Raw genomic sequence first — 56,310 nt, forward strand, 5'->3', positions numbered from 1 at the left:
CGCTCCAGTGCCGATGTGCCCCTGCCGAACAGGCCGTCGGCGACACCGACGAGGTGATGTCCGGTAACCGATTCGAGCGCCGAACTGGCCCAGTAGTCCCGTGTGAGCACGAGAGGCAGCCTGGAGGTCGCCAGGGCCAAAGCCCTCGCGCCGTCCAGGAAATCGTTCAGCGTCGAAATCGCCCTCTTCATCATCAGCTGGTCGCGCGGAGCGGCGCGCTGACGTCGCGCAGGTGCCGCAGGACATGCCGGTAGGTCGTCATCAGCCCGCATTGGGCGTAGTCGATCTCGTGTGTGGCACAGAAGTCACGGACCAGAGGCTGCGCGCGGCGCAGGTTGGCGCGCGGCATGCTGGGGAACAGGTGGTGCTCGATCTGGTAGTTCAGCCCGCCGAGTGCGAAGTCGACCCACGGGCCGCCGCGGACGTTGCGGCTGGTGAGCACCTGCTTGCGCAGGAAGTCGACCTTGGTCTTGTCGGTATAGGTGGGCATGCCCTTGTGCCCGGGCGCGAACGAGCAGCCCATGTAGACACCCCACAACCCTTGGTGGACCGCGATGAACGCGACCGCCACCGGCGGGGACATCACCAGGAACACCGCGCCGAGATAGCTGCCGAGGTGCGCGACCAGGAGTACCGCTTCCAGCCTGCGGGCCTTCACGTCGCCGTGCCACACGGCCTGGATGCTCGCCCAGTGCAGGCTCAGCCCTTCCAACAACAGCAGCGGAAAGAACAGCGCTGCCTGATGTTTCGTGGTCCAGCGCACGAACCCGCTCTTCTCACCGGACTGCCGCCGGGTGAAGGCGAGCAGGGGGATGTCGATATCGGGATCGTCGTCTTCGTGGTTGGGGCTGGCGTGATGGCGGGTGTGTTTGCCCATCCACCAGCCGTAGCTGATGCCGACGATACCGCCGAAGGCATAGCCGATCCGGTCGTTGGCCCGCCCGGTGCGGAAGATCTGGTTGTGTCCCGCGTCGTGGCCGAGAAAAGCGATCTGGGCGAACATCACCGCGAAGAACACCGCCGAGGCGAGTTGCCACCACGAGTCCCCGAGCAGCACGAACGCCACACAGCCTCCGGCCAGAGCCAGCAGTGTCAGGCTGATCTTCACCGCGTAGTAGCCGTATCGGCGATCGAGCAGGCGTTCTCGCCGCACCAAGCGGGCGAGATCGGCGAAGTCGTTACGCGAGGCCGCGCGAGCCTCGCTGTCGAGGTGAGCCGGTAGCGTCACCGAAGAGGTAATCATGGCGTCCCTTCGCCGAAGTCGTGCGGCGCCGGGGCTGGGGCGACCAGTACTACAATCCGTGGGTTCCCCGGGTGATCCGTGCTGAAACGGAAAGTCGGCCCGGAAACACGACGGCCGACCCCAGCCGGTCACACGGCTCCTCGAGTTCCTCAAACGTTCACTCGCCCACCGCGAACTGATCGAATACTCCGAGGCGTCAGGAACGTGGCGAAAGTGGATGGCGGGGTCAGATCCAGGGCTCCGGTATCCACAATGGACCGCCGTCGGCCCGGCGGACACCGTCGTCTCCCCGGCCGGTGAGCCAGCGGGCGAGGGAAGGCGCGGAACCGAAGACCTCGTCCGCTCCCGGACCGGGCCGGACCCGGCCGGTCGCGACGTCGACGAGGGTCGGTGGTTCCTCGCCTCGCGCCATCCTGCTGGTGAGCACGTCACCGATCAGGGTGTCGAGGAAGTCCCGCGGCATCGAGGCGAAGGTGATCCCGGCATCGAGATCGGCGGAGTGGATCCAGACCTCGCGCGCCCGCAGCCAGCATGTCTCGGAGACGAAGAGCTCTCGTCCGGTCGCGCTCCGGACGAGGGTGCCCCAGGCCCGTTCGGGGAGTTCGTCCCAAGTGGACTCGAGGTCGGCGGCCGAATGCCGGGCGAGGTAGGACAACGCTTCCGCGGGCACCGTCGCGGCCTGTTCGATTTCCTCGGCCCTCGCTCGCGGTGACGAGTACATCGGCGTGACCTCGCCGGTGCGGCCCCAGTACGCGAGCCGTCCCAGTGCCCGCGCGTTGCAGCCCACGTGGGCGACGACTTCCCGGCGACGCCAGCCCGGCAAGGCCGACGGCGCGTCGAAGCCGCTCTCGGTCAGCGCGCCGACGGCCCGCAGGAACACCGCCGTTCCGTCCCGCACCCAGGCCCGGGTCGTCTCCCTGTTCACGAGACCCTGTTCTCCATGCTGCCGATCCCCGCCACACCGGTGGTGAGGACGTCCCCGGCGGTCAGGTACCGGGCCGGGCTGCTCGCGTGGCCCACTCCGCCCGGCGTTCCGGTGGCGATGATGTCGCCCGGCCGCAGGGTGAGGATGCCCGAGATGTAGGAGACGAGCCTGGCAGGCGAGAACACCAGGTCGTCGATGCGGGCACGCTGGACGACCTCGCCGTTGAGCGCGCAGGTCAGTTCGGCGGACGGGTCGAGTTCGTCCGGCGTGACCAGCACCGGGCCGAGCGGGGCGGTGCCTTCGAAGGTTTTGCCCTGCAGCCATTGCGGCGTCCGGTACTGGTGTTCGCGCATCGTGACGTCGTTGATGACGGTGTATCCGGCGATGGCCTCTTCGGCCTCGTCGACGTCCACCCAACGGACCTTTTTCCCCATCACCAAAGCGAGTTCGGCCTCCCAGTCGACCTTCGGCGCGTCCGGCGGCAGGCGTACCGGGTCGTAGGGCCCCACCAGCGCTTCCGGGTACTTGGCGAACAACGTCGGGTAGTCCGGGAACTCCCGGCCCATCTCCCGGATATGCGAGCGGTAGTTCAGCCCGACGCAGATGATCTTGCCGGGCGCCGGGATCACCGGCGCGTAGTCCAGTGCCGTCGCGTCGAGCACTTCTCCGGTGGCGCGTGCCCTTCTCCACGACTCGTCCTGGAGCATCCGGCCGACGTCGAGGGCGTCGAGCAGGAAAGCGCTGCCGTTCTCGATGCGGGCCGCGGCCGTCGCGCCGCCGGGCAACCTCACCGTCGCGAACTTCATGGCTGGGACTCCTCTGTGACGAAGGTGCGGTGCTGGTGCAGGCTTTCGAAGATCGGCGCGTCGCCGAACCGGAAGAGGTCGAGCGAGCTGTGGGCGAGGATCCGCCAGGGCACCCAGGACGGGACCACGACCAGGTCGCCGGCACCCACGTTCCACCGGTGCGGGCCGACCTCGATCTCGCCGTCTCCGCCGAACACCTGCCAGACCGAGGAGCCGACCTCGCGGCGGAGCGCGGTGGCCGCCCCCGGGCGCAGTCGGTGGAACTCGATCCGGATCGTCGGCATCACGTCCTTGCCGGTCGCCGGGTTCGTGCACCGGACGGCGGCATGGCCCGGCTCGACGACGCCAGGCTGTCCTTCGCTTTCGAGGTCGAGTTGGGCGGCGAGGGCCCGATCGGTGTTCTCCCAGCGATACGCGGCCAGCGGTGACGACGGCGGGTTCCGCGGCAGGGACAGCGGCCGCAGTCCGGGATAGGCCCACAGCCGTTCCGATCGCGAGGTCGCCGGCGTGCTCCGGTCGGTGACCCGGTCGGCCCCGAACTCGAAGAACGCCGTGTCCATGGCGTGGGCGAACGGGATGTCGAGACCATCGAGCCAGGCCATCGGGGTGGCGCCGGTGTTGTGGTGGCCGTGGAAGTGCCAGCCCGGTGTCAGCAGCAGGTCGCCCTTCGCCATCTTCACCGGGTCACCGTTGACGACGGTCCAGACGCCTTCGCCGTCGATCACGAAGCGGAAGGCGTTCTGGCTGTGCCGGTGTTCGGGCGCCTCCTCCCGGGCCCCCAGGTACTGGATCGCCGCCCAGAGCGTCGGAGTCGCGTACGGCTTTCCGGCGAGACCCGGATTGGCCAGCGCGATCGCGCGGCGTTCCCCGCCCCGGCCCACCGGGACCAGCTCCCCCGCGGCTTCGGCCAGCGGCAGCAGGTCCGCCCAACGCCACAGATGGGGCACGGCCGCGGGCCTCGGGGCGAACGGCATGAGGTCGTCCCGCTGAGTCCACAAGGGAGTGAGGTGGCGGCGCCGGATCCCGGCGTACAGCTTCTCCAGGTCAGCGCGGAGTTCGGGACCGGACATGGACATCGGCTCCTTCGTCGGTCGATACGATTTCGAGGTCGCCGGTGCGGTCCAGCCGGGAGGAGAACGCGAGCAGGACCATTCCGGCCGCCGTCGTCGCGGCGAAGAGCAGGAAAGAGGCCCGGACGCCCGGCCCGGCCGCCAGGATCACCCCGCCGACGGCGGGGGCGGCCACCGCGCCCAGCCTGCCGAGACCCAGCATCCAGGCCAGGCCGGACGCCCGGAGTTCATCGCGGTAGTAGATGGCGACCGCGGCCACCACCAGGCATTGCGTCCCGTGCGTACCGACGCCGACCACCAGCAGCAACGGATAGGTCAGTGTTCCGGCGGGCAGCACGGCCAGCCCGATCAGGGCCGCCGAAGCCAGACCGCACAGCACGGAGGCCATCCCGGTGGGCGAACGCCGCGCGAACCCGGCCACCACGATCGCGCCCGCGGCCGCGCCGAGGCTCAGCACCAGCAGGAAGGTCAGCGAAGAACCCAGCCGGAACCCCTGGTCGATCATCATCTTGGGCAGCCAGGTCATCAGCCCGTACCAGCTGAACAACGTCACGAACGCGGTCAGCGGGAACAGGATGGCCGCGCGCCTGCGCCCGTCGCCGAGCAGTTCCCGGACCTTGTCCACGGCCCGGCTCGCCCGCGGCGGCACCGGCGATTCCGGGAGCAGCGACAACGCGAGCGGGAACACGATCAGCGGGCCGGCCAGCGCCAGCCAGAACATCCCCGGCCAGCCCGCCAGTGCGATGACCGGCGCACCGAGCACGGCGGCGACACTGCCACCGACCGGGACGCCCGAGAGCATGGCGGCCGAGATCAGCGATCGCCTCCGGAGGCCCGCCACCTCGTTCACCAGCGCGCTCACCGCCGGGATCAGCGCGCCGAGCCCGGTCCCGGCCAGGAACCTCAGGACGCCGAGGGAAAGCGGCCCGGTGGCGAGGGCGCACGCCGCGGTGAAGAGCGAGAAGCACAGGAAGCTGGTGAGGACGGTGCGCCGCCTGCCCCAGCGGTCGGCCAGCGAGCCGGACGCCAGCGCTCCGGCGAACATCCCGAGAAAGGCGAGGCTGCCCACCAGCCCGAGCGTCGCCGGGGTCACCTCCCAGGCCGGATCGGCCAGCAGCGAGGGGACGACGGTGCCGTAGACGACGAGGTCGTATCCGTCGAACACCACCATGGCCCAGCAGATCAGCACCACGGTCGCGCTCCGGCGGCGTTTGGCGCAGGCACCCGGTTGCGTGTTCATGCTGCCGACGTTAGGTCGGCGGAATCCCAGCCCGAGAGCGAATTCTGCACAGCGGAATCCAGCCCTCGCCCACTCGCGATTCCCCCGGGTGGTGTTTTATCCCACAGCCGCATGAGCACCCTTTCCATCCCCTGTTTGAGTGGTTGACAGTGTTTTTTCACCCGGTATCGGGAATATGCTTTTCTGCCATGAGGAATCGTCCGGCGTACGCCATCGAATCGGTGGACAACGCCCTGTTGCTGGCGACGTTGCTGCAACAGGAGAAGTCGCTCGGGGTGTCCGAGGCCGCCGAACGCATCGGCGTCTCGGCCTCCACCGCGCACCGGCTGCTCGCGATGCTCGTCTACCGCGAGTTCGCCGAACAGGACTCGCTGCGCCGCTACCGCGCGGGCAAACTGCTGCGCCCCACCAAGGTCGCCGAGACACCGGCGGCCACCCTGCGGCGGGCGGCCATGCCGCATCTGCGGCGCCTCGTCGACTCCGTGCGCGAGACCGCCAACCTGATGATCCTCGGCGGTACCGAGGTACACCTCGTGGCCACGGTCGAATGCGATCGGCTTCTTCGCGTGAGCGACCGTGCCGGCCGTTCGATGCCCGCGCACATCTCCTCCGGTGGCAAGGCGATTCTCGCGGCCCTGCCTCCCGGTCTTCTTCGCGAACGATACGAACGCGTCGATCCGGGACTGCCCGGCGAATTCGAACGCGAACTGTCCCTCGTCCGCAAACGTGGTTTCGCCATCAACGACCAGCGCACGGAGGACGGGCTGACCGCGATCGGGACCGTGCTCCGGCATCCCGAGGACGGGCCGGTGGCCGCGCTCGCCCTGGCGATGCCGACCACCAGGTTCCAGCGCGACCGCTTGTCCGCCTGGACGGAGGCCATGTTCGGGACCGTCCGCGCCATCGAAGACGACCTCCAGAGCAAGTAACCGGTACGGAGCGACCTTGGAACTCAAACAACTTCGGTACTTCCTCGCGGTCGCCGAAGAGCTCCACTTCAGCCGCGCCGCCCAGCGGGTCGGCATCACCCAGCCCGCGTTGAGCTCGCAGATCCAGCAGCTGGAGAACGAACTCGAGGTCGTGCTGATCAACCGCACGAGCCGTCAGGTCTCCCTGACCGAGTACGGCGAGGCCCTGCTGTCGCACGCGCAGCACGTCCTGGCGGCGTCGGACAGCACCGTGCAGCACATCAGGGACATGAAGCTCGGAGCGAACACCAGGCTGAAGGTCGGGACACTGCCCGCCGGGGCCAACGGCCCGCTCCCCGCGATTCTCCGCAGGCTGCAGGAACAGAAGCCGGGACTCCTGGTCGAGCTGTACTACTTCAACCACAATCTGGAACAGGAAAGAAAGCTCCTGTCCGGCGAGCTCGACGTCTCCCTGCTGCGCACCCTCCCGCAGAGCAGGAGGCTCGCCACCGAGAAGGTCTTCGACGAATCCTTCTCCGCGTACCTGCCACTGACGCATCCCTTGAGCCGACGGGAAAGAATCTCCCTCGCCGAGTTGCACGATTCCCTCTTCATCTGGCCGAGCAGCGGGGACACCGGGTTTCGCGAGCTCACCTTGGCGGCCTGCCGGAGGCACGGATTCGCACCGAAGATCGGCGGCTACGCCGACAGCATCCACGGCCATGTCTGCCTGGCGGCCGCCGGACTCGGCGTCAGCGTCGTGGCCAACTCCAACACCGTGCTGGGCCGTCCCGACATCGCGATCGTCCCCCTCGACGACGGCGACATTCGCGCGTCTCTGCACGTGGCCTATCGCAAATGGGACGAATCCCGGCCGGAGATCGACAGCTTCCTGCAGTGCCTGCGGGAATTGCGAAACACTTTCACTTACGACAACCCATAGCATTCCCTTCTCGCCATCGATGGAACAATAGGATTTTCCCACTCGCCCACCCTTCGAGACGGTCGGTATTCTTCAGGGCGTCAACCGTCCAGGACTTCTCCGAAAGTGGAATCAGGCACCTTGAAGGAATGCGTGCATGTGGACGATCCGATGTGGATATTCGACCAGGAGCCCGCGGAGTTCGACGTGTTCGAAGTCTTCCTCGACCGCTTCTTTCTCCCTGTTTGCCAGGTGATCAGCCGCAGGACGACGAATGAGGACGTCTTCGAACGGATCGTCACTCACATCTTCGCCGAGGCCTGGTCCCGGTTTCAGGCCGATGGCGGCACTTCGCCGTCGAAGTTCATCGAAGCCATCGCGGCAGGGGTCTCCGAAGAGGCGCTCAAGTAGCCGTCACCCGGGTACCCGACGCGACAGCGGGATACGTTCCGAACCGAATTTCCGCCGCCTTCGCGGGGGCGGCGATCTGAATGATCATGGGAAAGACGGTCCCACAAGGAGTCGGCCGGATGAAGTACCCGGCCCATCGGCATCTCCGATGGTTCGCGACGCCCGGGCTATCGTTCATCACGGCCTGACGGCACCCGGCAGGAAGTTCAGGAACTTCTCGATCGCCGGGTTGTTCTGGTGCCATTTCCGGTACACGACGAAGAGCGAGGCTTTGAGCTCACCCGGCACGAGCGGAACGCGTACCGTGCCGTCGCGCCGGATGGAAGTGTTCGTATCCGCCAGCACCGCGACCCCGAGGCCGGCCGCGACCATCGCGAGCTGCCCCATGGGGCTGTCCGCCAGACCGCGGACCCTGGGACTGAAGTTCCTTCCGTCGAGGGCCTTGCAGATCAGTGCGTGCAAACCCATTTCGACGTCTTGTGGTGCCGAAACGAAGACCTCTTCACGGAGGTCCTTCAAGGACAACACCGATCTGCCCGCGAAGCGATGATCGCTCGGGAGGTACACCGAGAACGACTCTTCCAGCACCTTCGTCACTCTCAAGGACGGGCTGCACGACGGCTCCCGCAAGAAGGCGAGATCCAGCGACTCTTCCACCACCGCCTTGATCTGTTCGGCACTGCCGCCGTAATGACGAAGGTCCACCAGGATGCCCGGCTCGGCCGCACTCAGCTTGCCGAGCAGGCTCGCCAGCGGGCCGTTCACGCCGGCGGGCATGGAGCCGATCCGCAGCCGCCCCGAAACACCCTCGCGCAGGTCGCCGATCGCCTGCTCGGCACGCTGGATCTGATTCAGGATGGCGCGGGCGTAGGAAAGCAGCATCTCACCGGCCGTGGTCAGGGAGACCCGTCTGCTGGTCCGGCTGATGAGGACCGTGCCCAGTCCGTTCTCCAGTTGCCGGATCTGCCCGCTGAGCGTCGGCTGGGAGATATTGAGTCTCGACGCGGCCCGGCTGAAGTGTAATTCTTCGGCGAGAACGGTGAAATAATAGACTTGCTTGATCTCCACGCCTGACCCTTACTTACCGATAAAACGACAGCCGGCCACAATGCCGGGACATGGCACCACCAGCCCGAGTTCAGATCTCCGGCGGCGTGGATTTACCCATTGCCGATGAAGCATAGGACACGGCCGAACCGAAGATCCACACCGTCACGATTTCGCGGAGCACCCAAAGTGGAAGACCGGAGGCCGGACTTCCGTTATTCGGGTGTCCTCAGCCTGTTCTTAGGCGTGCCAAACTCGCCCTTTGCGTCAATGATCGCCTGCCATGGCAACGATTCGACACAAAGCGGACCAATCGTTCCCCCGACGATGGGTGCCCGAACCAGGATCGGCGGACACCCACCGGGAACCGCACTTTGAATATCAATTGTTCTTCACTATGGGAGTAAAAGGACTCCCTATTGATTGCTCACCCGCACGGGGGAGGATCGTCCCGCACCGTGGGACACGGAAAACGAGCGTCCGCTTCGGCCGGCCCGGGACGCCGCCGTTCGGCATCACGGCGCCGCGACGATCAGCTCCACGGACCGAGGGGCCGCGTCGATCCGGCTTCCGTCCCTGGCGGCCCAGTAGCCCCCTTCGAGGCTGAACTCCGCCTCGACCTCGTAGTCCCCCGCGAACTCGACCGGGAAGGACACCGCCGTTCCGGCGGCGGCGGACCCGCTCGTCGAGAAGCGCACGGTCCGCCCGTCCCCGACGGTGACCCCGTCCTTCATCAGGATGATCGAGGCGGTGATTCGCGCGGGCGACCGATTGCCGTACCACCTGCCATCGCGACGGTGCCAGAAGTCCGAGATATCCGGAGTCGCCACGACCGTGCCGATCCGGCCATCGGACGCCCGTCCGGGAAAGTATTCCGCACAGATCCTCGACTCCATCCGCTGCAAACCGTTACCCGAGACGGTGACGGCCTGATCGCATTGCCGCTCCGAGGCGGCCGCGGCGGACCCTCCCACGAGAATCGGAACCCAAGCGACAGGCAGCACGGAAATGGCGACCGCGAATCCACGAAATATCCTCACCGGTCTTCTTCTCAACGCGATTCCTTCTCCCCTGCCCGTATACGACGACAACAGTTGTTCAGCTGCCTGTAACGCTACGGGAACCCACGAAAGGAAACGAGTGGAATACTCCGATGGTTCCATCACCGATTTCGCGTTCCGCTCATGCCGCGGAGATCAAGACCAAAAGATACAAAAGGTCCGAAAGTTACGGAAATACCACGGTGCTCCCGCCGTTGAGCAGAACCCTCCGCTCGCAATGCCAGCGGACGGCCCGGGAAAGCGCGAGGGCTTCCGCGTCGCGGCCGACGGTCTGCAGGGCACGCGGATCCTGGGTGTGATCGATGCGGATCACCTCCTGCTCGATGATCGGACCCTCGTCCAGATCCGAGGTGACGTAGTGCGCCGTGGCCCCGACCAGCTTCACGCCCCGTTCGTAGGCCTGGTGATAGGGCTTGGCGCCCTTGAAGCCCGGCAGGAACGAGTGATGGATGTTGATCGCCCGCCCGTGGAGTGCCTTGCTGGTGGTGTCGGACAGGATCTGCATGTACCTCGCCAGGACGACCAGGTCGGCCTCGTAGTCGTCGACGAGCCGGAGCAGGCGTTCCTCGGCGATCATCTTCCGGTCCGGGTCCACCGGGAGGTGCAGGTACGGAAGTCCCGCCGCCTCGGCCATGGGCCGCAGGTCCTCGTGATTGGAGACCACGGCCACGATGTCGCCGCCCAGACTCCCCGCCCTCCACCGGAAGATCAGATCGTTGAGGCAGTGCCCGAGTTTCGACACCATCACCAGGATCCGGGGAGCACGCCCGCCGCTGAATTCGTAGGTCATCCGGAATTCGGCCGCCACCGGGGCGAATTCCGCCGAAAGCCGGTCAAGGTCGGCATTCTCGTGGGCGATCACCTGTGTGCGCATGAACAGCCGGTCGCCGAGGGCGTCGTCGAACTGCTGATGTTGTTCGATGTCGCAACCCTGATCGAACAAATAGGCACTGACCGCGCGGATGATCCCGGTCCGATCGGGACAGCTCAGTGTGAGGGTGAAGGTCTCGGCCATGGCTGCGTCTCCAGAAGTTGTTCTCATATATCAATAGGCCACGAGGATGCGTAGGATGACGAGGTGAGCACCGCCCTGGACGACGCCGAGCAGCCCGCCTCGCTGGCCGATCGTGCCTATGCCGCACTTCAGACCCGGCTGATCACGCTCGAAATCCCGCCACTGGCGCCGATCGACGACGGCGCGGTGGCCGCATCCCTCGGCGTGGGCCGGACGCCGGTGCGAGAGGCGCTCAAGCGGCTTCAGGTCGACAGGCTCGTCGTCTCCTACCCCCGCCGCGGCACCTTCGCGACCGGGGTCGACATCACCGATCTCGCGGACATCTCCGAGATCCGCGTGCACCTGGAGCCGCTGGCGGCCCGGCGCGCGGCCGAAAGTGCCGACGCGGCGACCCGGGCGAGGCTGGCCGACCTCGCCGAGACGATCCGGCGCAACGACATGCGCAGCCTGGACAAGACCGACTTGATGCACTGGGATCTGCGGGTGCACCGGGAGACCTACCGGGCCGCGGGCAATCCCCACCTGGAAGACACCCTGGTGCGCTACAACAACCTCGCCACCAGGATCTTCTGCCTCTTCCTCGACCGGATCACGCATTTCGACCGGCATGTCAACGAGCACGTCGGCCTGCTGCGCGCGATCGCGAAGGGGGACGCCGGGCGGGCCGAGACCATCGCCCGCGACCACGTCACCGGTTTCGAGAAGGCCATCCGCGCCCTCGTCTGAGTCCCCGGTCACCGGCGGATCCGGGTCATCTCGGGGTCGACCAGCGGTTCGGCGGTGACGGTGGCCTCGACGGCCCGCCCGAAGTACCGGATCTCCACCTTGTCGCCTTCGGCCACGGACGAGGGCAGCCAGGCGTAGGCGATCGGCTTGCCGATCGTGTGGCCGAACGCGGCCGAGGTGACGTACCCCGCCGGACGCCCGTCGACCAGGACGGGCTCATGACCGAGCACCACGCTTCGCCCGTCGTCCACGACAAGGCAGGTCAGCCGCCGGGCTGGAGGCTCTTCCCGGAGCCCGGCGATCGCTTCGTGACCGATATACCCGGCCTTCGTCTTACCCACCGCGAAACCGAGTCCCGCCTCGTACGGGTCGTGTTCGGTGGTCATGTCGGTGCCCCAGGCCCGATAGCCCTTTTCCAGACGCAGGCTGGCGAACGCCGCGCGCCCGGCCGCGATCACGCCGAGCGGGCGGCCCGCCTCCCACAGCAGGTCCCAGAGCCGCTCACCGTCTTCGGCGGCGGCGTAGATCTCCCAGCCGAGTTCGCCCACATAGGACAGTCGCATCGCGATCACCGGGATCCCGCCGAGGCTGGTGCGGATCGAACGGAAGTACTTGAGTGCCTCGTGCGAGAAGTCGTCGTCGCTCAGCGGCTGCACGAGGTCCCGGGCCAAGGGGCCCCAGACGCCGACGCAGCAGGTGTCGACGGTGATGTCGCGGATCCGCACACCCCGGTGGCCCGCCGCCTGCCGGTGGAAGTAGTCCACGTCCAGGTTCCCGTTGGCGCCCACCTGGTAGAGGTCCTCGCCGAGCCTGGCCACGGTGAGATCCGACCGGATCCCGCCCGCCTCGTCGAGCAGCAGGGTGTAGGTCACCGAGCCGACGGATTTGTCCATCTTCCCGGTCGTCAGCCGCTGCAGGAAGGCGGTGGCGCCCGCCCCGGAGACCTCGATCCGGGTGAGCGGGGTCATGTCGTACATCGCCACCGCGGTCCGGGTCTTCCACGCCTCGGCGGCGGCGATCGGCGAGTGGAACATCGCCGACCACGGATCGCGTGCGGGCGGCCGCCACTCCGGGGGCAGTTCCTCGACCAGCCCGGCGTTGGCCTCGTACCAGTGCGGCCGCTCCCAGGCATGCGCCTCGAGGAAGAAGGCGCCGAGCTCCTGTTGCCTCGCGTGGAAGGGGCTGACCTTCAGGTCACGCGGGGAAAGCTTGGGCTGCAACGGATGCAGGACGTCGTAGATCTCGACGAAGTTGCGCTGCGCGGTCTCGTCGACGTAGGCGTCGGTCGTCTGGACTTCGTCGAACCGGTTGACGTCGCAGCCGTGCAGCTCGACTTCGCTGCGGCCGTCGACGAGCACCTGCGCGACCGCCCTCGCCACCCCGGAGGAATGCGTCACCCAGACCGCCTCGGCGACCCAGAACCCCGCCACCTCGGGCGATTCACCGATCAGCGGGCCGTTGTCCGGGGTGAACGAGAACACCCCGTTGAACCCGCTTTCGATCTTGGCGTCGTTCAACGCCGGGAGCAGATTCCTGCTGTGCTCCCACGAGGACGCGAAATCCTCTTCGGTGAAGGGCAGCATCGACGGCATGGCCCGCTCTCCGAAGTCCCGCTCGTCGATCTCGGGCAGATCGGCCAGCCGGGTCGGCATCGGACGGTGGGCGTAGGTCCCGATCCCGAGGCGGTCGTCGTGCTCGCGGTAGTAGAGGTCGTGGTCCTGATGCCGCAGGATCGGCGACCGCGCTTCGCCGTCGCCGCCGGCGAGTTCGGCGAGCGGTCCGGTGCGGGCGTACTGGTGGGCCATCGGCAGCAGCGGCACCCGCATCCCGACCAGCTCACCGAGCGCGCGGCCCCAGAACCCGGCGCACGAGACCACGATGTCGGCGGGGATCAGCTCTCCCGCGCCGGTGCGCACCCCGCACACCCGGCCGTCGCGCTGCACCACGTCGACGACGCGGGTCGAGCCCCGGAACACCGCGCCGCGTGCTTCGGCACGGCGGGTCAGGGCGACCACCGCCCTGGCCGCCTTGGCGAGCCCGTCGGTGGGCGTGTGCAGCCCGCCGAGGACTTTTCCGCGGTCCAGCAACGGGTGCAGCTCCGCGCAGCGCGCCGGGTCGACGACTTCGGCAGGGACTCCCCAGGACAACGCCCAGCCTTGCTTGCGATGCAGATCCGCGAGCCGCTCGGGCGTGGTCGCGACCTCCAGACCGCCGACCTGGTTGAAGCACCACTCGTCGCCTTCGCCCAGGCTCAGCAGCTTTTCGACGGTGTACGCGGCGAACGCGGTCATCGTCTTCGAAGGGCTGGTCTGGAAGACGAGTCCCGGCGCGTGCGAGGTCGAGCCACCGGTGAGCGGCAGGGGTCCCTGGTCGAGCACGGTGACCCGGGACCAGCCCCGGCCGGTGAGTTCGTCGGCCAGGTTCGTGCCGACGATCCCGGCGCCGATGATGACTACACGAGGGGTTGTGCTCATTGCGGTTCTCCTAACCGGTGGATCGCCGGGGGTCAGGTGGTGCGGAACTCCTCGGCCGCGTCGAGTACCCAATCGGCGAAGTACCCCGCGAACGACGGCCGGACGTACACGCGGAAGTCGGCGGGCCCCAGTGCCAGGAGCAGCACCCCGGCCTGGCCGACGTGCGTCTGCGCGCAGGCACCCGCCGGGAACGCCGACGGCCGGAGGTCCAGCGCGCACCCCAGCGAGAGCAGCTCACGGGCTCGCTCCCCGTGGAGCCGGACGCCGGTGCGCTGGGCGGACACGTCCACGGCGGCGCCGTCGTAGGCCGAGACGACCCACCCCAGTTCCCGCTCGAATTCGCGCGGGGGCGCGGTGGTGCTGGTGACCAGCCATTCGTCCGGGCCGAGCCAGGCGACCTGGCCGTCGCAGGTATGCGTCCAGGTACCGGGCTCGACCGGCAGGGCCGCGCCGAGGACGCGGCCGACCGCGGCGGCACCGGGGCCGTCCGCGCCGATCCTCAGGTCCACCGCGGCGACCGGTTCCTCCGCGAGGACGCTCAGCCCCGCGCACCGGCCGGTCAGCTCGGCCAGTGCCCGTCGCCGGTTCTCCAGCGGATGCGTACGGGACAGGGTGTCAGCCATCGCGGCGGGTTCCTTCCGGGTCGACCAGGACGGTTTCGCCGATCTCGGCCTGCACGAGCGCGCCGCCGACCGGCACGTGCACGAGCTCACCGATGCGGGCGCGGCCGTTCTTCACGAGCGCGAGCGCGAACGGGCGGCCCAGTTCCGCGCTGTGATAACTGGAGGTGACGTGCCCGAGCATCGGGACGGGCGGCGCGGGCAGTTCGCCGCCAGGGCACAGTTCGACGATCTGGGAGCCCTCCGGCAGTTTCGTGCGGCCGTCGGTGGGCAGCAGGGAGACGAACTGCTTGCGCAGCGGGTCGTTGTTCGCCGGGCGCGCGAACGAGCGTTTGCCGACGAAGTCCTCTTTCTTCTTCGACACCACCCAGGTCATGCCGAGGTCCTGCGGGCTGACCGTGCCGTCGGTGTCCTGCCCGATGATCGGGTAGCCCTTTTCCGCGCGCAGCACGTGCATGGTCTCGGTGCCGTACGGGGTGATCCCGAACCGCTCCCCCGCCGCGAGCAGGCGTTCCCACAAGGCGGGCGCGTGCCACGCGTCGACGTTGACCTCGTAGGCCAGCTCCCCGGAGAACGAGATGCGGGCGATCCGCACCGGGACGCCGTCGAGGACCGTGTCGCGCCAGGCCATGAACGGGAAGGCGTCGTTGGAGACGTCGAGCCCGGTGAAGACGTCTTCGATCACTTCACGCGAGCGCGGACCCACGACGGGGAACACCGCCCACTGCTCGGTGACCGAGGTCAGGTGCACGCGGAGGTCCGGCCACTCCGTCTGCAGCCACTCCTCCATCCAGTCGAGGACTTTCGCGGCGCCGCCGGTCGTCGTGGTGAGCAGGTACCGGTTCTCGTCGATGCGCAGCACGGTCCCGTCGTCGAGCACCATGCCGTCGTTGCCGCACATCACCCCGTAGCGGACGCGGCCGACCTTGAGCGTGCTCATCATGTTGGTGTAGAGCCGATCGAGCAGGACGCCGGCGTCCGGCCCCTGCACGTCGATCTTTCCCAGTGTCGAACCGTCGAGGATGCCGACACCGGCGCGGACGGCCGCGCACTCCCGGAGCACCGCTGCGGTCATGTCCTCGCCCGGCGCCGGGTAGTGGCGCGCCCGTTTCCACTGACCGACGTCCTCGAACACAGCACCGGCCGCGACATGCCAGTCGTGCAGTGCCGTGGTGCGCTCGGGATCGAACAGGCCGCCGCGCGAACGGCCTGCCAGCGCGGCGAAGGCGACCGGGGTGTACGGCGGGCGGAAGGTCGTGGTGCCGAGTGCTTCGATGCCCACGCCCAGGAGTTCCGCGGTGATCCCGGAGGCGATCACGCCGGAGGTCTTGCCCTGGTCGTGTGCCGTGCCGATGGTGGTGTAGCGCTTGACGTGCTCCATCGAACGCAGGCCCGCGCCCACCGCGCGGCCGATGTCGGTCACCGTGGCGTCGCGCTGGATGTCGGCGAACTGGCGGTCCGGATCGCCTTCGGTACGCCACACCACCGCGGCCGGGGTGCGGACCGGTTCCGGACCGGCCTGCGGCGCGTTCGCCCCGGCTCCTTCGCACAGCACACCGGCGAGGTCCAAGACTCCGTTGGCCGCCCCGATCACGGTGACGCCGGGCAGCGATCCGGTGGGACGGAACGCGCCGAGCGAAGGGTCGTAGGCCAACGCCCCGCGGACGTGACTGAACAGGTGCACCACCGGGTTCCAGCCGCCGGAGACCGCCAGCAGGTCCGCGGCCAGCCGGAAATCACCACCGAGGCCTCGCGCGAGTACCGCACGCACCCGCTCCTCGCCTTCGGTGCCGACGACCGTCGTCGACGCGTGGACGACGACACCCGCACGGGTGGCACGGTCTGCCCACTCCCCCGGCGGATTCTCGCGCGCGTCGAGCAGGGTCACCCGGGCACCGGCGCCCGCCAGGTCGACCGCGGTGGCGTAGGCGGCGTCGTCACTGGTGAACACGACGACTTCGCGTCCGGCGAGCACGCCGTGGCGGTGCAGGTAGTCGCGGACGGACGAGCACAGCATGATGCCCGGCCGGTCGTTGTCCTCGAACACGATCGGCCGTTCCTGTGCCCCGGTCGCGACCACGACCTTCAGCGCGCGGATACGGTGCACGCGCTGACGGGAGACGTGCTCCGGAGCGCCGGGGTGGTCGGCCCGCCGCTCCAGCGCGAGCACGAAACCGTCGTCGTAGTGGCCGAAAGCGGTGGTCCGCCGCAGGTAGCGGGCACCGAGCCGGGCCAGTTCAGCGACCACGTCGTCCACGAAGTCCAGCGACGGACGGCCGTCGATCGACTCGGTGCCGGTCAGGCTCCCGCCCGGCGTCGCCCGGTCGTCGAGCAGCACGACGTCCTCCCCGGCGCGGGCGGCGGCGCGGGCGGCGAGCAGACCGGCGGGCCCGGCGCCGATCACCAGGGTGTCGGTATGCGTGTGCTCGCGGTCGTATCGGGCCGGATCGGCGGTATCGGCGAGGCGGCCCTGCCCGGCGAGCCCGCGGGCGACCAGGCCGTCGACCAGTTCGACGGTGGTGGCCTGGAGCATCGGCTCCGGGAACGGCTCCTCGATCTGCACGAGCGCGGTCGCGTCCTCCGTCCACGCCGCGCTGATCCCGTGCGGGCGGCCGAGTTTGACGCTGGATCCGATCAGGTGCACGTCGTGCGCGAGCAACGCCGAAGCGAGGGTGTCGCCCGGGTGGCCGGTGTAAGGGCGACCGTCGAAGGTGAAGGTGAGCGTGCGGTCGCGATCGATCCGACCGTATCCGGGGACGCGGCTCATACCCTCGCCTCCTTCGGTTGCCGCGCGCCTTCCCGCACCAAGGGCTCTCCGGGTTTGGCGGTACTCAGGAAGCGATAGGTCCGGGTGTCCCGCACCGCGCCGAACCAACGGCGGCAACCCGCGCTGTGACTCCAGCGCTCGGCGAAGGCACCGTCGGGGTTGTCGCGGTAGAAGACGTACTCGGCCCAGTCCACATCGGACAGTTCGGCCGGGCGCTCCGGATAGACGACCCCGGCCTGACCGCCGTAGTGGAATTCGGTCTCCTCGCGAGGGCCGCACCAGGGACAGTGGATGAGTTGCATGTCGGTCCTCGGTTTCAGTGGGCCACGGCGGCGGCGCCGTGCTCGTCGACGAGTGCGCCGGTGGTGAACCGGTCCAGGGCGAACGGCGCGACGTAGGGATGCGGCGTGCCTCGCGCGATCGTGTCCGCGTAACACCAGCCGATACCCGGGGTCGCCTTGAACCCGCCGGTCCCCCATCCGGCGTTGACGAAGACGTTCTCGTACGGCGTGTGGCCGATGATCGGGCTCGCGTCCGGGGTGACGTCGACGATCCCCGCCCAGGACCGGAGCAGATGCGCGCGGGCGAAGACGGGGAACAGTTCCACGGCCGCCGCCATCTGCCGCTCGATGATGTGGAAGGCGCCGCGCTGCCCGTAACCGTTGTAGGAGTCCACACCGGCGCCCATCACCAGTTCGCCCTTGTGCGCCTGGGACACGTACACGTGCACGGCGTTGGACATCACGATGGTCGGGTGCACCGGCTCCAGCAGTTCGGAGACCAGTGCCTGCAACGGATGCGACTGCAGCGGGGCGCGGACCCCGAGGTGGTCCAGCAGCACCGAGGTGTGCCCGGCGGCGCAGAGCGCGACGGTGCCGCAGCCGATGTCGCCGCGGCTGGTGCGCACGCCGGTCACCCGGTCGCCGTCCACGGTGAAACCGGTGACCTCGCAGTCCTGGATGAGGTCGACCCCGGCCTCGTCGGCCCGCCGCGCGAAACCCCACGCGACGTAGTCGTGTTTGGCGATCCCGGCGCGCGGCTGGTACGTCGCGCCCTGCACCGGATACCGGATGTCGCCGGAGGTGTTGATGATCGGGCAGATCCGCCGGACGTCGGCGGGCTCCAGCCATTCCGCGTCGATGCCGTTGAGCTTGTTGGCCTCGACCCGGCGGATCGAATCGCGGACGTCCTGCTCGGTGTGCGCGAGGTTCAGCACCCCGCGCTGGGAGAACAGGATCGGGTAGCCGAGGTCGTCTTCGAGGCCCTCCCACAGTTTCAGCGAGTGCTCGTAGATCGCCGCGGACTCGTCCCACAGGTAGTTCGACCGGATCAGCGTGGTGTTGCGGGCCATGTTGCCGCCGGCCAGCCAGCCCTTCTCCAGTACGGCGACGTTGGTGATCCCGTGGTTCTTCGCCAGGTAGTGCGCGGTCGCCAGGCCGTGCCCGCCGCCCCCGATGATCACCACGTCGTAGTTCTTCCGGGGTTCGGGATCGTGCCAGAGGAAGTCGGGGTGCTCGGGCAGCTCCGCACCCGGCGGGTTCGTCTCGGTCATGTCCGCGGCTCCGAAGAGAGAAGGAGGCAACTGATATATCAATGCGATTTCACGGTAAGGCGCCTGTTCGGGCCGGTCAAGAGCGCAACCCGGTCGTTCAGGAACCGCGGGCGATCCAGGCGTGGAGGTCCGGTTTCTCGGCACCGATCCACGTGGACTCACCATGTCCGGTCCGGACCTCGGTCTCGTCCGGCAAGGTCAGCAGTGTCGTCTTCAGAGACTCGATGATCGTGCCGAAATCGGAGTACGACCGGCCGGTGGCACCGGGGCCACCGCGGAACAGGGTGTCCCCGGAGAAGACCGTTCGCAGCTCGGGCGCGTACAGGCAAACCGAACCCGGCGAGTGTCCCGGAGTCAGAAGCACTCTCAGGTCGACGCCTCCGGCCGACAACGTCTGTCCCTCTTCGAGGACTCCGTCCGGGGACCGGTCGGGATGCGTCAGTTTCCACAGCGGGCTCTCGTCGGGATGCAGCAGGATCGGCGCGCCGAAGCCGTCGGCGAGCGACGGCGCCTGGCCGACGTGGTCGTCGTGGGCGTGCGTGCACACGATGGCCACGACGCGACGGCCGCCGACCCGGGCGATGATCTCCCGGGCGTCGTGCGCGGGATCGATGAGCAGGACCTCCCGTTCGTCGCCGACGATCCAGACGTTGTTCTCCACCTCCCAGGTCCCGCCGTCCAGGGAGAAAGTGCCGGAGGTGACGAGATGCTCGACAGGGCTCACAGGACCACCACCGAGCGGAGCACGCCGCCTCCGTTCATCCTGGTGAACGCGGCCTCGACGTCGTCGAGCGCGATCTCCTCGGTCACGAAACCGTCGAGCGGCAGGTCCCCCTGCAGGTAGAGGTCGATCAGCTCCGGGAAGTCACGGGAGGGCAGGCAGTCGCCGTACCAGGAGGACTTGAGCGCTCCGCCGCGGGAGAAGTACTCGATGAACGGCAGCTCCGGCGCCTTCATCTCGGGCGTGGGGACGCCGACCAGGACGACGGTGCCCGCCAGATCCCGCGCCTGGAAGGCCTGCTTCCAGGTTTCGGGGCGGCCGACCGCGTCGATCACCACGTCGGCCCCGAAACCGCCGGTGTAGCTGCGGATCGCCTCGACCGGATCGAGATCGCGGGCGTCGACGACATGCGTGGCCCCGAACCGCTTCGCCTTCTCCAGCTGACGCGGATCGCGATCCACCGCGACGATCGTGGTCGCCCCCGCCAGCCGCGCGCCGACGATGGCCGCGTCGCCGACACCGCCGCAGCCGATGACCGCGACGGTGTCGCCGGGACCGACCTGACCGGTGTTGACCGCGGCGCCGATCCCCGCCATCACCCCGCAGCCCAGCAGCCCCGCCACCTGCGGCCGCGCCCGGGCGTCCACCTTGGTGCATTGCCCAGCCGCCACCAAGGTCTTCTCCGCGAAGGCGCCGATGCCCAGCGCCGGGCTCAATTCCAACCCCGACGTCAGGGTCATCTTCCGCGAGGCGTTGTGCGTGTCGAAGCAGTACTGGGGCCTGCCCCTGCGGCACGCGCGGCACTTTCCGCAGACGGCCCGCCAGTTCAAGATCACGTAGTCGCCGGGGCTCACTTCGGTGACGTCCTCGCCGACGGCCTCCACGATCCCGGCCGCTTCGTGCCCGAGCAGGAAGGGGAACTCGTCGTTGATGCCGCCTTCCCGGTAGTGCAGGTCGGTATGGCAGACACCGCACGCCTGGACCCGCACCACCGCGTCGCCCGGCCCCGGATCGGGGACGACGATGGTCTCCACGGTGACCGGCGCGCCCCGTTCCAGGGCCACGACGCCTCGGACCTTCTGTGCCATGGTCGGTTCTCCTGTTCTCAGTTCGCGATCGCCGCGGCGACCCAGTCACGGAACTCGCCGATGTGGTGCTCGCTGGGCACCAGCACCCCGCCGGCGGCATAGGCCTTGGACGACATGGCGGGCTGGCAGCGTTCGCAGGCGTCGAAGTCCTGCTGGTTGACGCGGTGGAACAGTTCCACCGACTTGCTCACGTCCACCCCGCTGTCGACGACGTCCTTGGCGTAGAGCCAGTCGCATTCGACGATCGTCCGGTCCACCGCCATCGGGAACATCCGGTGGAAGACGACGTGATCGGGGACGAGGTTGATGAAGACCTGGGGGTTGACGGTGATCGCGTAGTAGCGCCTGTCGTGGTTGTCGTCGACGCCGCCCAGCTTTTCGAAGCCCGCCTGGCCGTCGATCGTGAACCCGGCGACGTCCTCGCCGAATTCGGCGCCGTGCCCGACGTAGTACTGGGCGGCGTACCCGTCCGCGAACTCCGGAAGGACCTCGGTCAGTTCCGGGTGGATCGTCGCGCAGTGGTAGCACTCCATGAAGTTCTCGACGATCAGTTTCCAGTTCGCCTTCACCTCGTAGGTGATCCGCCGCCCGACGACCAGGTCGCCGACCGCCCACCGGTCGATCGTCTCGTCGTCGCCGAGCCTGCCGGCGACCACGGCCTGCACCGTCTCGGCGAAGGACGGCGGCTCGTCGGCGAGGCACACCCAGACCGTGCCGAGCCATTCGCGCAGGGCCACCGCGATCAGCCCGCGCTCTCCGCGATCGACGTCGTGCATCGAGTTCAGGTTGGGCGCCGCGATCAGCGCGCCGTCGAGGCCGTAGGTCCACGCGTGGTAGGGACATTGCAGGGAACGGCGCACCGAACCCGTCTCCTCCACGCACAAACGTGCGCCTCGATGACGGCAGACATTGAGGAAGGCGCGCAGCGCCCGGTCCCGGCCGCGGACCACCAGCACGCTTTCGCCGCCGACGTCGACGGTGCGGAAGCCGCCGGGTTCGGGCAGGTCGGCACCGCGGGCCACCGCGATCCACTCGCGCTGGAAGATCCGCTTCTGCTCGAGTTCGAAGACGGCCGGATCGGTGTAGTGGGCACCGGGCAGGGTGGGGATCAAGCTGCCGGCGGGCTCCTGCTGGGGAGTCTGGACTTCGACGGAACTCAAGGTCGTCCTTCCTACGGCTGCGGGAGACGTCAGTTCGTGATGGACAGCGGCTGGGCGAGCCGCCGTCGCCAGCGGCCGAACGAGCGGGCCCGGCCGATGGACAGTGCCGCCACCGGCAGCCCCGCCCGATCGCGGTAGAGCGCGAGGAAGTCGAAGGAGTCCACGTCTCCTTCGATCACCTCGACGACGTCGTCCTCGGCGCGGTGACCGGCGAATTGGATGCGGTGGCCGTACTGGTCCGACCAGAAGTACGGAAGCCCGTGATGCGGCGGCGGGGTGTACTCCCTGCCCAGCAGCGCCGAGATCGCGGCCACCGGCCGCTGCACCGCGTTGGTCCAGTGCTCCAGCCGGGCCGGGGTTCCGGTGTACGGGTCGTCCGGGTTGGCGCAGTCCCCCACCGCGACCACGCCGGGCACGTTCGTGGCACCCCGGACGTCGGTGCGGACGCCGTTGACGAGGTCGACCCCCGAACCGATCAGCCACTCCACGCACGGGGTGGCGCCGATCCCGACGACCACCACGTCCGCCGGGAGCTCCGTACCGTCGGTCAGCCTGACCGCGCGGACCCGGCCGGTCCCGATCAGTCCGGCGAACCCGGCGCCGGTGCGCAGCTTCACGCCCCTGGTGGCGTGCAGCCGGGCGCACACCCCGCCCATCTCCGGCCCGACGGCCCTTCGCAGGGGTACCGGCTCGGCCTCCACGACCTCGGTCCGCACGCCGAGCACCGACGCGGTCGAGGCGATCTCCGAGCCGATGAACCCGGCGCCGATCACCACCAGCCTCGTCCCGGGGACGAGCGCTTCGCGCAGCGCGACGGCGTCGTCGAGGGTGCGCAGGGTGTACACCCCGGCGGGCGTCCGCCCCGGCAGCGAACGGGCGGACGCGCCGGTGGCCAGCACCACGCCGTCGGACACGATCCGCTCGCCGCCGTCCAGTACGACGGCACGTTCGGCGGTGTCGAGTGCCACCGCCCTCCGGCCGAGGCGCCACTCGGCACCGAGGAGACCGTCCTCCGGTGTCTCGAGGACGAGGTCGAGCTCGGACACCGTGCCCGCCAGGAATTCCTTCGACAGCGGCGGGCGGTCGTAAGGAGCGTGAGACTCTTCGCCCACCACGGTGACACGTCCGTCGAAACCCTGGTCCCGCAAGGCGCGGACCGCCGTCAGCCCGGCCAGGGAAGCCCCCACCACGGTGACCGCCCGCATCAGGCGACCTCTTCCACGACCGAGCCGGCCGCCTTGACCGCGTCACCGATCGTTTCGTGCACGTAGACCCATCCGTCGACGAGCACGACCTCGTGGGTCCGTACCGGCTTCCGGGCGGGCGGCCCGCTCGGGCGGCCGGTGCGGAGATCGAAACACGCCGCGTGCAACGGGCACTCGACCGCGCATCCCTCCACCCAGCCGTCGGAGAGCGAAGCGTCCTGGTGAGTGCAGGTGTCGTCGATCGCGTAGAACTCGCCATCGACGTTGAACACCGCGATTGCGGCTTGCCCCTCCACCCGTACAGACTCTCCGACGGGGATGCCGGACACCGCGCCAACTGAGATCATCTTGACTCCTGTTGCGTATGGCGGAACAAGGCGTGCTCTGCGCAACCGAGGATCGGACAGCTCCCCGCCGTCCGTCAATCGTCCCGAACCAGAAACCCACCACCGCGCGACGGAGTTGCAACATGTACAACACCGGCGAAGCCGGCGACGCAGCCGAACCGAGACCACCCAGCCAAACGGTCGAACGCGCGTTGTCGATCCTCATCCTGCTCGCCCGGCGCGGCCCGTCCGGGGTGACCGAGCTGGCCCGCGAACTCGGGGTGCACAAGTCGACCGCCACCCGGCTGCTCTCGGCACTGGAAAAGTTCCGTTTCGTGGACCAGGAAGGAAACCGGGGCAAGTACCGATTGGGCTTCGGAATCGTCCGATTGGCGGGCGCGACCGCCGCCCAGCTGGACATCGCGAAGGAAGGCAAGGTCACCTGCACACGGCTCGCGGCCGAACTGCGGGGCACCGTCAACCTGAGCGTGCTCGAAGGCGGTGGCGCGACGGTGGTGGCACAGGAACCCAGTACCGAGCGGAATTGGATCGGCCTCCGCATGCCGCTGCACGCGACGGCGACCGGCAAGGTCATGCTCGCGAGCCTCGGTTTCGAAGAACTCAGCGCCGCTCTCGAACGCCCCCGGCAGCGTTTCACCAGCGGCACCATCACCGCCAACGGTGCTTTGCTCGCCGAGTTGAACCGGGTCCGCGATCGCGGCTGGGCGGCGACGATCGGGGAATTGGAGGCCGATCTCAATTCGGTCGCCGTGGCGGTACGCGGACCGGGCGGCCGTATCGCGGGCGCGCTGAGCATTTCGGCGACCGGCGAGTATCTGGAGCCCGGCGACTTCCAGGATATCGCCGGATTGCTCACGCAGGGCGCCGAAGAGATCCGCGCTCGCCTGGAACTCCAGGTCGAACTCTGACCTGAAGTATCCCTTGACCGGTTGCTGACACATCACTTACGTTCAGCAGATATATCAGTTGTCCACGCACTTGAATGATCATGGACGCATCCACCGAACCGGCAGGGTGAGCGATGTGAACGATCAATCCCGAGCGGACGGAAAGCACAGTGCGGACGAGGGGACGGTTCGCCGTGCCACCACCGCGGCGACACTGGGGAATATCGCCGAATGGTACGACTTCGGCATTTATTCCTACCTCGCCGCGGTCGCCCTCGATCGCGTTTTCTTCCCGGACGCCGGGGAATGGGCGAGCGTGTTCACGTTGGGCACTTTCGCCGCCGCGTTCGTGATCCGGCCGCTGGGCGGGTTCATCCTCGGACCGCTCGGTGACCGCATCGGCCGCACCAAGGTCCTCGCCGCCACCGTGCTCCTGATGGCACTCGCCACCACGCTGCTCGGTCTGATCCCGAGCTACGGGACGATCGGGATCGCCGCACCGCTCCTCGTGCTGTTCATCCGGATGCTGCAAGGCTTCTCGGCGGGCGGTGAGTACACCGGCGCGCTGACGCTCGTCGCCGAATACGCGCCCGATCGGCGCCGGGGCTTCTTCGGCAGCTGGCTCGAATTCGGCACACTGGTCGGCTACGCGTCCGGTGCCGGGCTCTGCGCGATCCTGATCGCCGTGCTCCCCGACGAAGACCTGTTGTCCTGGGGCTGGCGGATTCCGTTCATGGTGGCCTTGCCACTCGGGATCGTCGGGATCTACCTGAGGATCCGTCTCGAGGAGACGCCGGCGTTCCGGCAGCTGATGGAGCGCTCCCCGGCGATGGCCACCTTGTCGTTCCGGCGCGGCTGCCGGATCCTGCTGACGCACTACCGTTCGGCCGCGCTGGTCGCCGGCGGGCTGGTCGTCGCCTGGAACGTCACCAACTACGTCCTGACCAACTACGTGCCGACCTACCTGACCGGCACGCTTCCCGGCCGCGGCCATCACGGGACGAGCGAATCCTTCTCGACGGCGCTTCAGGTCGGGGTGATGCTGGTGATGCTCGCCGTCGTCGTCCCGGTCGGCAGGCTCAGCGACCGCATCGGGCGGAAGCCGATCCTGTTCACCGGAAGCCTTTCCCTCGTCTTCCTCGGCCTGCCCGCGGTGTGGCTGCTCCGGAGTGGTCTCGCGGGCCAGGTCGCCGGGCTGCTGATCATCGGTCTCACCCTCGTCTGCTTCGCCGGAGTCGCCCCGTCCACCCTTCCCGCGCTGTTCCCCACCTTCATCCGCTTCGGCAGCCTCGCCATCATCTTCAACGTCTTCGTGTCGGCCTTCGCGGGCACCGCGCCCACCGCGATCAGCATCGCCGTGACCACCACCGGAAACCTCGACTGGCCGGGTTACTACCTCGTGGGGGCCGGGGTGATCGGCTTGTTCAGCACCCTTCACCTGACCGAATCCGCGGGCGCGCCGTTGCCCGGCGCGGCACCGCTGACCTCCGGCGCCGACCGCCTCTCCCCCGGTGCGCCGACCACGCCGTAGGCCCGGTGGCCGGACCACTCAGGTTCGGACGTTCGAGGGGGGAACACTTCCGTCGAGGGGCACGTCCACCTTTCTCAGCCAGGCCCGCAAGCGCAGCAAGCGCGTGCACAGATCCGGGATCTCACCGGCCCGGACCACGCTCGGGAAGCCGGGGAAGACGACTCGCATCTCCCGGACCCCGCGTTCGCCGAACACGACGGAGCCGCTCTCCTCCACGAGTACGCCGTCTTGTTCGGCCCAGTCCTTGTTCATTGCCACCGCCTGGTCCAGGCGAAGGCCCGGGGGCAGGTCGAGGGTCAGCGTCCGTCCGCGCACGCGCACGGGATAGCCGCCCGGAAACCCGTGCGGTCCCGGCAGACTCGTCCGTATCTCCGCTCCGGTGAGCAGACCGGTGAGCAGTTTCGCCGTCACTTCACCGTTGACGAAGTTCAGCTCGGAGCGGGCCGTGGCCCGCTGACGTTCGAGCAGCGAAGTCACCCAGCGGACCGGGGTGCCGTCCAGCCAGGCCACCGCTTCGTCCTCTTCGGACTCGGGCCGCCGCAGGTGCCGGTGGTGGCCGACGACCCGGAGACAGACGCCCTTTTCCGGCCGTAACGCCTCCTGGAGCGACGCGGCGATCAGCGCCACGTTGCCCACCCCGCAGAACACCGGCAGCCCCAGCGCTCTGAGCAACGGGTTCACCGCGTCGGGAAGGCTCGCGTTCAGGAACAGGGGCGGAGACTCGACCGCGGCAACCGCCGACGCCACCTCGATCGGGATGGCCGCCTGCAGGGGCAGTGTCACCCCGGCCCCAGCCCGGGTCATCAGGTCCGTCCACGCCGATCGCGACCGGGCCCGTTCCCAGGGCGACTGCACCGACGCGCAGTTCACCACGATCCCCGGCCGGGTGTGCCGCAGGAGCGAGGCGAGGAAATCGGCCCGGTAGCTGTTCAGCGGCCGGGAAACGAACCGGACCGGCCGCCCGGCCGAAACCGCCCGGGCGTCCGCGACGTAGCAGAGTTCCGCGGCGCTCGCCGGCATCCTCGACACGATCGTCACCACGGATCTCGTGGTGCACTGGCCTGCCAGCGAATACGCGATGGACCGCGCCAGCGACCCGCTGCCCAGTATCACGATGTTCGATTCCGTCATCGAGGCCACACCCAGCCAGGCGAACCCTTCACCGTCCATCGGACACCTATTCGGGAAACGCCGGCCGGAAAGGCCATTGATAGCCGTTGCCTTGGCCGACCATCGAGGAATTCCATCGATTCTCGCGCACTCACCGGGAAGCGCCGTTTTTCAGATGACCGACCAACTCCCCGGATTCCAGGCCGCAGAGCCGGGCCAGGTTCTCGACGGCCGAATCGGACAGGTCGACCAGCAGGTCCTCGTCCGCTCCCATATCACGCAGCCGCAGTTCCGCCCAGGCGCGAACCGGGCGCAGCTTGACCGATTTCGCCGTGCTCACCTGCCGGAGACTGATATGCAGGATCTTGGCGTCGCCCGCCATTCTGCGGCGCACGCGCGCCAGCAGTTCGTCCGGAGAGATGCCGAGGACGGCGCACAGTTGCATCAGGCGGACGACCGAGCACTGGCGGGTACCGAGTTCATAGGTGGCCAGGGTCGGCAGCCCCAGTTCCAGACCTGAGTCCTGAAGCCGTCGCTGCAGTTGCCTCCGGGTCCAGCCGTTGCCCCGGCGGACCTTCCTCAACTCCTCGCCGAGGACACGCCCGCAGTACCCCGCGTTCATGGTCATCTCGCTCGATCTGCCTTTCGAAACCTCGATGGGTATGACGACATGACGCCGGAGAGGCGACACGGACAAAGGGGAACAAGAGTGCCGAGCATGATTCCGCGCACTGTCTTCGCGGATCACGGCGGGAGCATATCGAGAAGCCGACCTGTTTGATCTTGACCAGAGATATCATAGGGATTCCGCGACCACAACCGAAGCGAGGAGCCGACTTCGGACTATTGAGAATCCCGATGATTCGATCGAAGTTCGGCTACGGCAATGTGACCCGATCGGGGTATTGTCACCCGCGATAAAAGAACCGTAATTTGCGAAGTGCGGCACCACTCGACGAAGTGGCTGTCACGCCCCTGGATTTGCCCATGGGCGACGCTCCCCCTCGACGTCCATGGGCAAATCCACTTTCTCCGCCATATCCCCGATGCCGGTCTTCGGCGAGGAGGACTTCCACGTGCGCATCGCACCGCGGGCGGTGTCCGTCCTGATCCTGGCGGCCGTCCTCGTACCGGGAACGGCCGAAGCCGGAACGGCCACGACCGAGCCGTCCTGCACCGCGTCGCTCAGCGAGCCTCTTCCGCAGAGCAAGACGATGTACTGCACCGAACCCGCCGACGGGACGTTCCGCGCGACCGTGATGTGCCTTCACCGGCTGTTCCCGCAGAAATCCGAATTGGTCGTCTCCAGCGGACCGTTCCGCGCGTTCACGTACGAGACCGTGCAGTGCCCGAAGGAATTCCCGTACGCAGGCGAAGTCACCTATTTCGTGAACTGAGCAGCGTGCCGAAAGCGAAAGCAAAGGAGCCATGAACCACGTGACACCCGAGGTGCGCAAGGCGATCGCCGAACTCAACGCCGCCCTCGCCAGCGCGCTCGACCACGAGGAGTTCGAGAGGCTCCGGAACGTCTTCCAGGCCGACGTCCACTACGCGGCTCCGGACGGCGAGTTCACCGACCTCGACTCCCTCATCACCTCGTTCCACGCCAAGGCCGGCAGCCGGAGCATCCGCTACGTGCCCGGCAGCATGCTGCTCGAAGCCCGGAACGACCACACCGTCATCGCCGTGTCCACCTGGCACACCTTCACCGGCGAAGCCGGGACGGGCGCTTGCCTCATCGCCGACTTCCTCGACCTCTACCTGGAACAACCGGACGGCGACTGGCTGATCGCGGAACGGGTCGTGCAACCCGCCGGCCAGGATCCGCCACCCTCCGTTCGCGGGCTCTGAAACGGCGAAACGATCGGTCGGCGGAAAATGCACAAGCTCGAATACCAACGCGGTCGCAGACCGACGGTGGTGCCGGAGGAATTCCACGCGGCGTTCGAGGAATACACGAAGAACATCGCGGCCGACGGCCCTTTGGACAAGAAGACCGTGCGCGTGTACTGCTCACGGGTAAGGCAATTCCTGGCGTGGCTCGGCGAAACCGGTGTCACCGGCGAACGGCTGACAGATCCCGACGTTCGCGACCGGGCGATACTCGGCTATCGCTCGTATCTCCTGACAGTGAAGAACCAGAAACCCTCGACGGTGAAGGCGTATGTCGTCGCCATCGACGACTTCTTCCGCGAACGCACCCCTGGCCGGGCCATCAGGCGCCGCCGGAATCTCACGGACATCGCCTCGGGCGGCTTGTCCGATCGGACCCGCGCACTGTGGTTGTACGCGACCGAACGCGCCCCCGCCCGTGGCAAAGCCTTGGCGTGCACCGTGTATTACGCGGGGTTGCGGGGCAACGAAGTGGTCGCGCTCGACGTGGCGGACGTCTGCCCCTTCGCCGACGAGGGTGTCTTGTTCGTTCGTTCCGGCCGTGACCGGGTGATCCCCCTGCATCCACGACTGCGCGCCGCACTCGACGACTGGCTGGCCGAGCGGGCGACCTGGCCGGGCGCGGACGAGAACCCCGCGCTCTTCCTGAACCGCCGCGGCGGCCGGTTGTCCTTGCGCAGCGTCTACAACGAACTCAAAGCGATCGCCGAGAGCGCGGGACTCGAACTCGGCCGCATCGGCCGCCTGGTCCGCCCACAAGACGATTGAGCACCTTGCCCTTGGTTTAAGTATGATTTATCGTACTTAAACCAAGGAGGTGTCGTGACGATGTCAACGGGATCGGACGGGCTGCACGCTCAAGTGGTCGACGCGATCGGCGGCCGCATCGCGACCGGCGAGTTCGCGGTCGGCTCGGTGCTGTCCACCGAGCGGATCGAACAGGAACACGGCGTCTCGCGTTCGGTGGTGCGGGAGGCCCTGCGCACGCTCACCGTGCTCGGAATGGTCCGGCCGCGTCATCGGATCGGCACCACGGTGCTGCCCGTCGCGTCGTGGAATCTGCTCGACCCCAAGGTGATCGCGTGGCGTGCCCACGGCCCGGACTCCCAGCGGCAGCTCGACGAGCTGCTCACGCTGCGCGAGGCGCTGGAGCCGGTCGCCGCGCGGCGCGCCTCCTCGGGACAGGACGAGGAGACGGTGCGAACCCTGCGCGAGTCCCTCTCCCGGATGAAAACCGCCTTCGAGGCGGGGAAACCCCACGACTTCATCGCCGCGGACACCGCGTTCCACGAAGCACTGCTGCGCGGCGCGGGCAACGACGTGCTCAGCCAGCTCGTGCAGACCGTGCTCGCGACCCTGCGGGCCAGATACGCGGGTCACCACTGGTTCAGCGACGACACGGCCGCGTCCTTGATTCGCCACGGAGAACTGGTCGACGCCGTGGCCGCGGGCGATCAGGCGCTCGCCGAGACCGTGTCCCGCACGCTCGTCCGCGAGGCCCGCTCCGAAGTCCTCGGCGACGCCGAGGGAAAGGTACGGAAATGACCCAGTTCGATCTGACCGGACGCCTCGCCCTGGTGACCGGTTCCCGGCGCGGCATCGGCCGCGCCATCGCCGAAGCCCTCCGCGCCGCCGGCGCACGCGTGGTACTCAACAGCCCCGACGCCGACCAGCTGAAGGCCGCGGCCGCCGGACTGGGCGACGATGTCCTCACCAGTGCCTTCGACGTCGCCGACAGCGACGCGGTGGAAGTGGCCCTGAGCCGGCTCGTCGACGAGCACGGTTGTCCCGACATCCTGGTGAACAACGCCGGCATCCAGGTGCGCGGTCCCCTCACCGAGCTGCCGGTCGAGGACTGGAAACGCGTCGTCGACGTCGACCTCACCAGTGCGTTCGTGGTCGGCCGCACGCTCGCCAGGGACATGATCGCGCGCGGCAGCGGCAAGATCATCAACATCTGTTCCGTGCAGAACCATCTGGTACGGCCGACGACGGCGCCGTACGCGGCGGCCAAGAGCGGCCTCGGCGGGCTGACCCGGTCGATGTGCGCGGAATGGGCCCGTCACGGTATCCAGGTCAACGGCCTGGCGCCCGGCTACATCGACACCGAGCTCAACGCGAGCCTCGTCGCCGACGCCGAGTTCACCGACTGGATCACCCGGCGCACCCCCGCGGGCCGCTGGGGCGTGACCGGCGACCTGACCGGGCCCGCCGTCTGGCTGGCCTCGGCCGCGTCGGATTTCGTGAACGGCCAAGTGATCTACGTCGACGGCGGACTGACGGCGGTGATCTGAATGACCGTGACGGCGATGGGAAGGACCGTGACCGTGCTCGGCGCGGGCCGCCTGGAGATCCAGAGCCGGGCCGAGGTACCGCGCGGCCCGGGGGAAGCGCTGGTCGACGTCGTGTACGGCGGTATCTGCGGTTCGGATCTCCACTACTGGCGCCACGGTGAAGTCGGCTTGTCCGTGCTGGCCGATCCGATGGTGCTCGGACACGAGGTCGCCGGCACGGTCCGCGAGGCGGCGGCCGATGGTTCGAGTCCCCCGGCGGGTACCCCGGTCGCCGTCCACCCCGCGCAGACCTGCGGAACCTGCCCGCCTTGCCGTGAAGGTCGCGAGAACCTGTGTCCCCACCTGCGTTATCTCGGCAGCGCGGCCCGCCGCCCGCATACCGACGGCGGGTTCGCCGAGCGACTCGTCGTGCCCGGGCATCGCCTCGTGCCGGTCCCCGCGGGCTTGGACCTCCGGGTGGCGGCACTCGCCGAACCGGCGTCGGTGGCCGCCCACGCGCTCACCCGCGCCGACGTCCTGGCCGGTGGCGTGCGCGGCAAGCAGGTCCTGGTCACCGGCGCCGGCCCGATCGGCCTGCTGACGGTGGCGCTGGCGATCGTCCGGGGCGCGGCGGAGGTGACCGTCACGGATCTCCATCCGCGGCCGTTGCGGACGGCCGGGCGGATCGGTGCCACGCGAACGGTGACCGCGGGCGAAGAACTCCCGCCCGCCGATGTGGCCTTCGAGTCTTCCGGGGCCCCGTCCGCGATGGCGGCGGCGCTGGGCGTGCTCCGCCCCGGTGGGACGCTGGTCCAAATCGGACAGTTGCCCGGCGGAGGCGTCACCGCACCCTTGCACGTGACCGTGCAACGCGAACTGGTGATCTCGGGCTCCAGCCGGTTCGCGGGCGGGATGGCGGGGACGCTGGCGACCCTCGAACGGCACCGGGAACTCTTCGAGCCCATCGTGTCCGCGGAGTTCCCCGCCGAACAGGCGGTGGAGGCTTTCGCGGCGGCTTACGAACCCGCGAGTTCGAGCAAGGTACTGCTGCGCTTCGGGTCTTAGGTATGGCTTGAGGTTCCGCGAAACACGATCTCCGGGGTGAAGACCTCTTTCCGCGGCGCGAGTCCGGGATTGTCGATGCGTTCGGCGAGCAGCCGCGCGGAGGTGCGGGCCATTTCGTGCAGGTCGTGCCGCACGGTGGTCAGGTCGAACGATTCCCAGCCCGCCATGGGGATGTCGTCGAAACCGATCAGGGTCAGCTCCTCCGGGATCCGGATCCCGTGGCGCAGCGCGGCGTTGAGCGCGCCGATCGCGATGACGTCGTTGCCGCAGAACACCGCCGTCGGCCGCGGCCGCAGTTCCCAGAGGGCGGCCAGCGCCTCGTAGCCGGTGCCGAAATCGAAGGGGCCCCGGCGGATGTACTGCTCGGGCAGCGCGACACCGGCTTCCGCGAGCCCCAGCCGGAAACCGAGTTCGCGGTCCCGTCCGGTGGACGTGTCCTGCGGGCCGCCGATCATCGCGACGTCGCGGTGGCCGAGCCGGACCAGGTTCTCGGCGACCAGTCCGCCGCCCTTGCGGTTGTCCACGACCGCGCTGTCGGCGGGGACGTTGTCCGCCTCACGGTTGAGGAAGACGAAGGGAAGACTGCGGCGGCCGAGTTCGTCGGGCAGTGCGGAATCGAGGGTGGCGGTGGCCAGGACGACGCCGTCGATGGAACGGTCCAGCAGGCGCTGGGTGGCGATCGCGGATTCGGTGCGCTCGGTGAACAGCATCATGCGGTAGTCGAGCCGCTCGAGCTCGTCGTGCAGCGGGCCGACCAGATGCGGGTAGAACGGATTCGTCAGATCCGAGATGACCACGCCGATCCGGCGGCTGCTGCTGGTGGACAGGCTGCGGCCCGCCTCGCTCGGCACGTAGTTCAGCGCCTGCGCGGCCTGGCGGACCCGGTCCAGCGTCGTCGACGTGACGCGCGGATCCCCGCGCAGCGCGCGGGAAACCGTCGCCTGGCTGACCCCGGCCAGCCTCGCCACGTCATGGCTGGTGATCGCCATCGCCGCCCTCCCCCGTTCGATGCTGCATACGCAGTGTAGAACACCGGCGCCCGCTTGCTTTGACTGATGCATCGGCGAATTCCGCATTGACATCATCGAGGCCGACTGCTGCAATGACTACGTATGCAAGCCAAGGAGGCCCTCATGCCAGACACCGACCGACAGGTGTCCGAACAGGAGTTGCGGCAGCGCACGATCCGGCGCGGCGACTTCGTTTCCTGCGCACAGGCGTTCATCGACTGCCGCACGCCGGGTTCCGATCGCAAGGAGAACTACTCCATGATCGGCCCGGGCGTCACGCAGAACGCCGACCAGGTGGTCAACCTGCGGGAGGCGCACGGGTTCAACATCGGTGCCGCCGCGATGCCGAACGGCATCACCAACAACCTGCACCTGCACTTCACCGCCGAGGTCTTCCTGTGCTTCCGCGGCGAGTTCCTGCTGCGCTGGGGCGCCGACGGCCGCGACGGCGAACTGGTCCTCCGCGAGGGTGACATCGCGTCCCTGCCCACCTGGATCTTCCGCGGCTTCACCAACATCGGCCCGGACGACGGCTGGCTGTTCACCGCGCTCGGCCACGACGACACCGGCGGCATCATCTGGGGCCCCTCGGTGCTGCGGGAAGCCGAAGGACACGGCCTGTTCCTCACGGCGGACAACACGCTGATCGACACGGTCGCCGGTGACGAGCGGCCACCCGAGGACGAACTGGTCAAACCGCTGGACTCCGACCAGATCGCCGGGCTCCGCACCTACACGGCCGAGCAGATGCGGTCCAGGATCGCCGCGACCGGGGACCTCGTCTGGTCCAGCGAGCCGTTCCTCGACAGCAAGCTGCCCGGCGGTGGCGCCGAACTCGCGCTGGCGATCGGCTTCGGCATGACCGAGGACCACGACCAGCAGCCCCGGATCTTCAACCCGCACGGCCACAACATCGCGTGGCTGCGGGCCGGACCGGGACAGGGCATGCGCGCGCACCGCCACGGGCAGACGCAGGTGCTGATGGTCAAGGAAGGCGAGTGGGAGGTCACGCTCAACCTGCACGACGAGGTGTCGGTGCGGCTGGGGCCGTGGGACCTGCTTTCGGTCCCCGCCGGGGCGTGGCGTTCGCTGCGCAACGTCGGCTCCGGGACCGCCAGCATGGTGGTGGTCAACGGCGGGGACGGCCGTGTCCGCCTGGAATGGGAGGACGAGGTGGTCAAGGCCGCCGCCGACGACGAGGGCGTCGCCGTCGACCACGACGGTTACCTCGCGCCGTACGCGCTGGTCCCCCGGCCGATCGGATGACACCGCCGACCGTGCTGGTGCCGGGGATGCTGTGCGACGCCGGGATCTGGGACGGCGTGCGCGACGGACTCGGCTCCGGCGTGGTGGACGTGGCGATCACCGCCGGGGACGTCGGCGCGATGGCCGAGCAGGTCCTCGCCGCGGTCCCCGGACCGTTCAACCTGGTCGGGCTCAGTCTGGGGGCCATCGTCGGATTCGAGGTGCTCCGCCGCGCCCCCGAGCGGGTCGTCACGCTGTGCGCGATCTCCACCAACGCGGGCGCTCCCCGCGCCGACCAGCGGGAGAGCTGGCTCGACATGGCCCGCTCGACCACCGCCGGGTCGTTCGACGCCGTGGTGCGCGAACGGATCCTGCCGACCATGTTCGCCGAGTTCCGTCCTTCGCCCGAGCAGGCGGAGGCCTTCGTGGACATGGCGCACCGCGTGGGCCCGGCGGTGTTCCTCCGCCAGCTGGCCGCGCAGGCGACCCGGCGGGACCAGTACGCCGAACTGGCCCGGCACCGGATTCCCGCGCTGGTGGTCGGCGGCGGACGCGACGTCCTGTGCCCGCCCGAGTTCCACGAACGCCTGGCCGGCGCCCTGCCGCTGGCCGAACTGAAAGTGCTGCCCGCCGCAGGTCATCTCCTGACCTGGGAAGCGGGCGGCGAACTCGCCCCTTTGCTGCGGGCCCATCTCCACGACCATTCCCCGAATCCGGCCTAGGAGGCCCGAGAATGCCCGAAATCCTGAAGGCTCCCACCGCGAACGAGATGCCGGGAGCGAACCTGGCCCAGGTCAAGGCCACCGTCTCGGCGATCATCGAGGACATCCGCACCCGCGGCGACGAGGCCGTCGCCTCGTACTCGCAGATGTTCGACCAGTGGTCGCCCTCGTCGTTCCGGCTCTCCCCCGAGGAGATCGACCGGATCATCGCCGGGGTCCCCGCGCAGGTCATCGACGACATCCGCTTCGTCCAGCGGCAGGTGCGCACCTTCGCCGAGCACCAGCGGCGATCGCTGGGCGAGTTCGAGGTCGAGACGCTGCCCGGTGTCCGGCTCGGGCAGAAGCAGGTGCCGATCGCCGCGGCGGGCGCGTACGTGCCGGGCGGTCGTTATCCGCTGACCGCGTCGGCGCATATGACGATCGTGACCGCGAAGGTCGCCGGCGTCGCCCGGGTGGCCGCGTGCACGCCGCCGATCCGCGGCGAGATCCCGGCCGCCACGGTGGCGGCGATGCACCTGGCCGGGGCGGACGAGATCTACCTCCTCGGCGGGGTGCAGGCGGTCACCGCGATGGCCGTCGGCACCGAGTCGATCCCGCGGGTGGACCTGCTCGCGGGCCCCGGAAACGCTTATGTCGCCGAGGCGAAGCGGCAGCTCTTCGGCGAGGTGGGCATCGACCTGTTCGCCGGGCCGACCGAGGTGCTGATCATCGCCGACGAGACGGCGGACCCGTTCGTCGTCGCCGTCGACCTGCTCTCGCAGGCCGAACACGGCCCCGACTCCCCCGCCGTGCTGATCACGACGAGCCGTCCGCTGGCGGCGGCGGTGATCGACCACGTCGAACGGCTGCTGCCCGGGATGCCCACCCGGGACTTCGCCGAGCCCGCTTGGCGGAACCACGGTGAAGTCGTCCTCGTCGGCTCCGTCGAGGAGGCGTTCAGCCTCGCCGACGACTACGCCAGCGAGCACGTCCAGGTGCTGACCGCCGAGCCTCGGCTGGCGCTCGACCGGATGACCCAGTACGGCGCGCTGTTCCTGGGGCCCGGCACCTGTGTGTCCTACGGCGACAAGGTGATCGGCACCAACCACGTGCTGCCGACGCGCGGCGCCGCCCGCTACACCGGCGGGCTCTGGGTCGGCAAGTACCTCAAAACCGTCACCTACCAAGAAGTCACCACCCCCGAGGCCAGCGCCGCGCTCGGCGAGGTGTGCGGCCGGGCGGCCAGGATCGAGCTGTTCGAGGGACACGCCCGTTCCGGCGACGTCCGGGTCGCGGCCGCCGGCGGTCCCCAGCCGTCGTGGCGGCCGGAGATCGAGGCGAGCCTGTGAGCACCGGACCGGCCGGGCGGACCGCGCTCGTCACCGGCGGCGGCTCGAACCTGGGCCGCGCGATGTGCCTGGCACTGGCTCGGGACGGCGTGCGGGTCATCGCCGTCGGACGGCGACGGGACGCGGTCGCCGGAACCGTGCGGCTGCTCGCGACGCCGGGGCGTGCCGAGGTGGTCGACGTCAGCGACCCCGGATCGGTGCGGGACCTGGCCGCGACACTCGCCGACGAGCACGTCGACGTCCTGGTCAACAACGCCGGCGTGCCCGGTCCGGTCCGGAATCTGGTCGATGTCGAGCCGGGTGAATGGGACGACGTCTTCGCCGTGAACGTCCGCGGGACGTACTTGATGTGCCGTGCCTTCCTGCCGCCGATGGTGACCGCCGGGCACGGGCAGGTGGTCAACGTGGCCTCGGTCAGCGGCAAGCGGCCGCTGACCGCGCGAACTCCGTACTGTGCCTCGAAAATGGCGGTGCTGGGGCTGACGACGACGCTGGCGGCGGAGGTCGGGCCGTCCGGTGTCCTGGTCAACTCGCTCTCGCCGGGGCCGGTGCGCGGACCGCGGATGGAGCGCAATTTCGGTCTGGAGGCCGAACGCGCCGGGATCACGGCCGCGCAGGCGGAGGAGGCGTTCGTCTCCCGCGCCGCGCTCGGGCGCATGGTCACCGAGGAGGAGGTCGCGACGGCGCTGGTCGCGATGCTGGGCATGCCCGGTCTGTGCGCGGCCGACATCGACCTTTCGGCGGGGATGGTGGCGCGATGACCGGCCTCAAACAACTGCTGGCGGCGGGCCGCCCGGTGACCGGTGTCCTGCTGCGGATGCCCGCCGTCGGGCTGGTCGAACTCGCCGGGGTGGCCGGGCTGGACTTCGTGCTCCTGGACTGCGAACACGGTCCCGCCGACACCGAGCAGGTGCAGCACCATCTCAACGCCGCCGACGCCCATGGCCTGGCCACCCTGGTCCGGGTGGGCGCCGACGAACCGGCGCTGGTCCTGCGCGTGCTCGACCTCGGCGCCCAGGGCGTGGTGGTCCCCCACGTCGACACCGCCGGGCAGGCCGCCGCCGCGGTCCGCTCGGCGCACTATCCGCCCCTGGGCGAACGCGGTTTCGCGAACTACAGCCGCGGCGCCGGTTTCGGCTCCCGTTCTCCCGCCGAACATCTCGACCGGGCGAACGCGACGACACTGGTGATCCCCATGCTGGAGACGGAAACCGCCGGTGCGAACGCCGCCGCCATCCTCGCGGTGCCCGGCGTCGACGCGGTCATGCCCGGCCCCGCCGACCTGGCCGTCTCGATGTCCGTCTCCGGCGATTCCGGGAAACAACGGGTCGACGCCACGATCGCGGAAATCGGCGAGGCGGCCGAGCAGGCGGGCAAACCGGTCCTGCGCATCGCCGGGTCCCCCGAGGCGGCCCGGGAGACCGGGTCACGGTTCGTCGTCTACAACCTCACCCAGGTCCTCCTGGACGCGCTGAAAGGGCTGACGATCGCCGCGGCCGATCGATGACATACGAATACCACTAGGTCCACGACTTCTTACGCACCTCCTGTGGGCACCTGCAGCTTTTCCGTTCCAAACCTGTTGCGCCGGTCATGAATACGCATACACTCGGCCGATCGCCGCACTGACCGCAGAGGAGTGCTTCCCGTGCGACCCCCACCGCATCCGTTCCCACCACCGCCGGACCAGCCGGGCGGAGGTGGTCTGTCGTGACGACCACGATAAGTCCGGCACGGCCTGCCCGCTCGCGGCGATGGCGCGAGCGGGCGGCCGCCTATCTGCATCTGGCCCCGGCGCTCTTGGCGATCGTGCTCACCACGGTGTACCCGCTGGTGTCCGCGCTGATCACCAGCTTCCGCCACTGGCGGCTGAACGAGACCAGGGAGCCCGGCGAGTTCGTCGGCTTCGATCAGTACCAGCGGGCGTTCACCGACGCGACGTTCTTCAACAGCGCCTGGGTCACCTTGCAGTACACGGTGATCTCGGTGGTGCTGTCGGTCGGCATCGGCCTGCTCATCGCTCTGGTGCTCAACCGCCCCGGCAAGCTGAGCGCGCTGACCAAGGCACTGCTCATCCTCCCCTTCGCGGTCGCGCCCGCGCTGAAAGGCTTCTCCTGGCGGTTCATGTTCAACCCCGATTACGGGGTCTACGACCAGATGCTCGGCACCGTTCTTCCGTTCACCGACGGCGTCAACTGGCTCGGTGACCCGTTCTGGGCGATGGTGGTGCTGGCGATGACCGAGGTGTGGGGCTGGGCCCCGCTCATCGGGTTGATGCTCCTCGGCGGGCTCGGGTCGATCTCGCCGGAGATCCGCGACGCAGCCCGTGTGGACGGCGCCAACCACTGGCAGGAGTTCTGGCGGGTGACCTTCCCGCTCCTGCGGCCACTGCTGCTGATCATCGTGTTCCTGAAGGCGGTCTTCTCGGCGAAGGTGTTCGACCAGGTCCTCACCACCACCGGCGGCGGACCGGGGCGCGCCACCGAAACACTGAACTTCTTCGCGTACGCCCAGGGATTCACCTTTCTCGACATCGGTTACGCCTCGGCGATCTCCTGGATCATCGTGCTCGTGCTGGGTGTCCTGGCGGCGCTGTACCTGATCTCCATGACCCGGCAGGAGGCGAAATGACCGACCTCGCGGTGCGCCCCGCGCCCCCGATCACCACCCCGCCGCCGCCCGCCCGTCGCGACCCCCTTTGGCGGCGGGCAGGCGGGATCCTGCGGACCCTGACGACGCTGGCGATCCTGTTCTTCGTACTGTTCCCGGTGCTGTGGCTGGGATTGACCGCGTTCAAACCCGCGGCCGAGGTGTTCACGACGTCGGTGATCTTCGCTCCGACGATGGACAACTTCGCCGAGATCCTGGGCGGTGCGAGCGATCTGAGCGCGTCGCTGCTCAACAGCGTGCTGATCGCGGTGGCCACGACGCTGATCTCGATCCCGCTCGCCCTGCTCGCGGCGTACGGCTTCTCCCGGTACCGCTTCCCCGGTCATCGGGCGATGCTGCTGGCGATCGTGGCGACGCAGTTCATCCCCGGTGTCGCGATCGCCCTGCCGTTCCTGACGTTGTTCCGGTCACTGGGCCTGATCGACACGCATATCGCGCTGATCGTGGTGAACCTGTCGCTGGTCGTTCCCTACATCACCTGGCTGCTCAAGGGTTTCGTGGACGGGCTGCCGATCGAGATCGAGGAGGCCGCCCGGCTGGACGGCTGCGGGCAGCTCACCCTCCTGTGGCGGGTGATCACCCCGCTGGCGGCTCCCGGGATCTTCGTCAGCGTCGTGTTCTCGTTCCTGTTGTCGTGGAACGAATTCCTCTTCCCGACCTTCCTGGCCAGGACCGAGGCCAGCACGCTGCCGGTCGCGCTGATGACCCTGGTCCAGCCCGAAGGGGTGGCCTGGGGCCCGATGGCGGCGGCGGGTCTGCTCGTGATGGTGCCGATGCTGGCACTGTCCTTTTTGGTGCGTAAGCACTTCGCCCAGGGTATGACGATGGGAGCGGTGAAATGACCAGGTTCCGCAAGGCGGGCGCACTGGCCGTGAGCGCGCTGCTGGTGCTGAGCGGGTGCGCGGGGGCGCCCGCGCGCACCGACCTGGTGTCGCAGCTGCGGTCCGGGCCGGTCGACGAACTCGGCCTGGTGACGGGGAAACCCTACGACGGCACTCGTCTCCGGCTGCTCAGCTGCTGCAAAACGGCCGCCCAGTTCAGTGCCCTGCAGAAGCGCACGGCCGACTTCACCGCGCGCACCGGCATCACCGTCGAATGGGCGAACATCCCGTACGAGTCCTATCTGCAGAAGATCGTCGCCGAGAGCGCGGTCGGCGGCGGGACCTATGATCTGGTCGTCTGGCCGGACGCCTACGGAGCGTCCGCGAAGGTCGGCTTGCAGCCCCTCGACGGCGCGCTGGCGCGTTCGGGCCTCTCGATCGACGACTTCCCGCCGCCGTTCCAGCAGGCCGCGCGCGCGGGTGACAAGGACGCCGTCTACGGCATCCCGTTCCGGGGCTTCTCCTACAACTACTTCTATCGCCGCAGCGAGTTCCAGAAGCTCGGGATGACCCCGGCGCGGACGTGGGCCGAACTGGACGGACAACTCGAGAAACTCCGTACCGCACAGGACAAGTACCCCGTGGCCGGGCAGTACGGCCGCAGCGGCGGGCAGAACCTGTACACGTGGCTGTCGATGCTCTGGAGCAACGGGGCGGACGTCTTCGACGCCGCCGGCGAACCGGCTTTCGCCACCCCGGCCGGTATCGAGGCCACCGAGCAGTACATCTCGATGCTGCGGCGCGGGCACAGCCCGCCGGAATCGACGAACTGGTCCGAGACCGATTCCACCCAGTCGTTCGAGCAGGGGCGCAGTGCCTCGGTGTTCACCTGGGCCTGGCAGATGGACGACTTCACCGATCCGGAGAAGGTCAAACCCGAGGTCTCGCAGGACATCGGCGTGGCACCCATGCCCGGCTGGCCCGGCAGGACCACGGTGTCCTACGGCTTCACCTGGCTGATGGGCGTGCTCGACACTTCCGAGCACCAGGGCGCCGCGTGGGAGTACCTGAAGTGGGTCACCCATCCGAAGACCGAACGCGCCATCGCGCTCGACAAGTCGGATCCCAAAACCGGCAACAGCATCGTGGCGCACACCTCGAACATGCTCGATCCCGAGGTCAACGCGGCCAACTTCGGCCTCCCCCGGCTGCAGGAATCCTCGCTGCGCACCGCGAGGACCGTGCCGATGACCATCGACTGGCCGCAGATCCAGGACGCGCTCGAAGTCGCCGTCAACGAGATGGCGCACGGGGCCGCCGTGCCCGCGCGGCTGGCGGCGTTGTCCGGCGAGATCCGCGACCTGGTCCGGCGCTGACCATGGAACTGGAGAAAATCGCCTACGCGCCGTATGACGGGCCGGAACAGTTCATCACCGAGTGGACCGACCGGATCTGGGTCGAGCGCGGCATCGGCCTGATCCGGGAGAACTACGCGGCCGACGCGATCGTGCACGGTTCCTCCGGCACGGTACGGGGAGCCGAACCGGTGGTGCGCTCGACGCTGATGAAGATCAACGCCTTCCCGGATCGCGTCGGGCAGGCCGCCGACGTGATCTGGGAACCGCGTGGGAGCGACGCGTTCCTCAGTTCACATCTGGTGCTGAGCGCCGGGCGGCACACCGGGCACACCGCCTACGCCGCTCCCACCCACCGCGAGTTCAGCTCGTACACCATCGCCACCTGCCTGTACCGGCGCGGAGTGATGGAGTACGAGTGGGTCGTGCGGGACGAAGGCGCCGTCGTGCAGCAACTGGGGCTCGATCCCTACGAGGTCGCTCGGCGGACCGCGGTCAGCGAATGGGCTGCTCAGGCCCACGAACCGTTGCCGCGTCCCGTGCTCGAAGCGGGCGACACCGGTCCCCGGCCCGATCTCCACCGGCGGTACTGCGCTCTGGTGCTGGAGTTGATCGAAGAGGTGTGGAACCAGCGGATGCTGCACCGGACCGGGGAGTACGTCGCCCGCGACGTCACCGGCCATCTGCCCCGGCACCGCACCGTCGTCCGGCCCGACGGCTACCAGCGCGGCCTGCTCGAACTGCTGGCGCCGTTCCCCGACGCGCGGTTCGAGGTGCGCGACATCGTGGCGCACGACGAACCCGCGAGAGGCGGTGTGCGCGTCGGCGTGGTCTGGTGGCTGCGCGGGACCTACGGTGGCACGCCCGTGCATGGCCCGGTGACCGGCTCCCCCGTGACGGTGCTGGGCTCGTCGCAGTTCCGGTTCCGCGACGGGCGCGTCGTCGAAGAATGGCGGGTGTACGACGAAATCGCCTTGCTCGCCCAGATCGCCCGCGCGCGAGGGGACGAACCGACGGGCGACTGAGTCCGTTCAGCGCTGGTCCAGCAGCATCTGCCGGGCCATTCTCGCCAGCTCGCGGCTCGCCGGGGACAGCACCTCGGACCGCCGCTGGACCAGCGCGATGGTGTCGTACAACGGCTGGGCGAAAGGCACCGTGTGGACGCCGTCCGGACGGCTGGAACTGATGGCCACCGCACGCGAGACGATCGTGTCACCGACCCCTCGCGCCACCAGCGACAGCGCGGATTCGACGTGCTCGACCTCGATCCACGGCGCCAGGGTCACGCCCGCGAGCTGCGCCCGTTCGGCCAGCTGCCGCCGGGTCGGATCGGTCCAGCCGTAGTGGGCGTCGTAGAGGATCAGGCGCGCCTCCGCCAGCCGCTCGATCGTGATCGGCTCGGCGGCCCGTGCCGGATCGGCGCTGACGTAGAGCACCTCGTCCCGCAGAAGCGGGGTGACCGTCAGGTCGTCCTGCTGGACCGGCAGCACCACGAGCCCGGCTTCCACGGTCCCCGCCGAGACCGCGGCGGCGACCTCCACCGAGTTCAGCCCGATCAGCCGGATCCGCACGTCGGGATATCGCTCGTGGAACTGCTGCGCCAGATCCGAGAGCAGGTAATAGGCCGCGTTGCGCAGCAGGCCGAACGTGGCGACGCCGCCCTGCAGCGACCGCACCGACCGGAGGGCCTGCTCCCCGCCGTCGGCCGCGGCCACCGCCTGCTCGGCGAACGGCAGCAGCGCCGTGCCCGCCGACGTCAGCACGAGCCGCCGGGGACCGCGGCTGAACACCGCCGCCCCGTGCTCGTCCTCCAGTTTGCGGATCAGCTCCGAAACCGACGCCTGCGAGACGCCCAGAGCGCGCGCAGCCGCGCTGAACGACCCCAGCCTCGCCGCGGCCAGGAAGGCGCGCAGCTGTCGCAAAGTCATAGGAAAACCCTATACCAAGCACTAGATCTACCCTGGTTGTCCTGTGCTTCGAAGTGACTTAGCGTCGGGCCATGCGATTGAGTCCTTCCACTCCGGCCCAGCTCAGCGGCTCCTATCACGTACTCAAAGCCGCTGCGGACCGTCCTCCCGCCCAGCGCGATCCGGCCGTCGTCGAACGGGTCTCCGCGATGCTGAGCGACATCGAGCGCAACGGCATGGACGCCGTCCTGCGCTACGCACGCGAACTCGACGGCACCGAAAGCCGCGACGTCGAACTCACCGCGGCCGATCTCGAACGCGCCGGGAACGCCCTGTCCGGAGAGCTGCGCGACGCCTTGGCCCTCGGTTCCGAGCGCACCTCCGCCTTCGCCCGGCAGCAGCGATCCCGGCTCACCGACTTCGAGACCCAGCTCGCTCCCGGGCTGACCACCGGAGTGCGCTACGTGCCGGTCAACAGCGTCGGCGCGTACCTGCCCGCCGGCCGCTTCCCCCTGCTCGCGGGGGCCTTCATGACCATCGGCGTCGCCAAGGTCGCCGGGGTGCCGTCCGTGCTGGCGAGCACGCCGCCGAGCCGCGGTGGCAGTGCCGACCCGGCCGTCCTGCACGCGGCCCGGCTGTCCGGGGCCGACCGGGTCTTCGTCCTCGGCGGCGTGCAGGCGCTGGCGGCGCTCGCCTTCGGACTGCTCGGCGAGCCTCCCGTCGACATGCTCGTCGGCGCGGGAAACGCCTACGTGGCCGAAGCGAAACGGCAGCTCTTCGGGCGGGTGGCCATCGATCTGCTCGCCGGACCGTCCGAGGTCGCCGTACTCGCCGACGAGACCGCCGATCCCGTCCTGGTCGCCGCCGATCTGCTCGGCCAGGCCGAACACGGCCCCGACTCCCCCGCCGCGCTGGTGACCACCTCCCGGCGGCTGGGCGAAAACGTCATCGACGAGATCGACCGCCAGCTCGCGGACCTGGCCACCGTCGACATCGCCGGTCCGGCCTGGGCGAACCACGGATCGGTGTTGTGGGCGTCGGATCAGTCCGTCGCCGCCCGGTTGATGGACGATCTGGCGCCGGAGCATCTCGAACTGCAGACCGCCGACGACGAGTACTACCTGAAGACGCTGCGCAACTACGGCTCGCTGTTCATCGGCCGCTGGAGCACCGTCGCCTACTCGGACAAGGGCATGGCGGGCACCAACCACGTCCTGCCCACCGCGGGCGGCGCCAAGCACAGTGCCGGGCTTTCGGTGTCGCGGTTCCTCAAACCCCTGACCTACCAACGGGTCGAGCGGCTGGCCACGCCGGAACTGGCGGGCGCCGTCGAGGTCATCTCCGCCTATGAGGGCATGGCCGCCCATCGTGCCACCGCCACCTTGCGTAAGGAGTACCAGCAGTAATGGCCGAACAGGAAAAGAAGGCGGCGCGGGACACGGTCGCCGGTACGGGCAGCCCCGGCGGGACGACCGCCCCCGGCCGCCGCACGATGCCGACCGATTTCGGCATCTCGCTGCGCCCCGGCTACGGCGCCGACGCTCCCAACGTCACGCCGGGCACACGGCGTCAGCCGATGCGGGGCTTCGAGGAGACCTACAGCGACATCGTCGACTACATCGTCCGGATCACCCATCGGATCTGGGAGGACCAGGACGTGGGCTACATCTACGACACCTACAGCCCCGGCTGCCGGCTTTACGACGACAGTGGTCACGCGTTCGGGGTGGAGCAGCTCGTCGGCGGGACGATGCAGGGCATCAACGCCTTCCCCGACTGCCGCCACTACGCCGACGACGTCATCTGGGCGGGCAACGAGGACGAAGGATTCGTGACCTCGCACCGCGCGATCAACATCGGCCACCACACCGGGCCGTGGCGGTGGAGCGCGCCGACCGGAAAACGGCTGCACACCTGGGTGATCGCCAACTGTGTGGTGCGGGAGAACGAGATCTACGAGGAGTGGGTCCTCTACAACCTCGCCGCCAAACTGCAGCAGCTCGGGATCGACGTGCCGTCGGCGGCGCGCGCCTTCGGCAACGACAACGGGTTCGTCCCGCTCGGCGACCGCGTCAGCACCGAACCCGACCGGCTGGCCGGTGGCCGCAAACCCGCGCTCTACCCGGCCGCGGACCCCGGCAAGGCCGATATCGAACACCTCGTCCGCGCGCTGTTCCACGACACGTACAACCGCCGGGACCTCACCGCGATCGACCGGGCCTACGCGCCGGGCGTGCGCTGGCACGGCACCACCAACCGGGTCGGCCACGGCCGGTCCGACGTCCGCGCCGCGGCCCGGAACCTGCTCGCGACCTTCCCCGATCTCGGGGTCCAGGTCGACGAGGTCTACTGGCAGGGCAACCCGGCCGAAGGATTCAGCGTGTCGGCGCGCTGGTCCGGCACCGGAACCCACCGCGGCTACGGCATGTACGGCCGCCCCACCGGACGGCGCGCCTACCTCTGGGGCATCTCCCAGCTCTACTTCGCAGGCGGTCAGATCGTCGAGGAATGGTCCCTGTTCAACGAATTCGACGTCCTGGCGCAGCTGTTGCGCGACGACCCGCCGCCGCAGCTCACGTGACGCTCGTGTGGTGCGCGCCGGTGACCCCGGTCATCGGCGATCACGAGGGCAACCGTCACCGCGTCCTGGCGGCGATCAGCGACGCGGTGACGGAAGGCGCGCGGGTGGTCGTCCTGCCCGAACTGGCCACCGGCGGCTACGTCTTCACCGACGCCGGCGAGGCGCGCGCCGCCGGAGTCGCCGCCGACGACCCGATGTTCACCGGCTGGGCGCGGGCCGCCGGTGCGGCCGTGGTCGTCGGCGGCTTCGCCGAACTGGGCAGGGACGGGCTGCTGTACAACAGCGCGGCGCTGGTCGACTCCGGCGGTGTGCGCGCCGTCTACCGCAAAACCCACCTCTGGGACCGCGAGAAACTGTGGTTCACCCCCGGCGCCTCCGTGCCCCCGATCATCGAGACGGCCTATGGCCGCATCGGCCCGCTGATCTGTTACGACCTCGAATTCCCTGAAATGACCAGGAATCTCGCCGAACGCCGGGCCGATCTGATCGCCGCCCCGGTCAACTGGCCGCGGGTGGACCGGCCCGGCGGCGAGCATCCGCCGGAAACGATCATCGCCATGGCCGCGGCCCGCACCAATCGCCTGTGCGTCGCGATCTGCGACCGCGCCGGAACCGAACGCGGCGTCCGGTGGACCGGTGGCAGCACCGTCGTCGACGAGCACGGCTGGCCGCGGGGACCGGTCACGGAAATCGATCTGAGGCGCGGGCGGGACAAATGGCTCTCGCCCCGCAATCACGCTCTCGACGACCGGCGGCCGGACCTCTTGAGCGGCAAGGAGGACGGTGGGATGCCGCTGGTGCGGGGGTCGTGAAGGGAGCCCTGGTGTCGAGCGGCCCTCACCCGGGAGTGGCGCCGTCCCCCGCCGACGGCCGCACCGTGACGGTGAGGTGCTTCATGATCGGCTGATCGCTTTGCGTGCTGTAGTCGCCGATGGCGCACAACACGTTCATCTCCGGCATGTAGCCCGCCGCGCACCCGCGCGGGATGCCGTAAGGAACGACCTTGTACCGGAACAGGCTCCGGGTGGTGCCGTCCTTGGCGATGCTGGTGATGTCGACCTCGTCGAACTGGCGGAGTTCCCGATCACGCATGTCTTCGGAGTTCATGAAGATCAGCGTGCGGAGGTTCTTGATGCCCCGGTAGCGGTCGTCGTCGGAGTAGATCGTGGTGTTCCACTGGTCGTGCGAGCGCAGGGTGGCCAGCGCCAGGGTGCCCTCCACCGGGACGACGTCGGGCAGCTCGGCGGTGGAGAACTCCGCGCGGCCGGACGCGGTGTGGAAGACCAGTTCACGGGCGGGCTGGCGGATGCGGAACCCCAGCGGGAGACGCACCCGCCGGTTGAAGTCCTCGAAGCCGTCGAGGACCTGGGACATCGTGTCGCGGATCCGGTCGTAATCGTCGACGTAGTACTCCCAGGGCGTGGCGCTCCCGGGCAAAGCGGCCCTGGCCATCCCCGCGATGATCGCGGGCTCGGACCGCAGATCGGGTGACGCGGGCCGTTTCATGCCGACCGACAGGTGGACCATGCTCATCGAATCCTCGACCGACGTGGCCTGGACGCCGCCGCGCTGGTGGTCTTTCTCGGTCCGGCCGAGGCACGGCAGGATCAGCGCGTCCCGGCCGTGGACGAGGTGGCTGCGGTTGAGCTTCGTGCTGATCTGCACGGTCAGCTCGCAGTTCCCCAGCGCCGCCGCGGTGTAGGCGGTATCCGGCGCGGCGCGGGCGAAATTGCCGCCCATCCCGACGAACACGGTGACGTCGCCGCGGTGCATGGCCTCGATGGTGCCGACGGTGTCGAGTCCGTGCTCACGGGGCGGGGTGATGCCGCAGACGTCGCCTAGCCGGTCGAGGAAGGCCGCGGCGGGCCGGTGGTCGATACCGCAGGTGCGGTTGCCCTGGACGTTGCTGTGCCCGCGCACCGGCGACGGTCCCGCGCCCTCTCTTCCGAGATTTCCCCGCAGCAGCAACAGGTTGACGATCTCGCGGACGGTGTCGACGCCGTGTTCGTGCTGGGTCACCCCCAGGCACCAGCTGATGATGCTGCGATCGGCCTCGCGGTACACGCGCGCGGCGGCGCGCAGATCCGCCTCGCCGAGACCGGACTGGTGCTCCAGTTCGGCCCATGAGGTCGCCTCGCAGAGCTCGCGATATTCGGCGAAGCCGGTGGTGTGCCGTTCGATGAACTCCTGGTCGAGGGCCTTCGGATCGGTGCGTGCCTCTTCCAGGACGGCCTTGGCCATGCCGCGCAGCACCGCGAGGTCACCCCCGATCTTCGGCTGCAGGTCCAGGGTCGAGGTCGGTGTCGCGCGGAACGTGGCCATCCTCGCGAAGTCGTGCGGGATGATGGCCCTCGTCGCTCCTGCCTCGACGAGCGGGTTGACGTGCACGATCCGCGCGCCCCGCCGGTACGCCTCCACCAGCGCGGTGAGCATCCTCGGCGCGTTGGAGGCGGCGTTGACCCCGAAGATGAACAGCGCGTCGGCGACTTCCCAGTCCTTGAGGTCGACAGTGCCCTTCCCGGTGCCGAGCGCCGCCCGCAGTGCCCGGCCGCTGGCTTCGTGGCACATGTTCGAACAGTCCGGCAGGTTGTTCGTGCCGAGTTCGCGGGCCAGCAACTGGTAGAGGAAGGTGGCCTCGTTGCCGAGCCGCCCCGACGTGTAGAACGCGGCGCGGTCCGGGGTGTCGAGCCCCCGCAGGGTCCGGCCGATCAGCTCGAAGGCGTCCTCCCAGGAGATCGGGACATAGCGGTCGGTCTCCCGGTCGTAGCGCAACGGCTCGGTGAGCCTCCCCTGGTCCTCCAGGTCGAAGTCGCTCCAGCCGGCCAGCTCGGTCACGGTGTGGGCGGCGAACAGTTCGCGGCCCGCCCGTTTGCGGGTCATCTCCCAGGTGACGTGCTTGATGCCGTTCTCGCAGAGGTCGAGGTGCAGCCCCTTGGTGTCGTCCGGCCACGCACAGCCGGGGCAGTCGAATCCGCCGTTCTCGTGGTTCATCTTCAGGATCGCTCGCGGCGCGTCCACGAGCTCACCCTGGCGGAGCACGAAGCCGGCGACGCTCTTCGCCGCTCCCCAGCCCGCCGCCGGATGGTGATACGGATGGAACTCCGGTTCCCGATGCTCGCCGCCCCTGTCGCTTCCCACCCGAGAACAGGAACACGGGAAAAAGAAAAATCGGAAGACAAGGGCACGATAATCACACGATCGCGTGATTATCGCCGCATACTCGATTCCTGGAGGTAACTTCCTCCGGCACGGGTTCCACGAAGCCGAAGAACAGAAGATTTCTCTTACAGAGAAGGAAAAACACGGGTCATCGGCGATACATCGAGAAACTCGATGAATACCGTTGAGAACACCTATCGATCCCCGAAGGGAGTACCTTATGGCGAAAGCGGTCGGCATTGATCTGGGCACCACGAATTCGGTGATCGCGGTACTGGAAGGCGGTCAGCCCGCGGTCATCGCGAACGCCGACGGAGCCCGGACGACCCCCTCGGTGGTGGCGTTCACCGACCAGGGTGAGCGGCTCGTCGGCCAGCTAGCCCGGCGGCAGGCGATCCTCAATCCCCAGGGCACGATCTCCTCGGCCAAGCGATTCGTCGGCCGCCGGTACGACGAGGTCGCCAGTGAGCTGGACGCGGTCTCCTACGACGTCGTCCCCGGTCCCGACGGCGCCGTCCGGTTCGACGTCCGCGGCAAGCACCACGCCCCGGAAGAGGTGTCCGCGCTCGTCCTGCGCAAGCTCGTCGACGACGCGTCCAAGTATCTCGGCGAGAAGGTGACCGAGGCGGTGATCACGGTCCCCGCCTACTTCAACGACGCGCAGCGCCAGGCCACGAAGGACGCCGGGCGGATCGCCGGTCTCGAAGTCCTGCGGATCATCAACGAGCCCACCGCGGCCGCGCTCGCCTACGGCTTGGACAAGGACCAGAGCGAGACCGTCCTCGTCTTCGACCTCGGCGGCGGCACCTTCGACGTGAGCATCCTCGACATCGGCGACGGCATCGTGGAGGTGCGCGCCACCGCCGGTGACACGCATCTGGGCGGCGACGATTTCGACCGCCGCGTCGTCGACGAACTGGCCGAGGGATTCCAGCGGGACAACGGCATCGACCTGAGGACGGACCCGCAGGCGTTGCAGCGCCTGTTCGAGGCCGCGGCGAAAGCGAAGGAAGAGCTGTCGTCGGTGAGCCAGACGACGATCAACCTGCCGTTCATCACCGCGGACGCCGCCGGGCCCAAACATCTGAACACCACCCTCATGCGTTCGACGTTCGAACGGATCACCGCCGACCTCGTCGCCCGCTGCGAAGGCCCGGTGAAGCAGGCGATCGCCGACGCGAAACTCACCCCGAACGACATCGACGAGGTGATCCTCGTCGGCGGTTCCACCCGGATCCCCGCGGTGCAGGCGATGGTGCGGCGGCTCGCCGGCGGCCGGGAGCCCAACATGACCGTCAACCCGGACGAAGTCGTCGCCCTCGGCGCCGCCGTCCAGGCGGCGATCATCAAGGGCGAGGCCAAGGACGTCCTGCTCCTCGACGTCACCCCGCTCTCGCTGGGCATCGAAACCCTCGGCGGCGTGATGACCGCGGTCATCGAACGCAACACGACGATCCCGGCCCGCCGCAAGGAAGTCTTCAGTACCGCCGAGGACGACCAGTCCGCTGTCGACGTCGTCGTGCTGCAGGGCGAACGCGAACTCGCCGCAGACAACCGGGTGCTCGGCCGCTTCCGGCTGGAGAACATCCGCCCCGCCCCGCGGGGGGTACCGCAGATCGAAGTCGTCTACGACATCGACGCCAACGGAATCCTCGACGTTTCCGCGCGGGACAAGGAAACCGACGCCGAACAGCGCATCACCATCAGCGAGAGCTCGAACCTCGACCCCGCCGACATCCAGCGGATGGTCGCCGACGCCGAACAGCACCGCGCCGAGGACTCCCGGCTGCGCGAACTGGTGGAGGCCCGCAACACCCTCGACACCGCCGCCTACCAGGTCGAGCACCGGCTGGAGGAACTCGGGCAGGACGTCGCGGTCCACGACAAGGCCAGGGCGGAAATGCTCGTCGGGGACGCCCGCGAGCTGCTGCGGGAGGACCAGCCGCCGCTCGACCGGCTGAGGTCGTCGACCAGCGAACTGCAGCAGCTGTTCCACGGGCTGAGCGCCGTGTCCGCGGAACCGGGCGGGGCCAGGCCCGATGACGACGACGATGACGTGGTCGACGCCGAATTCACGACCTCCTGACCACCATGACCATCGAGGAGACCGAACCCCAGGACGAAACGGCCGAACTCCGCGCGAAGGTCGCCGATCTGGAGAACCGATGGCACCTCGCCGTCGCCGACTTCGAGAACCTGCGCAAGCGCACCGAGCGTGACGCGGATCAGCTCGGCTTTCTCGAACGCGCCAAGGCCGCCGCCGAATGGTTGCCGGTGCTCGACAACCTCGACATGGCGCTGGCGCACACCGGAGCGGACCCCGGAGCGCTGATCGCGGGCCTCGAAGCCGTCCGGGGCCAGGCCGACGATGTCATGGCACGGCTGGGATTCCGCCGCCAGGACGACCGCCCCGGCGTCTCGTTCGACCCGGAGGCGCACGAGGCGGTCAGCGTCGTCCCGGCACCGGACAGCACGCCGGGAACGGTCGTCGCGGTCGTCCGGCCCGGGTACGGCGCGGGCGAACGGCAGTTGCGTCCCGCCTCGGTCGTCGTCGCGAAAGGGGCGGACTGATGGCGAACGAAGACTTCTACCGTGTCCTCGGCGTCCCCAGGACCGCCGGCGAGGACGAGATCCAGCGCGCGTACCGGAAACTGGCGCGGAAATACCACCCCGACATCAACAAGGACCCCGGCGCCGAAGATCGGTTCAAGGCGGTTTCCGAAGCCTACGAAGTGTTGTCACGGCCGGAGACCCGCCGGCGGTACGACGCGTTCGGCGCCGACTTCCGGCAGGTACCCGAGGACGTGGATCCGGAGACCTGGGCCCGGGCGAACGCACGCCGGGCACCGGCGGGCGATCAAGCGCGGTTCGGCGACGACATCGACCTCGAAGAGATCTTCGGCGGGCTGTTCGGGCACGGCGGTCCGCGGCGCCGTGGCCCGGTACCCGGCGCCGACCAGGAGGCGGGGCTCGAACTCGGCGTCGAAGAGGCCTACCGGGGCGGGCGGCGATCGATCACCTTGCCCGGCTCCCGCACGATCCAGGTCGACGTCCCGGCCGGGGTCACCGACGGCGGCCGGATCCGGCTCGCGGGCCAAGGCGGACGAGGCGGTGAGGGAGCACCGCCCGGCGACCTGTACCTCGTCGTCCGCCTGACCCGGCATCCCCGGTATCGCGTCGAGGGCCACGACATCTCGGTGGACCTCCCCCTGTCGCCTTGGGAAGCAGCCCTCGGCACCACCGTCACCCTCGACATCCCCGGCGGCGAGGCCAAGATCCGCATCCCCGCCGGGACTTCGAGCGGCAAACGGCTACGCCTGCGGGGGCGCGGTTTCCCCCGCGGCCGGGGCGAGCCGGGTGATCTCTACGCCGAAGCCCGGATCGTCGTGCCCGCCGAACTCACCGACGAGGACCGGCGCCTGTTCGAACAGCTGGCCGCCACCTCTTCCTACGACCCCAGGAGGACGCCGTGAGCTACGCGCTCGTACGACGACGCGACGGCGGCCCGCACGCCGATCTCCCGACGTTCGCGCACGCCACCGGGCTCCACCCGGATCTACTGCGCCGTCTTGCGGTCCTCGGCCTGCTCGACGCCACCGCGGACCCGGCCGGGGAACCGTGGTTCCCGCTCGGCCAGCTCCCCGCGGCGGCCCGGCTCGAACGGCTTCGCGCCGGTCTCGGCCTGAACTACGCCGCGCTGGGCCTGGTGGTCGATCTGCTCGACCACATCGCCGACCTGGAAGCCGCGCTTCGCGCGCACTCCCGACGCAGCGGAGGATGACCATGGACCCGCAACGGCTCACGCAGAAATCCCAGGAAGCGCTGCACGACGCGCAGACGAAGGCGCTCCGCCACGGGCATCCCGAAGTCGACGGCGAACATCTCCTGCTGGCCCTGCTCGACCAGGCCGACGGGCTCGCACCGCGGCTGCTGACCCAGGCCGGAGCCGATCCCGATCGGCTCCGGACCGCGCTGGAGACGGAACTTTCCCGGCGACCGAAGAGCAGCGGCCCCGGCGCCGCGCCAGGGCAGGCCTTCGTCACGCAACGACTGTCCCGGCTGCTCGACGCGGCGGACCGGGAAGCCGTCCGGCTCAAGGACGACTACGTCTCCGTCGAGCACCTGATGACCGCGCTGCTCGCCGAGGGGGCGGGCAGCGCGGCCGGACGGCTGCTCGGCGCCCAGCACCTCACCCGCGACAAGTTCCTCCAGGCGCTGACCACGGTCCGGGGGAACCAGCGCGTGACCTCGGCCATGCCCGAAGTCACCTACGAGGCGCTGGAAAAGTACGGCCGCGATCTGGTCGCCGACGCCGCGGCGGGCACCCTCGACCCGGTGATCGGCCGCGACGCCGAAATCCGGCGAGTGGTGCAGATCCTGTCCCGCAAGACCAAGAACAACCCCGTGCTCATCGGGGAGCCGGGGGTCGGCAAGACCGCGATCGCCGAGGGGCTCGCCCAGCGCATCACCCGCGGCGACGTCCCCGAAGGCTTGAAGGGCAAGACCGTCTTCGCGCTCGACATGGGCGCGCTGGTCGCCGGGGCCAAGTACCGCGGCGAGTTCGAGGAACGCCTCAAAGCCGTCCTGAACGAGGTCAAAGCCGCGGAAGGGCGGATCCTGCTCTTCATCGACGAACTCCACACCGTCGCCGGGGCCGGGGCTTCCGACGAGTCCTCGATGGACGCCGGGAACATGCTGAAGCCGATGCTCGCCCGGGGCGAGCTGCATCTGATCGGCGCGACCACCCTCGACGAGTACCGCAAGCACATCGAGAGCGACGCCGCCCTCGAACGCCGCTTCCAGCCAGTGCTGGTCGAGGAACCCTCGGTCGAGGACGCGATCTCGATCCTGCGCGGCCTGCGGGAACGGCTCGAAGTGTTCCACGGCGTGACGATCCAGGACGGGGCGCTGGTCGCCGCGGTCGTGCTGAGCCGCCGGTACATCACCGACCGGTTCCTGCCCGACAAGGCCATCGATCTCGTGGACGAGGCGTGCGCCATGCTCCGCACCGAAATCGACTCCATGCCCGCCGAACTGGACGAGCTCTCCCGGCGCCTTACCCGGCTGGAGATCGAGGAAGCCGCCCTGGCGAAGGAAACCGACCCGGCGAGCAAGGCTCGGCTGGCGGATTTGACCCGGGAGCTGACGGATCTGCGCTCCGAAACCGGCGCGATGCGGACCCGATGGGAAGCCGAACGCGCCGCACTCCAGAAAGTGCAGCACCTGCGCGGCGAGATCGAGCAGGTCCGCCGCGACTCCGAAACCGCCGAACGCGACTACGACCTCGACCGGGCCGCCGAACTGCGGCACGGCAGGCTGCCGGAGCTGGAGCGACGGCTGGCGGGTGAGGAGGAACGGCTCGCGAGCCGTCAGGGCGGCGACCGGTTGCTGCGCGAGGTCGTCACTGAGGACGAGATCGCCGCCGTCGTCGCCCGCTGGACCGGCATCCCGGTGCGACGGCTCCAGGAAGGCGAACGCGAGAAGCTGCTGCGGCTCGACGATCTGCTCCACGAACGCGTGATCGGCCAGGACGAGGCCGTCCGGCTGGTGGCGGACGCGATGATCCGCGCCCGCTCGCGGATCAACGATCCCCGGCGGCCCGTCGGTTCGTTCCTCTTCCTCGGTCCCACCGGTGTCGGCAAGACCGAACTGGCGAAGGCGCTGGCGGCCAGCCTGTTCGACACCGAAGACAACATCGTCCGCATCGACATGAGCGAGTACCAGGAGCGGCACACCGTCTCGCGGCTGGTCGGCGCCCCGCCCGGGTACGTCGGGTACGGGGAAGGCGGTCAGCTCACCGAGGCCGTGCGCCGCAAGCCGTATTCGGTCGTGCTCTTCGACGAGATCGAGAAGGCGCACGCCGACGTGTTCAACGCGCTGCTGCAGGTCCTCGACGACGGCCGGATGACCGATTCCCAGGGCAGGACGGTCGATTTCCGCAACACCGTCATCATCATGACCTCCAATATCGGCGCCCCGTACCTCGTGGACGGCGTCACCGCGGCCGGCGACATCGAGCCTGCCGCCCGGGAGGCCGTGTTCGCCGAGCTGCGCGGGCATTTCCGGCCGGAGTTCCTCAACCGCGTCGACGACATCGTGCTGTTCACTCCCCTGACGGAACCCGAGACCGAACGGATCGTCGAGCTGATGCTCGGCGGGCTGCGCGTCCGGCTGGCCGAACAGGGCATGACTCTCGAGGTCACCGAAGAGGCCCGGCGGTTCATCGCGGAACAGGGCTACGACCCGGTTTACGGCGCCCGCCCGCTCCGCCGGTTCATCGCCCGCGAGGTCGAGACCGGTATCGGCAGGGCCTTGCTCGCGGGCGAAACGGGCGACGGCGGGGCGATCCTCGTTTCGCTGGACGACGGCGAACTCCGGACCACCTTCCGGGCGTCGGCCGGGACACCGGCGTGAATTCCGGTGAACTCCTGGCGTGGGCCGAGGAGCGGCTGCCCCGGTTGATCGACGACGTGCACGCCGCGGTCCGCGCCCGCATCGGCCTCTACCGCGACGAAGGGGTCGTGCCTCCCGCCGATCTGCGCGCTTCCCTCGCGCACACCCTCGGTTGCCTGGTCGGGGTACTCGGCGGCACCGAAGGGGCGTGCGATCTCACCGTGCTGGACGAGACGGGCCGCCGTCGCGCGCGCCAGGGGGTGCCGCTGCCGGAGGTTCTGCAGGTCCATCGGATCGGCTGCACCATGCTGTGGGATCTCCTGGCGGACCACGCACGCCCCGGCGCTGTCGACGTCCTCGTCGATCTGGCGGGCCTGCTGTGGCGCGCCACCGACGATCACGCGCTGCGGCTCACCGAGGCGTACCGGGCCACGAGTGCCGACCTGCTCGTGGCCCGGCAGGTGCGCCGTTCGGCGCTGGTCGACGCCTTGTTCACCGGGCAGCGGGTGTTCGACACCGGCCCCGGGGAAACGGGCAAGCTGCTCGGTCTCCCGCTCGACGGGAAACTCGTCGTGGTCGCGGCCGAGACCACCGCCCTGGCCGAGGAAAGCCTCGTCGGCGTCGAGCGCGGGCTCGCGGGCTCCCGGATCGTCTCGGCATGGCAGCTCACCCCGACCACGCAGGCGGGCGTGGTGTCGTTACGGGACGACCAGTACGACACCATGCTCGTCGTCCTGCGCGAGGCGGCCGTCGCCCGCACCGGTGTCAGCCCGCTCTACCGGTCGCTGGCCGAAACGCCGCACGCCCTGCACCTGGCACGAACCGCCCTCGCCGGGCTCCGGCCGGGCAGGCGTGCGGTCCGGGCGTTTCCCGCAATCGGAGGACCGTCGCCGGTTTGACCACCGCGGGCTCCACCGGTCGGCCGCGACGGAACTCCCGCATTCGTTTCGATCGGCATCACCCTCGACGACGAGGCGATCGATGTCGCCTTCACGCGAGGCCGGCCGGCGGAAGGAACCGAGTCCGAAACCGGAAGCGATAGCCGATTCTCA

The 56,310-nt window shown here is 69.0% G+C and carries 54 protein-coding genes (1 of these 54 only partly in view); 30 read left to right on the forward strand and 24 right to left on the reverse strand.

Annotated features, from left to right (window positions below):
• The 6 genes from ACLJPX_RS08600 to ACLJPX_RS08625 all read right to left on the reverse strand — a co-directional run.
• Positions 1-191, reverse strand: partial view of an esterase/lipase family protein gene (locus ACLJPX_RS08600; protein WP_410599567.1) — the beginning only. Its footprint begins 871 nt before the window's first position; the window shows 191 of its 1,062 coding nt (coding positions 1-191); its start codon is at positions 189-191; the stop codon falls past the left edge of the window.
• Positions 192-193: 2 nt separating this feature from the next.
• Positions 194-1,228, reverse strand: coding sequence for a fatty acid desaturase family protein (locus ACLJPX_RS08605; protein ID WP_410599568.1), 1,035 nt, complete (start codon positions 1,226-1,228; stop codon positions 194-196).
• Between the two features lie 241 nt (positions 1,229-1,469).
• A complete protein-coding gene (locus ACLJPX_RS08610; protein ID WP_410599569.1) occupies positions 1,470-2,168 on the reverse strand; it encodes a maleylpyruvate isomerase family mycothiol-dependent enzyme in 699 nt (232 codons plus the stop codon).
• Positions 2,165-2,974, reverse strand: a complete 810-nt coding sequence (locus ACLJPX_RS08615) for a fumarylacetoacetate hydrolase family protein (protein WP_410599570.1) — start codon at positions 2,972-2,974, stop codon at positions 2,165-2,167. Before ACLJPX_RS08615 ends, ACLJPX_RS08610 begins: the two co-directional genes overlap by 4 nt.
• Positions 2,971-4,050, reverse strand: a complete 1,080-nt coding sequence (locus tag ACLJPX_RS08620) for a cupin domain-containing protein (RefSeq protein ID WP_410599571.1) — start codon at positions 4,048-4,050, stop codon at positions 2,971-2,973. Before ACLJPX_RS08620 ends, ACLJPX_RS08615 begins: the two co-directional genes overlap by 4 nt.
• On the reverse strand, positions 4,019-5,284 hold the full coding sequence (locus tag ACLJPX_RS08625; RefSeq protein WP_410599572.1) for an MFS transporter: 1,266 nt from the start codon (positions 5,282-5,284) through the stop codon (positions 4,019-4,021). The genes ACLJPX_RS08620 and ACLJPX_RS08625 overlap by 32 nt, the downstream gene beginning before the upstream one ends.
• 188 nt (positions 5,285-5,472) lie before the next feature.
• On the opposite strand from ACLJPX_RS08625, the gene ACLJPX_RS08630 reads away from it, so the two are divergent.
• The 3 genes from ACLJPX_RS08630 to ACLJPX_RS08640 all read left to right on the forward strand — a co-directional run bounded on the left by ACLJPX_RS08630 (position 5,473) and on the right by ACLJPX_RS08640 (position 7,525).
• Complete coding sequence (locus tag ACLJPX_RS08630; protein ID WP_410599573.1) at positions 5,473-6,213, forward strand: IclR family transcriptional regulator; 741 nt, start codon at positions 5,473-5,475, stop codon at positions 6,211-6,213.
• 16 nt (positions 6,214-6,229) lie between these two features.
• On the forward strand, positions 6,230-7,135 hold the full coding sequence (locus tag ACLJPX_RS08635) for a LysR family transcriptional regulator (RefSeq protein WP_410599574.1): 906 nt from the start codon (positions 6,230-6,232) through the stop codon (positions 7,133-7,135).
• A gap of 138 nt (positions 7,136-7,273) precedes the next feature.
• The gene (locus ACLJPX_RS08640) at positions 7,274-7,525 is read left to right on the forward strand and encodes a hypothetical protein (protein WP_410599575.1); all 252 of its coding nucleotides are present in this window, start codon (positions 7,274-7,276) and stop codon (positions 7,523-7,525) included.
• 177 nt (positions 7,526-7,702) lie between these two features.
• On the opposite strand, the gene ACLJPX_RS08645 is transcribed toward ACLJPX_RS08640, so the two are convergent.
• The 3 genes from ACLJPX_RS08645 to purU form a co-directional block, all read right to left on the reverse strand.
• On the reverse strand, positions 7,703-8,593 hold the full coding sequence (locus ACLJPX_RS08645) for a LysR family transcriptional regulator (RefSeq protein WP_410599576.1): 891 nt from the start codon (positions 8,591-8,593) through the stop codon (positions 7,703-7,705).
• A gap of 494 nt (positions 8,594-9,087) precedes the next feature.
• Positions 9,088-9,546, reverse strand: a complete 459-nt coding sequence (locus tag ACLJPX_RS08650) for a hypothetical protein (protein ID WP_410599577.1) — start codon at positions 9,544-9,546, stop codon at positions 9,088-9,090.
• A gap of 253 nt (positions 9,547-9,799) precedes the next feature.
• Positions 9,800-10,648: a formyltetrahydrofolate deformylase gene (gene purU / locus ACLJPX_RS08655; RefSeq protein WP_410599578.1), complete on the reverse strand. Its 849-nt coding sequence runs from the start codon at positions 10,646-10,648 to the stop codon at positions 9,800-9,802.
• A gap of 63 nt (positions 10,649-10,711) precedes the next feature.
• Here purU and ACLJPX_RS08660 point away from each other — a divergent pair, with 63 nt between their 5' ends.
• A complete protein-coding gene (locus ACLJPX_RS08660) occupies positions 10,712-11,374 on the forward strand; it encodes a GntR family transcriptional regulator (RefSeq protein ID WP_410599579.1) in 663 nt (220 codons plus the stop codon).
• A gap of 8 nt (positions 11,375-11,382) precedes the next feature.
• Here ACLJPX_RS08660 and ACLJPX_RS08665 read toward each other — a convergent pair whose 3' ends face one another.
• From ACLJPX_RS08665 to ACLJPX_RS08710, 10 genes are all read right to left on the reverse strand, one after another.
• Positions 11,383-13,848 (reverse strand): GcvT family protein, encoded by a 2,466-nt coding sequence (locus tag ACLJPX_RS08665; protein ID WP_410599580.1) that lies wholly within the window; start codon positions 13,846-13,848, stop codon positions 11,383-11,385.
• 32 nt (positions 13,849-13,880) lie between these two features.
• Positions 13,881-14,471 (reverse strand): sarcosine oxidase subunit gamma, encoded by a 591-nt coding sequence (locus ACLJPX_RS08670; protein WP_410599581.1) that lies wholly within the window; start codon positions 14,469-14,471, stop codon positions 13,881-13,883.
• Positions 14,464-17,235: a 2Fe-2S iron-sulfur cluster-binding protein gene (locus ACLJPX_RS08675; protein ID WP_410599582.1), complete on the reverse strand. Its 2,772-nt coding sequence runs from the start codon at positions 17,233-17,235 to the stop codon at positions 14,464-14,466. The genes ACLJPX_RS08670 and ACLJPX_RS08675 overlap by 8 nt, the downstream gene beginning before the upstream one ends.
• Positions 17,232-17,537: a sarcosine oxidase subunit delta gene (locus ACLJPX_RS08680; RefSeq protein ID WP_410599583.1), complete on the reverse strand. Its 306-nt coding sequence runs from the start codon at positions 17,535-17,537 to the stop codon at positions 17,232-17,234. Before ACLJPX_RS08680 ends, ACLJPX_RS08675 begins: the two co-directional genes overlap by 4 nt.
• A 14-nt stretch (positions 17,538-17,551) precedes the next feature.
• Complete coding sequence (locus tag ACLJPX_RS08685; protein ID WP_410599584.1) at positions 17,552-18,787, reverse strand: sarcosine oxidase subunit beta family protein; 1,236 nt, start codon at positions 18,785-18,787, stop codon at positions 17,552-17,554.
• Between the two features lie 97 nt (positions 18,788-18,884).
• Positions 18,885-19,511, reverse strand: a complete 627-nt coding sequence (locus ACLJPX_RS08690; RefSeq protein WP_410599585.1) for an MBL fold metallo-hydrolase — start codon at positions 19,509-19,511, stop codon at positions 18,885-18,887.
• Complete coding sequence (locus ACLJPX_RS08695) at positions 19,508-20,596, reverse strand: S-(hydroxymethyl)mycothiol dehydrogenase (RefSeq protein ID WP_410599586.1); 1,089 nt, start codon at positions 20,594-20,596, stop codon at positions 19,508-19,510. Before ACLJPX_RS08695 ends, ACLJPX_RS08690 begins: the two co-directional genes overlap by 4 nt.
• Before the next feature lie 17 nt (positions 20,597-20,613).
• Positions 20,614-21,756: an aromatic ring-hydroxylating oxygenase subunit alpha gene (locus tag ACLJPX_RS08700; protein ID WP_410599587.1), complete on the reverse strand. Its 1,143-nt coding sequence runs from the start codon at positions 21,754-21,756 to the stop codon at positions 20,614-20,616.
• Between the two features lie 29 nt (positions 21,757-21,785).
• A complete protein-coding gene (locus ACLJPX_RS08705) occupies positions 21,786-22,961 on the reverse strand; it encodes an NAD(P)/FAD-dependent oxidoreductase (protein WP_410599588.1) in 1,176 nt (391 codons plus the stop codon).
• On the reverse strand, positions 22,961-23,308 hold the full coding sequence (locus ACLJPX_RS08710) for a bifunctional 3-phenylpropionate/cinnamic acid dioxygenase ferredoxin subunit (protein WP_410599589.1): 348 nt from the start codon (positions 23,306-23,308) through the stop codon (positions 22,961-22,963). Before ACLJPX_RS08710 ends, ACLJPX_RS08705 begins: the two co-directional genes overlap by 1 nt.
• 122 nt (positions 23,309-23,430) lie before the next feature.
• Here ACLJPX_RS08710 and ACLJPX_RS08715 point away from each other — a divergent pair, with 122 nt between their 5' ends.
• Together ACLJPX_RS08715 and ACLJPX_RS08720 are read left to right on the forward strand one after the other, a co-directional pair.
• Complete coding sequence (locus tag ACLJPX_RS08715) at positions 23,431-24,216, forward strand: IclR family transcriptional regulator (RefSeq protein WP_410599590.1); 786 nt, start codon at positions 23,431-23,433, stop codon at positions 24,214-24,216.
• A 106-nt stretch (positions 24,217-24,322) separates the two neighbouring features.
• Positions 24,323-25,726: an MFS transporter gene (locus tag ACLJPX_RS08720; RefSeq protein ID WP_410599591.1), complete on the forward strand. Its 1,404-nt coding sequence runs from the start codon at positions 24,323-24,325 to the stop codon at positions 25,724-25,726.
• Positions 25,727-25,744: 18 nt separating this feature from the next.
• On the opposite strand, the gene ACLJPX_RS08725 is transcribed toward ACLJPX_RS08720, so the two are convergent.
• A complete protein-coding gene (locus ACLJPX_RS08725) occupies positions 25,745-26,896 on the reverse strand; it encodes a hypothetical protein (RefSeq protein ID WP_410599592.1) in 1,152 nt (383 codons plus the stop codon).
• A gap of 91 nt (positions 26,897-26,987) precedes the next feature.
• Complete coding sequence (locus ACLJPX_RS08730) at positions 26,988-27,464, reverse strand: helix-turn-helix domain-containing protein (RefSeq protein WP_410599593.1); 477 nt, start codon at positions 27,462-27,464, stop codon at positions 26,988-26,990.
• Between the two features lie 418 nt (positions 27,465-27,882).
• Between ACLJPX_RS08730 and ACLJPX_RS08735 the strand changes: the two genes are divergently transcribed.
• From ACLJPX_RS08735 to ACLJPX_RS08760, 6 genes are read left to right on the forward strand one after another with little or no spacing between them, the layout of a single operon-like run.
• Entirely contained in the window at positions 27,883-28,233 is a 351-nt protein-coding gene (locus tag ACLJPX_RS08735; protein WP_410599594.1) for a hypothetical protein, read from the forward strand.
• Positions 28,234-28,264: 31 nt separating this feature from the next.
• Positions 28,265-28,687, forward strand: a complete 423-nt coding sequence (locus tag ACLJPX_RS08740; RefSeq protein WP_410599595.1) for a nuclear transport factor 2 family protein — start codon at positions 28,265-28,267, stop codon at positions 28,685-28,687.
• Between the two features lie 27 nt (positions 28,688-28,714).
• Positions 28,715-29,497, forward strand: a complete 783-nt coding sequence (locus tag ACLJPX_RS08745; protein ID WP_410599596.1) for a tyrosine-type recombinase/integrase — start codon at positions 28,715-28,717, stop codon at positions 29,495-29,497.
• Between the two features lie 60 nt (positions 29,498-29,557).
• Entirely contained in the window at positions 29,558-30,274 is a 717-nt protein-coding gene (locus ACLJPX_RS08750) for a FadR/GntR family transcriptional regulator (RefSeq protein ID WP_410600026.1), read from the forward strand.
• Positions 30,271-31,023, forward strand: a complete 753-nt coding sequence (locus ACLJPX_RS08755) for an SDR family oxidoreductase (protein WP_410599597.1) — start codon at positions 30,271-30,273, stop codon at positions 31,021-31,023. The genes ACLJPX_RS08750 and ACLJPX_RS08755 overlap by 4 nt, the downstream gene beginning before the upstream one ends.
• Before the next feature lie 15 nt (positions 31,024-31,038).
• Complete coding sequence (locus ACLJPX_RS08760) at positions 31,039-32,067, forward strand: L-idonate 5-dehydrogenase (RefSeq protein ID WP_410599598.1); 1,029 nt, start codon at positions 31,039-31,041, stop codon at positions 32,065-32,067.
• Here the strand turns inward: ACLJPX_RS08760 and ACLJPX_RS08765 are convergent.
• The gene (locus ACLJPX_RS08765; RefSeq protein WP_410599599.1) at positions 32,064-33,056 is read right to left on the reverse strand and encodes a LacI family DNA-binding transcriptional regulator; all 993 of its coding nucleotides are present in this window, start codon (positions 33,054-33,056) and stop codon (positions 32,064-32,066) included. The two genes, ACLJPX_RS08760 and ACLJPX_RS08765, sit on opposite strands and share 4 nt — an antisense overlap.
• Before the next feature lie 144 nt (positions 33,057-33,200).
• On the opposite strand from ACLJPX_RS08765, the gene ACLJPX_RS08770 reads away from it, so the two are divergent.
• The 9 genes from ACLJPX_RS08770 (at position 33,201) to ACLJPX_RS08810 (ending at position 42,243) form a co-directional block, all read left to right on the forward strand.
• Complete coding sequence (locus ACLJPX_RS08770) at positions 33,201-34,343, forward strand: cupin domain-containing protein (protein WP_410599600.1); 1,143 nt, start codon at positions 33,201-33,203, stop codon at positions 34,341-34,343.
• Positions 34,340-35,044, forward strand: coding sequence for an alpha/beta fold hydrolase (locus ACLJPX_RS08775; protein ID WP_410599601.1), 705 nt, complete (start codon positions 34,340-34,342; stop codon positions 35,042-35,044). The genes ACLJPX_RS08770 and ACLJPX_RS08775 overlap by 4 nt, the downstream gene beginning before the upstream one ends.
• A gap of 11 nt (positions 35,045-35,055) precedes the next feature.
• Positions 35,056-36,372, forward strand: coding sequence for a histidinol dehydrogenase (hisD, locus tag ACLJPX_RS08780; protein WP_410599602.1), 1,317 nt, complete (start codon positions 35,056-35,058; stop codon positions 36,370-36,372).
• Positions 36,369-37,133, forward strand: coding sequence for an SDR family NAD(P)-dependent oxidoreductase (locus tag ACLJPX_RS08785; protein ID WP_410599603.1), 765 nt, complete (start codon positions 36,369-36,371; stop codon positions 37,131-37,133). Before hisD (ACLJPX_RS08780) ends, ACLJPX_RS08785 begins: the two co-directional genes overlap by 4 nt.
• Positions 37,130-37,879, forward strand: a complete 750-nt coding sequence (locus ACLJPX_RS08790; RefSeq protein WP_410599604.1) for an HpcH/HpaI aldolase family protein — start codon at positions 37,130-37,132, stop codon at positions 37,877-37,879. Before ACLJPX_RS08785 ends, ACLJPX_RS08790 begins: the two co-directional genes overlap by 4 nt.
• A 203-nt stretch (positions 37,880-38,082) precedes the next feature.
• Positions 38,083-39,003: a carbohydrate ABC transporter permease gene (locus ACLJPX_RS08795; RefSeq protein WP_410599605.1), complete on the forward strand. Its 921-nt coding sequence runs from the start codon at positions 38,083-38,085 to the stop codon at positions 39,001-39,003.
• The gene (locus ACLJPX_RS08800) at positions 39,000-39,884 is read left to right on the forward strand and encodes a carbohydrate ABC transporter permease (protein WP_410599606.1); all 885 of its coding nucleotides are present in this window, start codon (positions 39,000-39,002) and stop codon (positions 39,882-39,884) included. The genes ACLJPX_RS08795 and ACLJPX_RS08800 overlap by 4 nt, the downstream gene beginning before the upstream one ends.
• Entirely contained in the window at positions 39,881-41,239 is a 1,359-nt protein-coding gene (locus tag ACLJPX_RS08805) for an ABC transporter substrate-binding protein (RefSeq protein WP_410599607.1), read from the forward strand. Before ACLJPX_RS08800 ends, ACLJPX_RS08805 begins: the two co-directional genes overlap by 4 nt.
• Before the next feature lie 2 nt (positions 41,240-41,241).
• Complete coding sequence (locus ACLJPX_RS08810) at positions 41,242-42,243, forward strand: ester cyclase (protein ID WP_410599608.1); 1,002 nt, start codon at positions 41,242-41,244, stop codon at positions 42,241-42,243.
• Between the two features lie 6 nt (positions 42,244-42,249).
• Here the strand turns inward: ACLJPX_RS08810 and ACLJPX_RS08815 are convergent, their stop codons facing one another.
• Entirely contained in the window at positions 42,250-43,146 is an 897-nt protein-coding gene (locus ACLJPX_RS08815; protein ID WP_410599609.1) for a LysR family transcriptional regulator, read from the reverse strand.
• Between the two features lie 71 nt (positions 43,147-43,217).
• On the opposite strand from ACLJPX_RS08815, the gene hisD (ACLJPX_RS08820) reads away from it, so the two are divergent.
• From hisD (ACLJPX_RS08820) to ACLJPX_RS08830, 3 genes are read left to right on the forward strand one after another with little or no spacing between them, the layout of a single operon-like run.
• Complete coding sequence (gene hisD / locus ACLJPX_RS08820) at positions 43,218-44,531, forward strand: histidinol dehydrogenase (protein ID WP_410599610.1); 1,314 nt, start codon at positions 43,218-43,220, stop codon at positions 44,529-44,531.
• Positions 44,531-45,706 (forward strand): ester cyclase, encoded by a 1,176-nt coding sequence (locus ACLJPX_RS08825; protein ID WP_410599611.1) that lies wholly within the window; start codon positions 44,531-44,533, stop codon positions 45,704-45,706. The genes hisD (ACLJPX_RS08820) and ACLJPX_RS08825 overlap by 1 nt, the downstream gene beginning before the upstream one ends.
• A complete protein-coding gene (locus ACLJPX_RS08830; RefSeq protein ID WP_410599612.1) occupies positions 45,703-46,518 on the forward strand; it encodes a nitrilase-related carbon-nitrogen hydrolase in 816 nt (271 codons plus the stop codon). The genes ACLJPX_RS08825 and ACLJPX_RS08830 overlap by 4 nt, the downstream gene beginning before the upstream one ends.
• A gap of 25 nt (positions 46,519-46,543) precedes the next feature.
• On the opposite strand, the gene ACLJPX_RS08835 is transcribed toward ACLJPX_RS08830, so the two are convergent.
• On the reverse strand, positions 46,544-48,844 hold the full coding sequence (locus ACLJPX_RS08835; protein WP_410599613.1) for an FdhF/YdeP family oxidoreductase: 2,301 nt from the start codon (positions 48,842-48,844) through the stop codon (positions 46,544-46,546).
• Between the two features lie 241 nt (positions 48,845-49,085).
• On the opposite strand from ACLJPX_RS08835, the gene dnaK reads away from it, so the two are divergent.
• Genes dnaK through ACLJPX_RS08865 form a run of 6 tightly spaced genes read left to right on the forward strand, consistent with a single transcriptional unit; the run spans position 49,086 to position 56,157 of the window.
• On the forward strand, positions 49,086-50,951 hold the full coding sequence (gene dnaK, locus ACLJPX_RS08840) for a molecular chaperone DnaK (RefSeq protein ID WP_410599614.1): 1,866 nt from the start codon (positions 49,086-49,088) through the stop codon (positions 50,949-50,951).
• A gap of 5 nt (positions 50,952-50,956) precedes the next feature.
• Positions 50,957-51,436: a nucleotide exchange factor GrpE gene (locus tag ACLJPX_RS08845; RefSeq protein ID WP_410599615.1), complete on the forward strand. Its 480-nt coding sequence runs from the start codon at positions 50,957-50,959 to the stop codon at positions 51,434-51,436.
• Positions 51,436-52,338 carry a DnaJ C-terminal domain-containing protein gene (locus ACLJPX_RS08850; protein ID WP_410599616.1) on the forward strand — a complete coding sequence of 301 codons (903 nt, stop codon included), beginning with the start codon at positions 51,436-51,438 and terminating at the stop codon, positions 52,336-52,338. Before ACLJPX_RS08845 ends, ACLJPX_RS08850 begins: the two co-directional genes overlap by 1 nt.
• Positions 52,335-52,646, forward strand: a complete 312-nt coding sequence (locus ACLJPX_RS08855; protein ID WP_410599617.1) for a chaperone modulator CbpM — start codon at positions 52,335-52,337, stop codon at positions 52,644-52,646. Before ACLJPX_RS08850 ends, ACLJPX_RS08855 begins: the two co-directional genes overlap by 4 nt.
• A gap of 2 nt (positions 52,647-52,648) precedes the next feature.
• On the forward strand, positions 52,649-55,279 hold the full coding sequence (gene clpB, locus ACLJPX_RS08860; protein WP_410600027.1) for an ATP-dependent chaperone ClpB: 2,631 nt from the start codon (positions 52,649-52,651) through the stop codon (positions 55,277-55,279).
• Positions 55,276-56,157, forward strand: a complete 882-nt coding sequence (locus ACLJPX_RS08865; protein WP_410599618.1) for a PucR family transcriptional regulator — start codon at positions 55,276-55,278, stop codon at positions 56,155-56,157. Before clpB ends, ACLJPX_RS08865 begins: the two co-directional genes overlap by 4 nt.
• Positions 56,158-56,310 lie beyond the last annotated feature (153 nt).

The organism is Amycolatopsis sp. lyj-90 (assembly GCF_046549035.1).
Classification (GTDB): Bacteria; Actinomycetota; Actinomycetes; order Mycobacteriales; family Pseudonocardiaceae; genus Amycolatopsis.

What these genes read in the sequence shown, in the direction of transcription:
- ACLJPX_RS08615 (WP_410599570.1), bottom strand. Translation starts at nt 2,974, where the DNA reads ATGAAGTTCGCGACGGTGAGGTTGCCCGGCGGCGCGACGGCCGCGGCC.
- ACLJPX_RS08620 (WP_410599571.1), bottom strand. Translation starts at nt 4,050, where the DNA reads ATGTCCATGTCCGGTCCCGAACTCCGCGCTGACCTGGAGAAGCTGTAC.
- ACLJPX_RS08625 (WP_410599572.1), bottom strand. Translation starts at nt 5,284, where the DNA reads ATGAACACGCAACCGGGTGCCTGCGCCAAACGCCGCCGGAGCGCGACC.
- ACLJPX_RS08630 (WP_410599573.1), top strand. Translation starts at nt 5,473, where the DNA reads ATGAGGAATCGTCCGGCGTACGCCATCGAATCGGTGGACAACGCCCTG.
- purU (WP_410599578.1), bottom strand. Translation starts at nt 10,648, where the DNA reads ATGGCCGAGACCTTCACCCTCACACTGAGCTGTCCCGATCGGACCGGG.
- ACLJPX_RS08665 (WP_410599580.1), bottom strand. Translation starts at nt 13,848, where the DNA reads ATGAGCACAACCCCTCGTGTAGTCATCATCGGCGCCGGGATCGTCGGC.
- ACLJPX_RS08670 (WP_410599581.1), bottom strand. Translation starts at nt 14,471, where the DNA reads ATGGCTGACACCCTGTCCCGTACGCATCCGCTGGAGAACCGGCGACGG.
- ACLJPX_RS08675 (WP_410599582.1), bottom strand. Translation starts at nt 17,235, where the DNA reads ATGAGCCGCGTCCCCGGATACGGTCGGATCGATCGCGACCGCACGCTC.
- ACLJPX_RS08680 (WP_410599583.1), bottom strand. Translation starts at nt 17,537, where the DNA reads ATGCAACTCATCCACTGTCCCTGGTGCGGCCCTCGCGAGGAGACCGAA.
- ACLJPX_RS08685 (WP_410599584.1), bottom strand. Translation starts at nt 18,787, where the DNA reads ATGACCGAGACGAACCCGCCGGGTGCGGAGCTGCCCGAGCACCCCGAC.
- ACLJPX_RS08695 (WP_410599586.1), bottom strand. Translation starts at nt 20,596, where the DNA reads ATGGCACAGAAGGTCCGAGGCGTCGTGGCCCTGGAACGGGGCGCGCCG.
- ACLJPX_RS08705 (WP_410599588.1), bottom strand. Translation starts at nt 22,961, where the DNA reads ATGCGGGCGGTCACCGTGGTGGGGGCTTCCCTGGCCGGGCTGACGGCG.
- ACLJPX_RS08710 (WP_410599589.1), bottom strand. Translation starts at nt 23,308, where the DNA reads ATGATCTCAGTTGGCGCGGTGTCCGGCATCCCCGTCGGAGAGTCTGTA.
- ACLJPX_RS08715 (WP_410599590.1), top strand. Translation starts at nt 23,431, where the DNA reads ATGTACAACACCGGCGAAGCCGGCGACGCAGCCGAACCGAGACCACCC.
- ACLJPX_RS08725 (WP_410599592.1), bottom strand. Translation starts at nt 26,896, where the DNA reads ATGGACGGTGAAGGGTTCGCCTGGCTGGGTGTGGCCTCGATGACGGAA.
- ACLJPX_RS08730 (WP_410599593.1), bottom strand. Translation starts at nt 27,464, where the DNA reads ATGACCATGAACGCGGGGTACTGCGGGCGTGTCCTCGGCGAGGAGTTG.
- ACLJPX_RS08735 (WP_410599594.1), top strand. Translation starts at nt 27,883, where the DNA reads ATGCCGGTCTTCGGCGAGGAGGACTTCCACGTGCGCATCGCACCGCGG.
- ACLJPX_RS08740 (WP_410599595.1), top strand. Translation starts at nt 28,265, where the DNA reads ATGAACCACGTGACACCCGAGGTGCGCAAGGCGATCGCCGAACTCAAC.
- ACLJPX_RS08745 (WP_410599596.1), top strand. Translation starts at nt 28,715, where the DNA reads ATGCACAAGCTCGAATACCAACGCGGTCGCAGACCGACGGTGGTGCCG.
- ACLJPX_RS08750 (WP_410600026.1), top strand. Translation starts at nt 29,558, where the DNA reads ATGTCAACGGGATCGGACGGGCTGCACGCTCAAGTGGTCGACGCGATC.
- ACLJPX_RS08755 (WP_410599597.1), top strand. Translation starts at nt 30,271, where the DNA reads ATGACCCAGTTCGATCTGACCGGACGCCTCGCCCTGGTGACCGGTTCC.
- ACLJPX_RS08760 (WP_410599598.1), top strand. Translation starts at nt 31,039, where the DNA reads ATGGGAAGGACCGTGACCGTGCTCGGCGCGGGCCGCCTGGAGATCCAG.
- ACLJPX_RS08765 (WP_410599599.1), bottom strand. Translation starts at nt 33,056, where the DNA reads ATGGCGATCACCAGCCATGACGTGGCGAGGCTGGCCGGGGTCAGCCAG.
- ACLJPX_RS08770 (WP_410599600.1), top strand. Translation starts at nt 33,201, where the DNA reads ATGCCAGACACCGACCGACAGGTGTCCGAACAGGAGTTGCGGCAGCGC.
- ACLJPX_RS08775 (WP_410599601.1), top strand. Translation starts at nt 34,340, where the DNA reads ATGACACCGCCGACCGTGCTGGTGCCGGGGATGCTGTGCGACGCCGGG.
- hisD (WP_410599602.1), top strand. Translation starts at nt 35,056, where the DNA reads ATGCCCGAAATCCTGAAGGCTCCCACCGCGAACGAGATGCCGGGAGCG.
- ACLJPX_RS08790 (WP_410599604.1), top strand. Translation starts at nt 37,130, where the DNA reads ATGACCGGCCTCAAACAACTGCTGGCGGCGGGCCGCCCGGTGACCGGT.
- ACLJPX_RS08800 (WP_410599606.1), top strand. Translation starts at nt 39,000, where the DNA reads ATGACCGACCTCGCGGTGCGCCCCGCGCCCCCGATCACCACCCCGCCG.
- ACLJPX_RS08805 (WP_410599607.1), top strand. Translation starts at nt 39,881, where the DNA reads ATGACCAGGTTCCGCAAGGCGGGCGCACTGGCCGTGAGCGCGCTGCTG.
- ACLJPX_RS08810 (WP_410599608.1), top strand. Translation starts at nt 41,242, where the DNA reads ATGGAACTGGAGAAAATCGCCTACGCGCCGTATGACGGGCCGGAACAG.
- ACLJPX_RS08815 (WP_410599609.1), bottom strand. Translation starts at nt 43,146, where the DNA reads ATGACTTTGCGACAGCTGCGCGCCTTCCTGGCCGCGGCGAGGCTGGGG.
- hisD (WP_410599610.1), top strand. Translation starts at nt 43,218, where the DNA reads ATGCGATTGAGTCCTTCCACTCCGGCCCAGCTCAGCGGCTCCTATCAC.
- ACLJPX_RS08825 (WP_410599611.1), top strand. Translation starts at nt 44,531, where the DNA reads ATGGCCGAACAGGAAAAGAAGGCGGCGCGGGACACGGTCGCCGGTACG.
- dnaK (WP_410599614.1), top strand. Translation starts at nt 49,086, where the DNA reads ATGGCGAAAGCGGTCGGCATTGATCTGGGCACCACGAATTCGGTGATC.
- ACLJPX_RS08845 (WP_410599615.1), top strand. Translation starts at nt 50,957, where the DNA reads ATGACCATCGAGGAGACCGAACCCCAGGACGAAACGGCCGAACTCCGC.
- ACLJPX_RS08850 (WP_410599616.1), top strand. Translation starts at nt 51,436, where the DNA reads ATGGCGAACGAAGACTTCTACCGTGTCCTCGGCGTCCCCAGGACCGCC.
- clpB (WP_410600027.1), top strand. Translation starts at nt 52,649, where the DNA reads ATGGACCCGCAACGGCTCACGCAGAAATCCCAGGAAGCGCTGCACGAC.